This is a genomic window from Sorangium sp. So ce726, assembly GCF_051521405.1.
In the GTDB taxonomy this organism is placed as follows: Bacteria; Myxococcota_A; Polyangia; order Polyangiales; family Polyangiaceae; genus Sorangium.
In genome coordinates this window covers 10076266-10132278 of record NZ_CP150349.1, presented here as the reverse complement: position 1 = coordinate 10132278, position 56013 = coordinate 10076266, and the positions used below count along the sequence as shown (strand labels likewise).

The 56013-nt window shown below is 72.0% G+C and carries 51 protein-coding genes and 1 tRNA gene (2 of these 52 cut by a window edge); 25 read left to right on the top strand and 27 right to left on the bottom strand.

Features of this window, described 5'->3' with window-relative positions:
- From WME79_RS37745 to WME79_RS37720, 6 genes are all read right to left on the bottom strand, one after another.
- On the bottom strand, positions 1-899 hold the 5' portion of the coding sequence (locus tag WME79_RS37745) for an arginase family protein (RefSeq protein ID WP_437525142.1). Its footprint begins 220 nt before the window's first position; only the first 899 of its 1119 coding nucleotides appear in the window; its start codon is at positions 897-899; the stop codon falls past the left edge of the window.
- Positions 900-921: 22 nt separating this feature from the next.
- Positions 922-1572 (bottom strand): histidine phosphatase family protein, encoded by a 651-nt coding sequence (locus WME79_RS37740; RefSeq protein WP_437525140.1) that lies wholly within the window; start codon positions 1570-1572, stop codon positions 922-924.
- Between the two features lie 15 nt (positions 1573-1587).
- Entirely contained in the window at positions 1588-2355 is a 768-nt protein-coding gene (locus WME79_RS37735) for an adenosylcobinamide-GDP ribazoletransferase (RefSeq protein ID WP_437525138.1), read from the bottom strand.
- Entirely contained in the window at positions 2352-3440 is a 1089-nt protein-coding gene (gene cobT, locus WME79_RS37730; protein ID WP_437525137.1) for a nicotinate-nucleotide--dimethylbenzimidazole phosphoribosyltransferase, read from the bottom strand. The genes WME79_RS37735 and cobT overlap by 4 nt, the downstream gene beginning before the upstream one ends.
- 251 nt (positions 3441-3691) lie before the next feature.
- Positions 3692-3764 (bottom strand) — tRNA-Ala (locus tag WME79_RS37725).
- 231 nt (positions 3765-3995) lie between these two features.
- Complete coding sequence (locus WME79_RS37720) at positions 3996-5165, bottom strand: acyl-CoA dehydrogenase family protein (RefSeq protein ID WP_437525135.1); 1170 nt, start codon at positions 5163-5165, stop codon at positions 3996-3998.
- A gap of 360 nt (positions 5166-5525) precedes the next feature.
- On the opposite strand from WME79_RS37720, the gene WME79_RS37715 reads away from it, so the two are divergent.
- From WME79_RS37715 to WME79_RS37705, 3 genes are read left to right on the top strand one after another with little or no spacing between them, the layout of a single operon-like run.
- The gene (locus tag WME79_RS37715; RefSeq protein ID WP_437525133.1) at positions 5526-6578 is read left to right on the top strand and encodes a RimK family alpha-L-glutamate ligase; all 1053 of its coding nucleotides are present in this window, start codon (positions 5526-5528) and stop codon (positions 6576-6578) included.
- Positions 6575-7330: an enoyl-CoA hydratase/isomerase family protein gene (locus WME79_RS37710; protein WP_437525131.1), complete on the top strand. Its 756-nt coding sequence runs from the start codon at positions 6575-6577 to the stop codon at positions 7328-7330. The genes WME79_RS37715 and WME79_RS37710 overlap by 4 nt, the downstream gene beginning before the upstream one ends.
- 12 nt (positions 7331-7342) lie before the next feature.
- Complete coding sequence (locus WME79_RS37705; protein WP_437525129.1) at positions 7343-10450, top strand: ATP-binding protein; 3108 nt, start codon at positions 7343-7345, stop codon at positions 10448-10450.
- Between the two features lie 26 nt (positions 10451-10476).
- Here the strand turns inward: WME79_RS37705 and WME79_RS37700 are convergent, their stop codons facing one another.
- On the bottom strand, positions 10477-11238 hold the full coding sequence (locus tag WME79_RS37700; protein ID WP_437525127.1) for a Uma2 family endonuclease: 762 nt from the start codon (positions 11236-11238) through the stop codon (positions 10477-10479).
- Between the two features lie 105 nt (positions 11239-11343).
- Complete coding sequence (locus WME79_RS37695) at positions 11344-12474, bottom strand: AAA family ATPase (protein WP_437525125.1); 1131 nt, start codon at positions 12472-12474, stop codon at positions 11344-11346.
- Between the two features lie 124 nt (positions 12475-12598).
- Between WME79_RS37695 and WME79_RS37690 the strand changes: the two genes are divergently transcribed.
- A complete protein-coding gene (locus tag WME79_RS37690; protein WP_437525123.1) occupies positions 12599-13282 on the top strand; it encodes an RNA ligase family protein in 684 nt (227 codons plus the stop codon).
- Here WME79_RS37690 and WME79_RS37685 read toward each other — a convergent pair.
- A complete protein-coding gene (locus WME79_RS37685; RefSeq protein ID WP_437525121.1) occupies positions 13271-13879 on the bottom strand; it encodes a hypothetical protein in 609 nt (202 codons plus the stop codon). The two genes, WME79_RS37690 and WME79_RS37685, sit on opposite strands and share 12 nt — an antisense overlap.
- Before the next feature lie 297 nt (positions 13880-14176).
- Between WME79_RS37685 and WME79_RS37680 the strand changes: the two genes are divergently transcribed.
- The 6 genes from WME79_RS37680 to WME79_RS37655 all read left to right on the top strand — a co-directional run bounded on the left by WME79_RS37680 (position 14177) and on the right by WME79_RS37655 (position 23314).
- Positions 14177-16675, top strand: coding sequence for a beta-glucosidase (locus tag WME79_RS37680; protein WP_437525120.1), 2499 nt, complete (start codon positions 14177-14179; stop codon positions 16673-16675).
- Between the two features lie 353 nt (positions 16676-17028).
- Positions 17029-18771, top strand: coding sequence for a protein kinase domain-containing protein (locus WME79_RS37675; RefSeq protein WP_437525118.1), 1743 nt, complete (start codon positions 17029-17031; stop codon positions 18769-18771).
- A 7-nt stretch (positions 18772-18778) separates the two neighbouring features.
- Positions 18779-19882, top strand: a complete 1104-nt coding sequence (locus WME79_RS37670; RefSeq protein ID WP_437525116.1) for a hypothetical protein — start codon at positions 18779-18781, stop codon at positions 19880-19882.
- Entirely contained in the window at positions 19879-20832 is a 954-nt protein-coding gene (locus WME79_RS37665; RefSeq protein WP_437525115.1) for a hypothetical protein, read from the top strand. The genes WME79_RS37670 and WME79_RS37665 overlap by 4 nt, the downstream gene beginning before the upstream one ends.
- 128 nt (positions 20833-20960) lie before the next feature.
- Positions 20961-21899, top strand: coding sequence for an alpha/beta hydrolase (locus WME79_RS37660; protein ID WP_437525113.1), 939 nt, complete (start codon positions 20961-20963; stop codon positions 21897-21899).
- Positions 21896-23314, top strand: a complete 1419-nt coding sequence (locus WME79_RS37655) for a pyridoxal phosphate-dependent decarboxylase family protein (RefSeq protein WP_437525111.1) — start codon at positions 21896-21898, stop codon at positions 23312-23314. Before WME79_RS37660 ends, WME79_RS37655 begins: the two co-directional genes overlap by 4 nt.
- Positions 23315-23356: 42 nt before the next feature.
- On the opposite strand, the gene WME79_RS37650 is transcribed toward WME79_RS37655, so the two are convergent.
- The 4 genes from WME79_RS37650 to WME79_RS37635 all read right to left on the bottom strand — a co-directional run bounded on the left by WME79_RS37650 (position 23357) and on the right by WME79_RS37635 (position 28608).
- On the bottom strand, positions 23357-23947 hold the full coding sequence (locus WME79_RS37650) for a PDZ domain-containing protein (RefSeq protein ID WP_437525109.1): 591 nt from the start codon (positions 23945-23947) through the stop codon (positions 23357-23359).
- Positions 23948-24230: 283 nt separating this feature from the next.
- On the bottom strand, positions 24231-25835 hold the full coding sequence (locus tag WME79_RS37645; RefSeq protein ID WP_437525108.1) for an FAD-binding oxidoreductase: 1605 nt from the start codon (positions 25833-25835) through the stop codon (positions 24231-24233).
- Between the two features lie 437 nt (positions 25836-26272).
- Positions 26273-27832, bottom strand: coding sequence for a SulP family inorganic anion transporter (locus WME79_RS37640; RefSeq protein ID WP_437525106.1), 1560 nt, complete (start codon positions 27830-27832; stop codon positions 26273-26275).
- 107 nt (positions 27833-27939) lie between these two features.
- Positions 27940-28608 (bottom strand): carbonic anhydrase, encoded by a 669-nt coding sequence (locus WME79_RS37635; RefSeq protein WP_437525104.1) that lies wholly within the window; start codon positions 28606-28608, stop codon positions 27940-27942.
- A gap of 258 nt (positions 28609-28866) precedes the next feature.
- Between WME79_RS37635 and WME79_RS37630 the strand changes: the two genes are divergently transcribed.
- The gene (locus tag WME79_RS37630) at positions 28867-29052 is read left to right on the top strand and encodes a hypothetical protein (RefSeq protein ID WP_437525102.1); all 186 of its coding nucleotides are present in this window, start codon (positions 28867-28869) and stop codon (positions 29050-29052) included.
- A 214-nt stretch (positions 29053-29266) separates the two neighbouring features.
- Here the strand turns inward: WME79_RS37630 and WME79_RS37625 are convergent, their stop codons facing one another.
- From WME79_RS37625 to aroA, 11 genes are all read right to left on the bottom strand, one after another.
- Entirely contained in the window at positions 29267-29692 is a 426-nt protein-coding gene (locus WME79_RS37625) for an HIT family protein (RefSeq protein ID WP_437525100.1), read from the bottom strand.
- A 143-nt stretch (positions 29693-29835) separates the two neighbouring features.
- Positions 29836-30777, bottom strand: a complete 942-nt coding sequence (locus WME79_RS37620) for a hypothetical protein (RefSeq protein ID WP_437525098.1) — start codon at positions 30775-30777, stop codon at positions 29836-29838.
- Between the two features lie 140 nt (positions 30778-30917).
- On the bottom strand, positions 30918-31865 hold the full coding sequence (locus WME79_RS37615; protein ID WP_437525096.1) for a hypothetical protein: 948 nt from the start codon (positions 31863-31865) through the stop codon (positions 30918-30920).
- A gap of 123 nt (positions 31866-31988) precedes the next feature.
- Positions 31989-33446 carry an AI-2E family transporter gene (locus tag WME79_RS37610; protein WP_437525094.1) on the bottom strand — a complete coding sequence of 486 codons (1458 nt, stop codon included), beginning with the start codon at positions 33444-33446 and terminating at the stop codon, positions 31989-31991.
- Positions 33443-33994 (bottom strand): HIT family protein, encoded by a 552-nt coding sequence (locus WME79_RS37605; RefSeq protein WP_437525092.1) that lies wholly within the window; start codon positions 33992-33994, stop codon positions 33443-33445. The genes WME79_RS37610 and WME79_RS37605 overlap by 4 nt, the downstream gene beginning before the upstream one ends.
- Before the next feature lie 148 nt (positions 33995-34142).
- The gene (locus WME79_RS37600) at positions 34143-34664 is read right to left on the bottom strand and encodes a hypothetical protein (protein ID WP_437525090.1); all 522 of its coding nucleotides are present in this window, start codon (positions 34662-34664) and stop codon (positions 34143-34145) included.
- Positions 34665-34852: 188 nt separating this feature from the next.
- Positions 34853-36946, bottom strand: coding sequence for a 30S ribosomal protein S1 (locus WME79_RS37595; protein ID WP_437525088.1), 2094 nt, complete (start codon positions 36944-36946; stop codon positions 34853-34855).
- Positions 36838-37995, bottom strand: coding sequence for a hypothetical protein (locus tag WME79_RS37590; protein ID WP_437525086.1), 1158 nt, complete (start codon positions 37993-37995; stop codon positions 36838-36840). The genes WME79_RS37595 and WME79_RS37590 overlap by 109 nt, the downstream gene beginning before the upstream one ends.
- A 4-nt stretch (positions 37996-37999) precedes the next feature.
- The gene (locus tag WME79_RS37585; RefSeq protein WP_437525084.1) at positions 38000-38980 is read right to left on the bottom strand and encodes a hypothetical protein; all 981 of its coding nucleotides are present in this window, start codon (positions 38978-38980) and stop codon (positions 38000-38002) included.
- Positions 38964-39776, bottom strand: a complete 813-nt coding sequence (gene cmk / locus WME79_RS37580) for a (d)CMP kinase (RefSeq protein ID WP_437525082.1) — start codon at positions 39774-39776, stop codon at positions 38964-38966. Before cmk ends, WME79_RS37585 begins: the two co-directional genes overlap by 17 nt.
- Before the next feature lie 40 nt (positions 39777-39816).
- Entirely contained in the window at positions 39817-41193 is a 1377-nt protein-coding gene (aroA, locus tag WME79_RS37575; RefSeq protein WP_437525080.1) for a 3-phosphoshikimate 1-carboxyvinyltransferase, read from the bottom strand.
- 155 nt (positions 41194-41348) lie between these two features.
- Here aroA and WME79_RS37570 point away from each other — a divergent pair, with 155 nt between their 5' ends.
- From WME79_RS37570 to WME79_RS37525, 10 genes are all read left to right on the top strand, one after another.
- Positions 41349-42251 (top strand): nucleotidyltransferase family protein, encoded by a 903-nt coding sequence (locus tag WME79_RS37570; RefSeq protein ID WP_437525078.1) that lies wholly within the window; start codon positions 41349-41351, stop codon positions 42249-42251.
- Positions 42252-42323: 72 nt separating this feature from the next.
- Positions 42324-42605 carry a cupin domain-containing protein gene (locus WME79_RS37565; RefSeq protein WP_437525076.1) on the top strand — a complete coding sequence of 94 codons (282 nt, stop codon included), beginning with the start codon at positions 42324-42326 and terminating at the stop codon, positions 42603-42605.
- A 130-nt stretch (positions 42606-42735) separates the two neighbouring features.
- Positions 42736-43041: an ArsR/SmtB family transcription factor gene (locus WME79_RS37560; protein ID WP_437525074.1), complete on the top strand. Its 306-nt coding sequence runs from the start codon at positions 42736-42738 to the stop codon at positions 43039-43041.
- Between the two features lie 47 nt (positions 43042-43088).
- Entirely contained in the window at positions 43089-43562 is a 474-nt protein-coding gene (locus tag WME79_RS37555) for an ArsI/CadI family heavy metal resistance metalloenzyme (protein ID WP_437525072.1), read from the top strand.
- Entirely contained in the window at positions 43546-44265 is a 720-nt protein-coding gene (locus WME79_RS37550) for an MIP/aquaporin family protein (protein WP_437525071.1), read from the top strand. The genes WME79_RS37555 and WME79_RS37550 overlap by 17 nt, the downstream gene beginning before the upstream one ends.
- Positions 44262-44690, top strand: coding sequence for an arsenate reductase ArsC (locus WME79_RS37545; protein ID WP_437525069.1), 429 nt, complete (start codon positions 44262-44264; stop codon positions 44688-44690). The genes WME79_RS37550 and WME79_RS37545 overlap by 4 nt, the downstream gene beginning before the upstream one ends.
- A gap of 415 nt (positions 44691-45105) precedes the next feature.
- The gene (locus WME79_RS37540; protein ID WP_437525068.1) at positions 45106-45957 is read left to right on the top strand and encodes a hypothetical protein; all 852 of its coding nucleotides are present in this window, start codon (positions 45106-45108) and stop codon (positions 45955-45957) included.
- Positions 45958-46010: 53 nt separating this feature from the next.
- On the top strand, positions 46011-47387 hold the full coding sequence (locus tag WME79_RS37535) for a serine/threonine protein kinase (protein WP_437525067.1): 1377 nt from the start codon (positions 46011-46013) through the stop codon (positions 47385-47387).
- A 14-nt stretch (positions 47388-47401) separates the two neighbouring features.
- The gene (locus WME79_RS37530) at positions 47402-47827 is read left to right on the top strand and encodes a hypothetical protein (protein ID WP_437525066.1); all 426 of its coding nucleotides are present in this window, start codon (positions 47402-47404) and stop codon (positions 47825-47827) included.
- Entirely contained in the window at positions 47815-48324 is a 510-nt protein-coding gene (locus WME79_RS37525; protein ID WP_437525064.1) for a hypothetical protein, read from the top strand. Before WME79_RS37530 ends, WME79_RS37525 begins: the two co-directional genes overlap by 13 nt.
- An 11-nt stretch (positions 48325-48335) precedes the next feature.
- On the opposite strand, the gene WME79_RS37520 is transcribed toward WME79_RS37525, so the two are convergent.
- From WME79_RS37520 to WME79_RS37510, 3 genes are all read right to left on the bottom strand, one after another.
- A complete protein-coding gene (locus WME79_RS37520) occupies positions 48336-48590 on the bottom strand; it encodes a hypothetical protein (RefSeq protein ID WP_437525062.1) in 255 nt (84 codons plus the stop codon).
- 61 nt (positions 48591-48651) lie between these two features.
- Positions 48652-49224, bottom strand: coding sequence for a hypothetical protein (locus WME79_RS37515; protein WP_437525060.1), 573 nt, complete (start codon positions 49222-49224; stop codon positions 48652-48654).
- Positions 49199-50323 (bottom strand): hypothetical protein, encoded by a 1125-nt coding sequence (locus WME79_RS37510; protein WP_437525058.1) that lies wholly within the window; start codon positions 50321-50323, stop codon positions 49199-49201. The genes WME79_RS37515 and WME79_RS37510 overlap by 26 nt, the downstream gene beginning before the upstream one ends.
- 676 nt (positions 50324-50999) lie before the next feature.
- On the opposite strand from WME79_RS37510, the gene WME79_RS37505 reads away from it, so the two are divergent.
- The 4 genes from WME79_RS37505 to WME79_RS37490 form a co-directional block, all read left to right on the top strand.
- A complete protein-coding gene (locus WME79_RS37505) occupies positions 51000-51695 on the top strand; it encodes a hypothetical protein (RefSeq protein ID WP_437525057.1) in 696 nt (231 codons plus the stop codon).
- Positions 51696-51796: 101 nt separating this feature from the next.
- Positions 51797-52825 carry a hypothetical protein gene (locus tag WME79_RS37500; protein ID WP_437525055.1) on the top strand — a complete coding sequence of 343 codons (1029 nt, stop codon included), beginning with the start codon at positions 51797-51799 and terminating at the stop codon, positions 52823-52825.
- A gap of 286 nt (positions 52826-53111) precedes the next feature.
- Positions 53112-53711 (top strand): hypothetical protein, encoded by a 600-nt coding sequence (locus WME79_RS37495; protein WP_437525053.1) that lies wholly within the window; start codon positions 53112-53114, stop codon positions 53709-53711.
- 166 nt (positions 53712-53877) lie between these two features.
- Positions 53878-56013, top strand: partial view of an ATP-binding protein gene (locus WME79_RS37490; RefSeq protein ID WP_437525051.1) — the 5' portion only. The gene runs 612 nt beyond the window's last position; the window shows 2136 of its 2748 coding nt (coding positions 1-2136); the start codon lies at positions 53878-53880; its stop codon lies off the right edge, out of view.

Sequence of the window (56013 nt, the reverse complement as noted above, 5' to 3'; positions counted from 1 at the left end):
GCGTACGCGGCGTCCGTGCCGTCGATGTCGTTCGAGAAATACACGCCCTCGACGCCGGTGCTCTTCACGTGGGCCACGATGGCGTCGAGCGCCGCCGCCGGATCGGCGCGGCACTCGGCCGCCCAGAACTGCCGCACGCCGTAGCGGCTCTCCCAGTGCTCGCGCGGCTTCTGCGACGCGCGGACCCCCACCTGCGTCAGCCGGCCGCCCCGCCCGACCAGCTCGTTCGCGTGGTACGACCACGTGGCGAAGCAGTAGGCGATCCCGAGCCGCTCCTCGAGGAGATCGGTGTGCGCGTCCGGCTGGACGATGCCCCACGGCCGCTTCCGCGCGCGGGCGAGCGCGCGCGCGACCGGCAAGGCCGTGGAGTGGTCGCCGCCGAGCACGATGGGGGCGACGCCCGGGTTGAGCGAGAAGACGAGATCGAGCGCGCGCTCCGCGATGGAGAGCGGCGAGACCGGCAGCCGCGACGCCACAGGCTCGGGCACGCCAGGGTAGAGCGCGCGGCGCGACGCGGCCTTCTGCGCCTCCGAGAGCATGTCGTCGTGCAGGAGCTGCGGCACGACGAACACGTCGCCGATGTCGACGAGCCCGATCTCGCGCGCCCGCTCGGGGAAGTCGGGGAAGGCGTCGAGGAGCGCGGTCCGGATGGCCTGCGGGCCCATGTTGGAGCCGCGGAGGAACCCCGCGCCGACGTCGGAGGGCACGCCGAGCAAGACGGCGCGCGCGCCGGCGATGCGGTCGAACGACGCGCGGAACCGCGCGAGGACCTCCTCCTCGGTGGCGGCGCCGTAGAGCCGCCGCTGGACCTCGAGCTGCTGCGCGCGGCCGGTCGAGACGAGGTAGAGACCTCCGGCCGCCGGGCGCAGCAGGAGCGCGAGCTCTTCTTGCGGGGTCATGCCCGACGAGGGTACGCGCCCCTCAGGGGGCCGCCAGCGAAAGGGCGGACGCAGGCAGAGGGAAGCGCTCGGCCGTGAGGTGAGGGACCGGCGCGCTCATCGCCGCGGGCCAGCTGGCGCCGCACGCGACGACCCGGAGCGCGCGCAGCACCCCCGCGTGCGCGACCAGGAGGTGCGGGCGCGCGCGGGACGCGACGCCCGCGTCGGACGCGACGTCCACGCCGTCCACGCCGCGCGGCGCGCGCGGGGGGCCGATCTCGCGCCAGAACGACCGCACCCTGGACTCGACCTCGAGCGCCGACTCGCCCCCGGGCGGCCCGACGCGCTCCCAGCCGTCGAGCCACGCGGCGTACGCGGCCGGGTCGTCGCGCTCGATGTCCGAGAAGGCGCGCCCCTCCCAGGCGCCATAGGAGATCTCGAGGAGGCGATCGTCGACCGCGCGCGGCACCCCGAGGCGCGCCGCGAGCTCGGCGGCCGGGAGCGCGCAGCGGGAGAGCGGCGACGACCAGACCACGCCGGGGTGGACGCAGAGCTCGTGGAGCGCGCGCTCGATCGCGGCCGCTGCAGCCTGCGGGGGGAGCTCCGCGGCGACGTCGAGGCGGCCGTAGCAGACGCCGGAGAGCGCGACGGGGGCGTGGCGGAAGGCGACGAGGCCGTGGGCGAGGGGATCCATGCGCGCGCCCGCGGCTCAGCCGCCCCGCATGAGCGCGAGGGCCAGCAGCGCGGCGCACTCGGCGATCTGCTGCGCCGCGCCCAGGAAGTCGCCCGTGAGCCCGCCGGCGCGGGCGCGGAAGCGAAGGCCGCAGATCGCCGCGGCGGCGGCGGCCGCGACGAGCATGCCCGCCGCCTCGGCCGCCGTGAGGACCCCGGCGGCGTGCGCCGCGGCGAACAGGAGCGCTGGCCAGAGCGAGCCGAGCAGCGCCTGCGGGAGCGATGCCTGCGCCACCGGGCGGCTGCGCGAGCCGCTCTGGGTCACGTAAGGCAGCGTGACCATCAGCCAGATCGGCGGGGTGCGCGAGAGGCACTGCGTCAGCACGAGGGCGACGGGCGCCGCGGCGTCGAGCCGCGCGAGCAGGGCGACGCGCAGCACGAGGACCACGATCAGCGCCGCCGCGCCGAACGCGCCGATGCGGCTGTCCTTGAGGATCTCGAAGATCCGCGCGCGATCGAGCGCGCCGCCGAGCGCGTCGGCCGTGTCCGCGAGGCCGTCCTCGTGGAACGCCCCGGTCAGCAGCAGCCCGAGGGCCACGGTGACGCTCGCCGCGACGAGCGCGCCGCCCCGGTCGACGAGCAGCCACACCGCGGCCTGGGCGGCGCCGAGCGCGGCGCCCACGAACGGGAACCAGGCCGAGGCCCAGCGCCAGTCCGCCTCGGCGTAGGGGAAGCCGCCGACCGGAACACGCGTGAGGAACGTCGCTGCTGCCCGGGCGCCGCGCAGCACCGGCGGCATCGTCATGGAGCCCCGGGCCGCGCGCGATCGGGCACGCTCGCGCTCGCGAACGTCGCCATGCCGGCGTGGAGGGCGCAGGCCGCGTCGAGGAGGGGCAGCGCGGCCAGCGCCGCGCTCGCCTCGCCGAGCCGCATCCCGAGGTCCAGCAAGGGGCGCGCGTCGAGCGCCGCGAGGACGTGGGCGTGGCCGCGCTCGGCCGAGCGGTGGGCGAAGAGCATGCCTGAGCGCGCCCCGGCGCACATCCGGACGAGCGCGAGCGCTGCGGTCGAGACGATGAAGCCGTCGACGAGCACCGCCATCCGCCGCTCGATCGCCCGCGCCATGGCGCCCACCAGCGCGGCGATCTCCTTGCCGCCGACCGCCTGCACGACGCGGTGCGGATCGGTGCGCTGGACGCCCGAGGCCCCCTGCGCGCGTTGCGTCGCGTCGCGCACGACCTCGATCTTGCGCGACAGCGCGTCGCCGGAGACGCCGGTCCCCGCCCCCACGACGTCCTCCGGCGTGAGCCGGAGGAGCAGCGCCGTCATGGCCGCCGCCGCCGTCGTGTTGCCGATGCCCATGTCGCCGAGCAGGACGACGCGCGTGTCGTCCGCGAGCGCGTCGATCTCCGCGGCGCCCGCGCGGAGCGCGCGCTCGTAGACAGCCTCCGAGAGCGCGTCCTCGATCCGCAGGTCGCCGATGGGATCGTCGGCGACCGGATCGCGCCGCAGCCGCGCGCCATCGCCGCCGTCGACGCGCTCGTACGGGTGGGCGACCCCGACGTCCACGACCCGCAGCTCGACACCGAGGTTCCGGCAGAGGACGCTGGCGGCGGCGCCGCCGCGCACGAAGTTCGCCACCATCGCCGCCGTGACCTCTGGCGGGTACGCCGACACGCCGTGCCGGGCGACGGGGTGATCGGCGGCGAAGAGCACCGCCGCCGCAGGCCGGCTCGCGGGTGGCCCGCCCTGGATGCCGGCGAGCGCCACGGCGAGATCCTCGAGCACGCCGAGGCTGCCGCGCGGCTTGGTCAGCGTGTCTTGCCGCGCGCGCGCCGCGCCCACCGCGCTCGCGTCGAGCTCTGGGAAGACCCAGTGAGGCGAGAGAGCCATGTCCGGGTTCTCTACTCTCCCGCGAGAGGGTCGGGAAGCGCGCTGACCGTCCTGTTCAAGCCGCCGGTCGGCCACCCTCGACGTCCCTCTGCACGCCGAGGGGGAGGACGCGCATCGAGGTCAGCCTCCGTAGACTCGAGCCGTTCGCGACGGCTGCTACAACAGGCTTTGGGTGGGTGCGCCGGCAGGCGGGCGCGGCGTGCGGGACTCCTTACGGGAATCTTACAGGAGGAGTCCTTCGGTCCTATCGGTGGAGCTGAGGGGGATCGAACCCCTGACCTCATGACTGCCAGTCATGCGCTCTCCCAGCTGAGCTACAGCCCCGGTCGTTGGGAGCGGCATATCTACAGCCTCTCGCGCCGCTTGTCTCTATTTTTTTTCGACCGGCGCGTTTTTGTGTCCGAGGGCGTCGGTTCGCGGCTGTTTGCGCGCGTTTGCTCCCGTTTGCGCGTGTTTGCGGGCGTTTACTTCCGTTTGCGCCCGTTGCCTGGTGGGTGTTCCCGGCGGCGAGCTCCGCGCGGCCTGGCGGCGATGTGGCCGCCGGGCCGCGGGCCCTCAGAAGTTCATCAGCTTTGCCAGGTAGTACTTCATCGTCTCGGTCGTCCCGCCGCCGATGCGGAGGAGCCGCTGATCGCGCCAGGCGCGCGCGATCGGGAAGTCCTCGATGTAGCCCCAGCCGCCGTGGAACTGCAGGCAGGTGTCCACGACGTCGTTCGCCACGTCGCCGGCCAGGATCTTCGCCATCGAGATGAGCTTCACCGTGTCGAAGCTGATCGGCACCTTCCGCACGTACCGCTCGTCGTTGTAGTGGTCGACGCACTTGTAGGCGAACGCGCGCGCCGCCTCGCAGCGCGTGTACAGGTCCACGAGCTTGTGCTGCCACGACTCGCGCTTGATGATCGGCTTGCCGAACGCCACCCGCTCGCGACCGTACTCGACCGTGCCGTCGAGCGTCATGAACGAGCTCGCGATCGCGCTCACCGCAGCGACCAGCCGCTCGGTCTGGAAGTTCTGCATCAGGTACGCGAAGCCCTGATCGGGCTCGCCGAGCAGGTAGCGCCCCGGCACCCGCACGTCCTCCAGGAAGAGCTCCGCGGTGTCCGAGGACTTGTTGCCGATCTTCTTCAGCTTCTTCGCCACGTTGAAGCCGCGGAGCGCCGTCGGCACGAGGAAGAACGAGCAGCCGTGGGCGCCCTTGTCCGGCGACGTCTTGGCGAGCAGCGTCACGAAATCGGCGCGCGTCCCGTTCGTGATGAAGGTCTTCTGCCCGTTCAGCACGTAATCATCGCCATCCTTGCGCGCGATCGTCCGGATCCCGGCCACGTCGCTGCCGGCCGCCGGCTCGGAGACGCCGAGCGCGGCGATCTTGTCGCCCGCGAGCGCCGGCTTGAGGAACTCCTCGATCTGCTCCTTCGTGCCGATGTCGCTGATCACCGGGGTCGCCATGTCGCTCTGCACGAGCAGCCCCATCGAGACGCCCGCCATCGTGCAGCGCACGAGCTCCTCGGCCTTGGCCGCCGAGAACCAGTAGTCGAGCCCGGCGCCGCCGTGCTCCTCCGGGAAGTGCGCGCCCAGGATCCCGAGCTCGCCGGCGCGCTTGAACACCCAGTTTGGAAAGCACTCCGACGCCTCCCACTCCTCCACATGAGGAGCGAGCTCCTTCTCTGCGAAGGCCCGCACCGTCTTCCTGAACTGCTGATGTTCTTCCGTGAACGGCTGCCACATCGCGAACCCCTCCTCGCCGGCACGACCGAGATGATTCGTACACGAAACATTTTCCAGCGCAAGCGCTGCACCTTCGCGCTTCTGCCGCGCCTGGTCCGCCGCACGGGCCGCGCTCCCACGGGGCGGGGGACGCGCGGAGACGCGCGGCGCCGAACGGGCCGCGTGGAGCCCCATGGAAAACGAGGGCCGATGGCGCGGCGCGCGACCGTGCGGGCCGCGCGGCGCGAGCGGTGCGAGCGGTGCGAGCGGTGCGAGCGGTGCGAGCGGTGCGAGCGGTAAAAGAACCGCCGAAGAGCGAAAAATGAATCGGCACGCGCATCCATCCACGCAGTCTGCCGGCTCTGCTAGCCTCCGGGCCACATGCGACTCCTCGTCCTGTCCCGCAACGCGTCCCTGTATTCGACGAGCCGGATCGTGCTCGCGGGGCGCGCGCGTGGTCACGACGTCAGCGTCATCGATCCGCTCGATTTCCAGATCGTCGTGTCGCGCGGTCGCCCGTCGTTGCTCGTCGGTGGTTCGGCGGTGCCCCGCTTCGACATCGTGATCCCGCGCATCGGCGCCAGCATCACGAACTACGGCCTCGCCGTCGTCCGTCAGTTCGATCTCATGGGCGTCCCCGTCCTGAACGGCGCCGTCTCGATCGCGAGGAGCCGCGACAAGCTGCGCGCGCTCCAGCTGCTCACGCGCCGCAAGCTCAACGTGCCGATCACCGTGTGCGCCCGGAGCCCGGCCGGCGTCGAGGCGGCGCTCTCGCTCGTCGGCGGCTGCCCCGCGATCGTGAAGCTCCAGCAGGGGACCCAGGGCATCGGCACGATGCTCGCCGAGACGCCCCACGCCGTGCACGCGCTGCTCGAGACGTTCTGGGCCATGGGCCAGGACATCGTGCTCCAGGAGTACGTGCGCGAGTCGAAGGGGCGCGACATCCGGGTCATCGTCGTCGGCGGCCGCGTGGTCGCCTCGATGCGCCGTGTCGCCAAGCCGGGCGAGTTCCGTTCGAACCTCCACCGCGGCGGCAAGGGCGATCGGGTGAAGCTGCCGCGCACCTACCGCAGCGTCGCGATCCGCGCCGCGAAGGCGATGGGCCTCGAGGTCGCCGGCGTCGACATGCTCGAGGCGCGCTCCGGGCCCAAGATCCTCGAGATCAACAGCTCGCCCGGCCTGGAGGGGATCGAGCGCGCGAGCGGCGTCGACGTCGCGGGCGCGATCATCAGCTACGCCGAGCGGTACGCGGCGGAGCAGCGCGGCCTCAGCCGCCGCACGCTCGAGGCGCGGATCGCCGAGGTGATCCACGACGAGCGCATGCCGGCGCCGCGGCGGCTCAACCGCGCGGCGGCGGAGAACGGGGCGGGCGCGAGCCGCAGGAAGACCGCGGCGCTCACCGGCGGGAGGGGCGCGCGGAGGGTCCTCTCGTGACCCTGCGGGTCGAGGCGGCCGGCGATGCGGTCGTCTTGACCATCGATCGTCCCGAGCGCAGGAACGCCATCGACAGCGACTTCGCGAGCCGGCTCGGCGAGGCGATCCGCCGCGCCGGCGCCGACCCGCGCGTGCGCGGCGTCGTGCTCACCGCGACGAGCAGCGACGTCTTCGTGGCGGGCGGCGACATCCGCGAGCTCCACGCGCTCGCCGCCGGCGGCGCGGACGGGAGCGAGGTCCTCCGGCTGTTCGAGGGCCTGGCGGCCTTCGAGGAGAGCGAGGTGCCGATCGTCGCCGCGGTGCAGGGCGACGCGCTGGGCGGCGGCTGCGAGCTCTTGCTGCTCTGCGATTTCGTCATCGTCGAGGCGCACGCCGCGCTCTCGTTCCGCCACGTCAGGATGGGCCTGTCCCCGGCCTGGGGCGGGCTGACGCGGCTCTGCGAGCGTGTGGGGCCGCTCGCGGCGGCGCGGCTGCTCCTGACGGCGGAGAAGATCGACGCCGCCGAGGCGCTCCGCATCGGCCTCGTGAGCGAGGTCGTCCCCACCGGCGCCGCGCGGAGCCGGGCGATTGCGCAGGTCGGCCGCATCGCCGAGGGCCCGCGCGCGTCGGTCGCGGCCATGAAGCGGTCCCTGCGCCAGGTGCGCGAGGCGCTGCGCGCATCCGCCGCCGAGGTCGAGCGGCGGGCGTTCGCCGAGCAGTGGAACGGCCCGGAGCACCGGCGTGCGATGGACACGTTCCTGAGCAAGAAGTGACGGTGGCGCGGCGTGGAGGGCGCGGAGCGGCAGGACCCTGAGGGCGCCGAGCCCTCGCTGGCCGGCGCTGAGGCCGCGCCGGCGAGCGCCGAGGCCGCGCCGGCGAGCGCCGAGGCCGCGCCTGCAAGCGCTGAGGCCGCGCCTGCAAGCGCTGAGGCCGCGCCTGCGAGCGCCGAGGCCGCGCCGGCGAGCGCGCTGCTTCCACCCGTGCCGCCGACGATCGAGCACTTCATCGGCCGCCGCCCGCACCTGCGCGCGCTCCAGCGCGCCGCCGAGGCCCTCGAGCTGGAGCGGCCCGTCGCCGTGTTCGTCCACGGCCCCGCGGGCATGGGCAAGAGCGCGCTCATCCACCACTTCTTGATGGGGCTCCGCCGCGACAGGGGGCCGGTCGTCCTGCGGGGGCGCTGCACCCTCGCGGGGGCCGAGTCCTACAAGGCGTTCGGGGGCATGATGGAGGCGCTGAGCCGCTTCCTCCGGCGGATCTCGGACGACGAGGTGGAGCGCCTCCTGCCGCGCGACGTCCGCGCGCTCGCCCGGGTGTTCCCGGTGCTCTCGCGCGTGCCGGCCGTCGCGTCGGCGCCGCGCGCGAACGAGTCGCCCGACGCGCAGGAGCTGCGGCAGCGCAGCTTCGCCGCGCTCCGTCAGCTGCTCTGGCGGATCGCCGAGCGCAGCCCGCTCGTCGTGGCGATCGAGGACCTGCAGTGGAGCGACATCGACAGCGTGGCGCTGCTGCTCGAGCTCACGCGGCCGCCCGACGCGCCCGCGATGATGTTCCTCGGCAGCTTCCGGGACGAGGACGTCGCCACGAGCGCGCCGCTCCGCGCGCTGCTCGATGGGATGGGGATCGAGCGCCGGGCCGCCGCCGAGGCCGAGACCGCCGGCGCGCGGGGGCGGATCGAGTCGGTGCGCCGGGACGGCGAGCTGCGCGAGATCGCGGTCGGCCCGCTCTCGCCGCTCGAGGCCGAGGAGCTCTCGCTCGCGCTCCTCTTCGCGCGCGACGACGTCACCCGCGCGCGGGCGGACGCCATCGCCCGCGCCTCGCGGGGCAACCCGCGGCTGCTCGGCGAGCTCGCCCGCGACGCGCAGGAGCTCTTGGGCGAGGACTGCGCCCGGGGCGACGCCGCATGGGGCAGGGCGCTCGACGCGCGGCTCCGGCGCCTGCCGGAGCAGGCGCTCCGGCTGCTGGAGGTGATCGCGGTCGCCGGGGAGCCGATCGACGCCGCGGTCGTGGCGCGCGCGGCGAAGCTCCGCGACGACGAGCTCGCCCCGGCGATGACGCTGCTGCTCATGGAGGACCTGATCTCCGCGCGGCGCGCCGGCGAGGGCGAGGTCGTCGAGGCGTCGCACGACAGGGTGCGCGCGGCCGTGGTCGGCCGGCTCGGCCCGGAGCAGCTCGCGGCGCGGCACCGGAGGCTAGGGCGGGCGCTCGAGGCGCTGGGGACGGCGGACGCGGAGGCGCTCTCGCGGCACTGGCTCGGCGCGGGGGACGCGGCGCGGGCGGGGCGGCTCGCCGAGCGCGCGGCCGAGGAGGCGGCCGAGGCGCTCGCGTTCGAGCGCGCGGCGCGGCTCTACGAGCTCGCGCTCGGCCTGCGCTCGCGCGAGGCGGATGTCCCCGAGGCGGAGCGGCGCGCGCTCGGCGTGCGGTGCGCCGACGCCATGGTCAACGCGGGCAAGAGCGCCGAGGCGGCGAGGATCTACGCGGGGGCGGCGGAGGGGGCGGACGGCGCGCTCTCGCTCGAGCTCCGCCGGCGGGCCGCGGAGCAGTACCTTCGGAGCGGGCACATCGACGAGGGGATCGAGCTCGTCCGCGCCGTCCTCCGGGCGGTCGGCCTGTCGTTCCCGGAGACGCCGCGGCGCGCGCTGGTGGCGCTGCTCCTGCACCGGGCGGAGCTGCGCTTGCGGGGCCTCCGGTTCCGCGAGCGGTCCGAGGCGGAGGTGCGACCGGAGGACCTCGCGCGCATCGACGCCTGCTGGACGGTGACGGTGGGGCTGTCCGGCGTCGACATGGTCCGCTCCGCCGAGTTCTCGGCGCGCGCCCTGCTGCTCGCGCTGCGGGCCGGCGAGCCGTACCGCATCGGCCGCGCGCTCGCGTTCGAGGCCTCGTCCGCGTGCATGATGGGGGCGCCGGGCCGGGCGCGCGCGGAGGAGCTCGTCGCCGCGGTGCGGGCGCTCTCGGAGCGGCTCGACAGCCCGCACCTCCTCGGCCTGTCGATGATGGTGTCAGGCATGCTCGAGGCGTTCACGGCCGGGCGCTGGAGGGCGGCGTCCGCGTGGTACGAGGTGGCCGACGAGCTCCTGCGCGACCGCTGCGCCGGCGTGTCCTGGGAGCTCGCGACGACGCAGCTGATGGCGTCGTGGGCGCGGTACTACCGCGGGCAGATCGACGCGCTCGCGCGGACGACGCCGGCGGTGCTCCGCGCCGCCGAGCAGCGGGGGGATCTCTACGCCGTGGCGATCTTCAGCGTGCAGGCGACGTGGGTGGCGCTCGCGTCGGACGACGTGGCGGGCGCGCGCGGCGCGATCGCGGGGGCGCTGTCGAGGTGGACGACGTCGGGGTTCCACCTCGAGCATTTCGTCGGGTTGCTCGGCGAGACCTACGTCGACCGGTACGCCGGCCGCGCCGGCGCCGCGATGAAGCGCCTCACGGACGCCTGGCCGAGGATCGAGGGCTCGATGCTGCTGATGATGCAGAACAGCCGGGTGATGGCCCACGTCGAGCGCGCGTGCACGGCGCTCGCCGTGGCCGAGGCGGCGCCCGAGCCGGAGCCGCTGATCCAGGCGGCGCTCCGGGACGCCGCGGCGCTCGCCCGGGAGAAGACGGCGTGGTCGGACCCGTTCGTGCCGCTGATCCGCGCGGGCGCGGCCGAGCTACGCGGCGACAGGGAGGTGGCGATCGTGCAGCTGGAGGCGGCGGCGGCCGGGTTCGACGCGGCGGACATGCCGCTCTATGCGGCGGCGGCGCGGCGCCAGGCGGGCGAGCTGCTCGGCGGGGAGAAGGGGCTGCAGCGGCTCCTCGTGGCGGACGCGGTGATGGCGCGGGAGCGGATCAAGAGCCCGGCGCGGTGGGCGGCGATGCTGGCGCCGGGCTTCGGGCGGGGCGAGCGGGTCGGCTGGGGCTGACCCGTCCGGCGGCGGTCGGGGAGCCGCTAACCCGAGCCGCCGCCGGGCAGCGGGCCGAACTGCTTCTCGTAGGCCGCGAGCCGGGCGGCGAGCTGCTTCGCCTCGTCGCTGGCGGCGCGAGCCTGCTCTTCGGCGGCGCGCGCCTGCGCTTCGGCGGCGCGAGCCTGCTCTTCGCCGGTCTGCAGCACGCGCCCATGGGCATCGATCCAGCGCAGCCAGTCGATCGCGAGGCCGCGGTACGTGCCGTGGCGCACCCCGAGGCGCAGGCCGAGGCACGCGCTCACGACCTCGCCGCTCGCCTCGGGCGGCATCGGTAGGTAGGACCGCGTGGCTCGATCGAGCACATAAGCCTCGAGCACACCCGAGAACGGATCGAACAGGTAGTACTCCGGCACGTGCAGGAGCTTCGCGTAGATCCGCATCTTGTCGCCGCGATCGACGGCCTGGGTGCTCTCGGAGAGCAGCTCGATCACCACGTCGGGCGTCCTCCCATCCTCCTGCCAGACGACCCAGGACTTGCGCTCGCGCCTGTTGGTGTCGAGCACCACGAACACGTCGGGGCCTCGGAAGTCGTTCTTCTTCGCCTGCAGCTCGCTGAAATAGATGGCCATGTTGCCGGCGACGTAGACGTCGTCGCGGTCGCGCCAGGACAGCTTCAGCACCTCGATGAGCAGGTCCATCTGCGCGCGGTGGCGCTCGGATTCCATCGGCTCTCCATCGTCGTACGGGAGCTCGTCCTCGCCGGGCGGGGGAATCGGGATGAAAGAGTTCTCGCTCTGGAAGGGCATATGGCGCTCCAGGCGCAGCGTACCCCATGCCGCGCGCGGGCGCAGCCGGCCGACCCGTGCCGCGCCACCCGGCGGCTCCGGCACGAGGGCAGGGGACGTCAGGCGTCAGCGCACCGCCAGCACCACCTCGTGGGCCTCGGTCTTCGTCGGGATCTCCCAGCGCTCGGTCATCCGGCGGATGACCGCCTCCGGCACCGCCGCCTCCCGCGCCCGGTTCTGCGCGAACAGCGTCGATGCAGGCACCTCCACGTAAACGACGCGGATCCTCGCCCCGTAATCGGCCGCCATCTGCAGCAGCGGGCCGCGCCGCTGCCGCGAGAGGTTCGTCGCGTTCCACACGAACCGCTCGCCGCGCCGCAGGTATTCCTTCGCCCGCTCGCGCGCGGCCTGGACCACCTGTCCCTGCGCGTCCGCCGGATCGATCTCCAGCTCGCTCCGCAGCGCGTCCAGGGAGACGACCGGCCAGTCGGTGAGGTGGTGGCGAACATAGCTGTCCTTCCCGGCGCCCGGGAGCCCGCTCATCACCACGACGTCGGAGCGCGTGTCGTCGTAGACCTCGACGTCCGGGTGGCGCCCGCCGGCGGGATCGGAGCGGAAGTACACGAAGCGCGTGTGATCCGAGGCGAAGGACCGCGGCGCGGTGTAACACCCCTCCTCGCGACAGAACTCGCGGAAGAGCTCGATGTTGTCGACAACGCGCCCCATGTCCGCGCAGACGCGCCCTCGGATGTCGGCCTCGGCCACGAGCGCGAGCAGGTCGCAGCGCGCCTGGAGGCTGATCTCGGCGGCGACGCGCTGCGCGTCGTTGCGCTCGATGAGATAGAACGGGATCTGGTGATAGCGCACGAGCGCGCACACCTGCTCGCGCAGCGCGAACGGCGCGCCGAGCTCCCAGAGCAGGCGGCGCGCGAGGAGCTCCCCCGCGCGTGAGTGGCCCTTCGCCGTGATCCGCCCGTCCTCCTCGCGGGTGGTCGCCGGCTTCGCCACGTCGTGGAGGAGGCAGGCGAGGTACACGACGCGCTGCTCCTCGGCCGGCAGCGCCTGCCACTCAGGCAGCCCAAGGAGCGTCTCCAGCACCATGCGGGTGTGGATCCAGACGTTGCCCTCGGCGTGGTGGATCGGGTCCTGCGGGCAAGCCTCGAGCGCGCGGACCCAATCGAAGACCTGGAGCTCATTCCAGGGGACACGCCCCGGATCGGGCGTGAGCAGGTCGAGGTGCGAAGACGCGGAGGACATGACGGAGGACCCCTGGCGAGCGCGCGGTCGGCTCGTATTCGGCGCCGCGCGCCGCGCGCCGCGCAGCGCGCGTGAGGGCCGTAGCATGTCCGCTCCGGGACGCCGGTGCTACCCTGGCGCCGCCATGTCCGCCAAATACCCTCGCTCGTTCCACCTGCCGTGGTCCCCCGGCGGGACGTCCGACGACAAGAGGATGGCGGACGTGTCGGGGCTGCTCGGCGTCGAGATCGTCATCACCGAGAAGTGCGACGGGAGCAACCTCACGTACACGCGGGCGAGCGTCTTCTCCCGCTCGCACTCGGGCCCTCCGTCCCACCCGAGCTTCGACCTCGCGAAGGCCACGCACGCGAGCATCGCGCACCTGCTCTCGGAGGGCATGTCGCTCTTCTGCGAGTATTGTTATGCGATCCACTCCATCGAGTACGAGGCGCTCCCGGGGTATTCGCTGGTCTTCGGCGTGCGCGACGACGCGCGCGGGCTCTTCTGGGAGTGGGACATGGTCGTGGCCCAGGCGAACGATCTGGGGCTCCCCACGGTGCCAGTCCTGTTCCGGGGCACCGTCGATGGCGAGCGCGAGCTCGAGGCGCTGACGACCGCGCTCGCGCGCGAGCCCTCCGCGTTCGGCGGCCCGCGCGAGGGCGTGGTCGTGCGGGCCGCCGGCGAGTTCCCGGACGCGGCGTTCCAGCGGCGGCTCGCCAAGTGGGTGCGGCGCGGGCACGTGCAGACGGACGAGCACTGGATGCACCAGGAGATCCGGTCTCAGCGCCTCGCCCCGGGGCCGGCGCCGGTGGACGGGTCACCGCCGTGAGGCCAGCGCCGCGAGCCGCTCGCAGAGGCCTTCGCGGATCGGGCCGTAGGCCTTGCGGTACTCCTCCCAGTCGAGGCGCTCGTCTGCGAGGATCTCGCGCCAGGTTGGGTTCGCGGCGCCGTAGTCGTGGAGGACGCCGGTCTCGGCGATCTGCACGGCGAAGAGCGGCACCCGGAGGGCGTGGAAGAGCTTCTTCTTCGAGGCCTCCGGCTCGTCGTCGAAGCGGGCGCCGGCCTTCTTGAAGTCGGACGCGGAGCGGCTCGCGGCCGACGCGGCGAGCTTCTTCCTGTCGAGCTTGAAGGGGAAGGGCGGCCTTCCTTCCTTGAGCCGGTGCTCGGGCGGCAGGAACAGGCACTCGAGCGCGAAGACGCTGTGCTCGGCGATGGCGTCGCGGAAGGTGTCGAGGCCGTGGACGACGACGTTGATGCCCGGCGCAAAGGCGAGGTCCTGCCGCGCGTCGCGCCGCGCGAGGACGGCGACGAAATCCTCGTCGGACGTCGCGGACGCGGTGCCGTACACGCGCGATCCGGCGCGGAACACGCTGTGAACCTCGCCGTCTTTGCGGCCGAGGACGCGGAGCACGGTGGAGAGGCTCATGGCAGCGGCCTCGCTCGAGGGACGGCGAGCATCGCGCCGTTCCCACCCCCGCGCAACGGGCGGCGCGCCCTCGACCACCTCGCCATCCGCGCGCTCGCGAGCGCGCGCCGTCCGGAGCACCGCTGAGGCCGCTGCCGAGGCGCGCGCGGTGCCTCTCTCCGCAGCTTCCATGGCTCCTGATGATCGCGAGCTTTCGGCGACCGTGACTCTCCTGTGAACCTGTTGTTTCCTCGACCGTGTAAGTCCCGTGCTCGGCGCCGCCTCGCCGGCGGCGCCCCCGCGCTCTCAGGAGGGTTCATGGCCGTCGCCGACTCGCGCTCCGCTCGTCCCCAGAAGACCGATCACCTGTCCGAGGCCGTCGAACGGCGGGTGGCGGACGCCCTCGCCGCGCTGTCGCTCGAGCAGAAGGTCCGCCTGCTCACGGGCGCCGACTTCTGGAGCACGCACCCCGAGCCCGCGATCGGCCTGCGCCGCATGGTCGTCTCGGATGGCCCGGTCGGCGTGCGCGGCGAGCGCTGGGACGAGCGCGACCCCTCGGTGTGCCTCCCTTCCTCCACCGCCCTCGCGGCCACATGGGACGAGGCCTTGCTGGAGCGCGTCGGCGCCGCGCTGGCGTCGGAGGCGCGGCGCAAGGGCGTCGACGTCGTCCTGGGGCCGACCGTCAACCTGCACCGCAGCCCGCTCGGCGGCAGGCACTTCGAGTGCTTCTCGGAAGATCCCCTGCTGACCGGCCGGATCGGCGCCGCCTACGTCCGAGGGCTGCAAACCCACGGCGTCGGCGCCACGCCCAAGCACTACGTCGCCAACGACTCGGAGACCGAACGGTTCACGGTCGACGTCCGGGTCGATGAGCGCACGCTGCGCGAGCTCTACCTCGCGCCCTTCGAGCGGATGATCACCGGCGCGGGCGCGTGGCTCGTGATGGCCTCGTACAACGCCGTCAACGGGGTGACCCTGACCGAGAGCGCGCTGCTCGCGTCGCCGCTCGAGGACGAGTGGGGCTTCGACGGCGTCGTGGTCTCCGACTGGACCGCGACCCGCTCCACCGAGGCCTCGGCGCGCGCGGCGCTGGACCTCGCCATGCCGGGCCCGGGAGGGCCGTGGGGCGCTGCGCTCGTCGCCGCCGTCCGCCGCGGCGCGGTGCCCGAGAAGGCCATCGACGACAAGGTCCGCCGCCTGCTGCGCCTCGCAGCCCGGGTCGGCGCCCTCGAGGGCGTTGCGCCGGCCGCCCCCGCCCCGGCCCCGCTCGCCGGCGCCGAGGCCGGGACGCTCGCCCGCGAGGCCGCCGCGGCCGGCATGGTGCTCGTGCGCAACAAGGGCGACGCGCTCCCCCTCGACGCGGCCCGCCTGCGGCGCATCGCCGTGATCGGCCCCAACGCCGCGGCCGGGCGGATCCAGGGCGGCGGCAGCGCCAGCGTCCACCCGCACTACGCGGTCTCGCCGCTCGACGGGCTGCGCGCCGCGCTCGGCGGGCGCGCCGACGTGCTCCACGCCGTCGGCACCCGCATCCAGGAAGGGCTCGTGCCGGTGGCCGGGGACCAGGTCGTCGACCCCGTGACCGGCCGGCACGGCGTCCACGTGCGGCTCCTCGACGCGAAGGGTGGCGTCCTGCACGAGGAGCACCGCGACGTCGGGCGCCTCACGTTCATCGGGGATCAGCGCGCGAACGAGGCCGCGACGATCGAGGTGACGGCGCGGTTCCGCGCCGCCGAGGCGGGGCTCCACCGGATCGGCGTGGCCGGCGTGGGCGTCTACCGGCTCACGGCCGGCGGGCAGGTCCTCTTCGACGAGGCGGTCTTGCCGGACAAGGACGACATCGCCGCGGCCCTGCTCGCCCCGCCGCAGCGGGCAGTCGAGCTCTCCCTGGCCGCCGGCCAGGAGGTCGATCTCGCCCTGACGCACACCGTCCCCATGGGCACGCTTGCGGTGGCGTTCTCCCTGGGCGCCGAGGTCCCCGCGCTGTCCGACGAGGAGGAGCAGGCGCGCGCCGTGGAGCTCGCGCGCTCCGCCGACGTCGCGATCGTCGTCGTCGGCACCACCGAGGCGATCGAGAGCGAGGGCTTTGACCGGAGCACGCTCGGGCTCCCCGGCCGCCAGGACGAGCTGATCAGCGCCGTCGCGGCCGCGAGCCCCCGGACGATCGTGCTGGTGAACTCCGGCGGGCCGGTGACCATGCCCTGGCGCGACGAGGTGGCCGCGGTGCTCCTCACGTGGTTCCCGGGCCAGGAGTTCGGCGCCGCCGTCGCCGACGTGCTGCTCGGCGCCGTGGAGCCCGGCGGTCGCCTGCCCACGACCTGGCCCGCGCGCGCGGAGGACGTGCCCGTGCTCTCGACGAAGCCCGAGAACGGCAAGCTGGTCTATGCCGAGGGCCTGCACATCGGGTACCGGGCCTGGGCGCGCGCCGGCGTCACCCCGGCCTACCCGTTCGGGCACGGTCTGGGCTACACGCGCTGGGAGATCCTCGACGTGGAAGCGCCGAGCGTCTCCGCCGGCGCGGCGCTCGAGGCGCGGGTGCGCATGCGCAACGTCGGGACGCGCCGCGGGCGCCACGTGGTCCAGCTCTACCTGTCGCGGCCGGACTCCGAGGTCGAGCGCCCCGCGCTCTGGCTGGCCGGCTTCGCGTCCGTCGAGGCCGAGCCCGATCAGACGGTCGATGTCGCCGTCACCGTCGAGCCGCGGGCCTTCGCGCACTGGGCGGCGGGCCGATGGCAGGTGGAGCCCGGCGTGTACACGCTGCATGCGGGACACTCGGCCGCCGTCCTGACGAGACAGACCGCGGTGCACCTGCGCGATTGAGAGCGCAGCTGCGCAGCCCTGGGCGCTGCGCGGTCGCTGGGATCGATCCGACGATCCCCGTGTCGAATCGATGAGCCCGGGAGCGAGGCTTTGCCGAGGATCATGGCGGGCGCCTCGCTCCTCCTCGCCTTGCCTTGGTGCAAATTGCCTCAGCGTGACCGATGCGCGCGGCCGATTCCCCGAGGGAAAAGGGAATCCGTGCTCGTCTTGTCGTGAGCGCGCGCGGGCGAGCGTCGAGCTCGCCGGACGCTGCGCGCGCGACAGGACGTGGGCTGCGTGTTTTGCCGCGCAGGCGCCGGCGGAGATGACGAGATGGCTCCTGGTTCGCCGCTTGCTTTCCAGGAGGGCGACCCATGATGGACGAGCACCATGTCCCCGGCCAGAGCGGATGGCTCGCGCTCGCCGGGAGAGGCGATGAGAGCACGGGCGGCGTTTCGTCGAGCGTCCGTGGATCGCCGAGGGAGCGCGCCGTGGGCGAGGTCCTCGCGGGCAAGTACCAGATCGTGGGCCGGCTGGGCGCAGGGGGCATGGGCACGGTGTGGCGGGCGCGCAGCCTTTGGCTCGACGTCGATGTGGCGATCAAGGTGCTCCACGAGGATCAGCTCGACGCCCACGCCGCTGAGCGGTTGCTCCGGGAGGCGCGCGCGACGGCGAAGCTCGGCCATCCGGCGATCGTGCGCGTGTTCGATTTCGGCGAGACCGACGCGGGCGAGCCGTTCCTGGTGATGGAGCTGCTCGAGGGCACGCCGCTCTCGAGCTGGCTGGAGGCGAGAGGCAAGGTGCCGGCGGAGCAGGCGGTCCAGATGCTCTTGCCGGTCGCGTGTGCGCTCGCGACGGCCCACGCGCAGCGCATCGTCCATCGCGACATCAAGCCTGCCAACATCCTCATCGTGCCCGATAGCGCGGGCGGCCACGTCCCGAAGGTCGTCGACTTCGGCATCGCCAAGCTCGCCAACGCGGCGAGCCCTGCGATCACGCAGCGAGGGATGATCGTCGGCAGCCCGGAGTACATGTCGCCGGAGCAGGCCGACGGCCAGCTGGACGTCGGGGAGCAGACGGACGTCTGGGCGTTCAGCGTGGTGATGTACGAGCTGATCACCGGGCGGCGGCCGTTCAGCGGGGAGACGCTCAGCGCGGTGATCGTGGCGATCTTCAGCAAGGAGCCGGTGCCGACGACAGAGCTCGGCGCCGGCGACGAGGCGCTGTGGGCGATCCTCCGGCGCGGGCTGGCCAAGTCGCCGGCCGATCGATGGCCCAGCATGCGCGCGCTCGGCTGCGCCCTGGCCGCCTGGGCGGTCGAGCGCGGGGTGACGGCGGACGTGGCGGGCACGTCGCTCGCTCACCAGTGGCTCGCGCGAGGGGCCGAGCCGCCGCTCGCGATGGAGCAGGCGGCCACGATCGCAGCGTTCGCGGGTGCGGCCTCCGGGGCGGAGGTGGCGGCGCAGCGTCCGGCCGGCGCGCGGGAGGCGCCGGGCGCGCTGCCGACGCCGGCGGCCACGCCCGTCGTGCGCCGGGGCGGCACCATCAAGATGCCCGAGGCATGGCGTGGGGCTTCGCTCGGGCTCACGGCCCCGCCGTGGCTCCAGAAGGCGCTCGTGGCCGGGGTCCTCGCCTTTGCCGCGCCTCTGGTGGTCGTCCTGGGGCTGGACGCGCGGGCTGGGAGCGCGAGCGCGGGCCTCGCTCGGCCGGAGGTGGTGGCGGCTGCTCCTGCCGTCGGCCTGGGCGCGCCGGAAGCGCTGCGGGGGACGGCGTCGGCTGCGCCCTCCAGCGGCGTCGCGCCCCCCGATGCCGGCGCGCGGCGCGCGTCTGCTTCCGAGACGGCCGTGAGGGCTGCGCCGGCGGACAGCGCGCCTGCCGAGCGGGACGAGCCGAGCGATCCATGGGAGGAGCCGAGCGATCCATGGGATGAGCTCTTGCCGGCGCCGGCGGAGCCGCGCGCTCAGGTGGACGAGCCGGCCGACCAACGGATCGCGCCGCGCGCTCAGGTGGCCGAGCCGCGTTCTCAGCGGACCGAGCCGCGCGCTCAGCGAGCCGCGTCGCCGCGTCCACGGCCTGTCTCCACGTCCATGCCGCTGCCGGCGGCGCCCGACTTCTGAGGTGGTCATGCGCACTCCCGGGGTGAAGCACCGCTCCCTTCGTGGCTCTGGCGATCTGCTGCTCCTTCTGGTCACGCTCGCTGCGGCGGCGCTCGGGCCGGGAGGCTGCTCCGCTCTGATCAGCGAGGAGCTGTCCGACAAGGCCGACGAAATAGAGGGCGCCGGAGGCCCCGAGGACCAGGCCGGCGACGGGCGTGGCGGGGGCGACCTCATCGGGAGCAGCGGCGCGAGCACGAGCAGGACCACCGTGGGCAGCGGTGGCGACGAGAGCGCGACAAGCAGCGGAGGCAGCGAGAGCGCGAGCAGCGGGAGCGACGCCGGTGCGAGCAGCGGGAGCGGCGCCGGCGCGAGCAGCGGGAGCGACGCCGGTGCGAGCAGCGGGAGCGACGCCGGTGCGAGCAGCGGGAGCGGCGCCGGCGCGAGCAGCGGGAGCGACGCCGGTGCGAGCAGCGGGAGCGGCGCCGGCGCGAGCAGCGGGAGCGACGCCGGTGCGAGCAGCGGGAGCGGCGCTGGAGCGAGCAGCGGGAGCGGCGCTGGGGCGAGCAGCGGGAGCGGCGCTGGAGCGAGCAGCGGGAGCGGCGCTGGAGCGAGCAGCGGGAGCGGCGCTGGCGCGAGCAGCAGTGCAGGCGAGGGTAGCGGAAGCGGCGCTGGCGCGAGCAGCAGTGCTGGCGAGGGCAGCGGAAGCGGCGCTGGCGCGAGCGATTGGAGCGGCGCTGGTGCGAGCGGCGGTGGCGGTGCTGGCGCGAGCAGCGGTGCAGGCGAGGGCAGCGGTGGCGGTGCTGGCGCGAGCAGCGGTGGCGATGCCGGCGCGAGCAGCGGCGCAGGCGAAGGCAGCGGAGGCGGCGCTGGCGCGAGCAGCGGTGGCGATGCTGGCGCGAGCAGCGGTGCAGGCGAAGGCAGCGGAGGCGGCGCCGGCGCAAGCGGCGCGGGAGACGCTGGAGCGAGCAGTGGCGCGGGCAGCGAGGCGACCTGCAATGGCCATTTCGCCGATTGCGACGGGGATGCGGCGCATCATTGCGAGACCAACCTGTGGAACAACGACGATCATTGCGGCACCTGTGGCACCCGGTGCCCTGCCGGTACGAAGTGCCGGCGAGGAGACTGCTCATGAGCGCGCGATCCGCACGGCTCGCCGTCGCGCTCGCCGCGGCCTTGCTCATGGCCGCGATCCCGCGCCCCGCGTCGGCGCAGGGAGCGGGCGATGTGGAGTCCGCGCGCGTGCTGTTCGTCCAGGGGGCCAAGCTGGCGAAGCAGGGGCGCTGGGAGGAGGCGCGCGCGCTGTACGCCCGATCTCTCCAGATCAAGGCGGCTCCCCTCACGCGCTACAGCCTCGGCGTCGCGCAGAAGGAGACCGGGCACCTCGTCGAGGCGCTCGCCAGCTTTCGCACGTTCCTGGCCGAGCCGCCGACGCCGACGACCACTCCCTACGTCGGGCCGGCGCGCGAGGCGGTCGCAGCGCTCGAAGGGCGCATCGGCCGAGCGACGATCGCCCTCAGGCCCGCCGAGATCGACGGGCTGACGCTGGCCGTGGACGGGAGGCCGCTGAGCGCGCCGCCTGGTCAGGTCATCGAGCTGGACCCGGGTACTCACGAGATCGCGGCCAGCGCTCCGGGGTTCCGCGCTGCGGTCGCCCGGTTCAGCGTCGGCGCGGGCAGCTCGGTCGAGGTCCCGATCGCCCTGGCGCGAGCCACGACCGAGGCGGGGAAAGCCTCGGCTGCCGGGGGCGCTCTGCCTCCTGTGGCCGGCGCTGCCGATGCATCATCGAGCCGGACGCTCCCGCTCGTCGTCCTGGGCGCTGGCGGTGCGCTCTTCGCCGGCGGAGCCATCCTCGGGCTCTCGGGCGTGAAGCAGGCAGGTGATGCGCGTTCGAGCACAGGCGCGGACGCGGGCGCCGCGCGGGCCAAAGGGATCGCCGGTGACGTCCTCGGCGTCGCCGGCGTCACGACCGTGGGCGTCGGGCTCTACCTGCTCCTGAAGGAGCCCGCGCCGAGCACGACCAAGGCGGGCTCGTTGACGCCGTGGCTGAGCGCGTCCGGCGCGGGCATCGAGGTGCGGCTCTGACGCCGCACGGCTTCCGCTGAACCCCCCTCCGGCGGCGAGCGCTCGACGCCAGGGCGTGGGGCAAAGACGCAAAAGAGAGACGGCGAGGGGTATTCCCGGCGGAAGCGCGGACATGGTACTGCGCGCCCATGCGCTCGCTCGTGACGGTGCTGTCCCTGGCCGCGCTCCTGGCCGCGGACGCATCCGCCTCGGCCAACGGCGACGGGACCAGCCCGCCCCCTGCGGCAGCGCCCGCGGCGAGCGCTCCTCCCGCAGCAGCGCCCCCTGCGGCCGCGCCCGCGGCGAGCGCGCCCGCGTCCCCGCAGGGCGCGGCGGCGGCCCGCTGGTGTGCGCCGGAGCTCGCGTCGCTGCCCGGTGAGGTGTGCGCCTTCCTGCCGGCCAGGGAGGCGCCTGGCCCGCGGGTGCTCGTGATCTTCCTGCACGGCGTCGTTCAGCCCGATTCCGGGTGGCAGTGGGCGCAGCAGCGGGGCGCGGCGCGGGCCGGCGCCCGGCATGGGGTCGCCGTGATGATGCCGCGCGGCCGGCGCGGGATCGGCCCGAAGACGATGCCCAAATCGATGCCAACATCGATGGAAGACTGGTGGTGCTGGCCCACCGCCTCCGCCGCGCAGACGGCCCACGAGGACGCCCTGATCGCCGAGTGGGACGTGGCGCGCGCGGAGCTCGAGCGGCGCGCGGGCGGGCGCTTCGAGCGGGTGCTCGTGTTCGGCTTCTCGAACGGGGCGTATTACGCGACGTCGCTGGCGATGCGCGGGCGGCTGCCGGTCGACGGCTACGCGGCGTTCGCAGGCGGATCGGGCGCGCGCTACCTGGAGCGAGCGGGCGCGCAGACGAAGCTGCGCGCGCCGGTCTTCGTCGGCTGGGGCGGGAAGGACCCGGCGCACCAGGACCAGGTGGCGCTCGCAAAGATGCTCCGCAGGCTGAAGTGGCCTTCGAGGTCGCTTGGCAAGCCGCGCGCGGGGCACGCGATGACCGACGAGCAGGTCGACCAGGCGTTCGCGTTCCTGAGCGGCAGGCGAGGCGGCGACAAGGCGCCCGGCAGAGGGCGCGGAGCTGGATCGCGATGAAGGACGCGCTGACGACCGCGCTCTCCCCCGATTTCCTCGAGCGCGAGGCGGCCCGCCTGGGCGCGCTGCTCGCGGATCACGTGCGGAGGGCGCAGCGCCGGGAAGGGCCGGTGCTGGTGCAGCGATCGATCGAGGAGGTCCTCGCCGCGCTCGACTTCGATCGCACGGTCGCGCACGGCGGCGTGGATCTCGCCGCCCTCGTCACCATCGTCCTCGACAACAGCAACCGGCTGCACCACCCCCGCTACTTCGGTCACCAGGTGGCCGTGCCGATGCTGTCGTCGTCGCTCGCCGACCTCGTGCACGGCGTCCTGAACAACGGCATGGCCGTCTATGAAATGGGGCCGGCCGGGACCGCGATCGAGCGCGGGCTCCTCCGCTGGATGCGGTGCAAACTCGGCTGGGGCGCCGAGGGCGACGGCGTCATCACCCACGGCGGGAGCCTGGGCAACCTGAGCGCGCTGCTCGCGTGCAGGGAGCGCGTCGCCCCGGGGAGCTTCAAGGCGGGCGTCCCGCCCGACCTCGTCCTGCTCGCCTCCGAGGCGGCGCATTATTCCGTCGCGCGCGCCGCCGCCATCATGGGCCTCGGCGTCGATGCCGTCGTGAAGGTCGCCGTGGACGACGCGCTGCGGATCGTCCCGGGGGCGCTCTCGCGGGCGTACGAGGAGGTGAAGCGGGCGGGCAAGCGGGTGCTCGCCGTGGTGGCCAACGCGGGCGCGACGCCGAACGGGGCCTTCGACCCGCTGCGGGAGATCGGCGCGTTCTGCCGGCGGGAGGGGCTCTGGCTCCATGTCGACGGCGCCCACGGCGCGGCGGCGCGCTTCACCGAGCGCTACCGGGACCTCCTCGACGGCGTCGAGCTCGCCGACTCGCTTGTCTGCGACATGCACAAGATGCTCGGCACATCGACGCTGGCCTGCGCGGTCCTCGTCAAGGATCCCGCCGCGCTCGCCGGCACCTACGAGCAGTACGCGCCGTACCTGCATGGCGACGACGAGCGGCAGGGCGTCGATCTGTCCAAGCTCACGTTCGAGTGCACGAAGGCGCAGCTGTCGCTCAAGCTGTTCTTCAACCTCGCCCTCGTCGGCGAGGCCGGCCTGTCCGCGCACGTCGAGCGCCTCTTCGACGCCGCCCGGCGCTTCCACGGCCTCCTCGCGCGCCGGCCTGCGTTCGAGTGCTTCGGCGCCCCGCAGGCCAACATCCTCTGCTTCCGGGTCGGCCGCGACTCGGCGACGCAGGATCGCGTCCGGCAGCAGATCGTGGAGGAGGGGAGCTTCTACATCACGCGAACCACGCTGCGCGGCGAGTCGTGGCTGCGCCTCGTCATCATGAACCCGCAGACGACGGACGGGGACATCGAGGCGCTCGCGGCGCGCATCGAGGCGCTCGTCATCGAGCGCGCGCCGCCGCCCTGACGAGCACGCGCCGGGCCGCGCCCGCGGGCGGACGCGAGGCGGTCAGCCGCCGCCTCTCGACCTGGTCGCCGCGGCCGACGGGGGCGCCGTAGCGTCGCCGGCCGGCACCTGGAGCATCGCATAGTTGATCGTGGTCTCGTTGCGGAGCACGGTGAGCACCACCATGTCGCCGGGCACGCGGGCGCGCAGGTAGCTCTCCAGGCCTGCCAGCGAGTGGACTGGCTGCCCGTCGACCGCGAGGATGATGTCGCCCGGCTCCAGCAGCGGGGATGTGAAGCTGCGAATATCCATGCTCGCGATCCTCGCGCCCTCCCCGGTGGTCGGCTGGATGGTGAGCAGCCAGGGCGCCGGGACAGAGGTGGCTGTCGGCGCGCGGCTTGACCGTTTGTCGCGTTTCTCTGGCCTCGTGGTCGCCGCCGGGCTCGCCGGCGCGCCGGCGCGCTGCTGCGTCTCCTCGGCGCGTTGCTGCGAGGCCTCGACGCGCTGCTGCGAGGCCTCGACGCGCGGGCAGTCGCCGCGGCACGCGCTGACCGCCAGCGGGACGAGCGGCGTGAGCACCCCTGAGAGGCGTCGAGCCCACCCGTACGCGCTGCGCGCACGGAGGGGCTGATCCCGCTGTTGACTGCTTTGCATGGCCCGGTGTCCTCTGCGCGTTCGCCACGCGTCCTCACGCGCGCTCACGTCAGCTCATGTCGCCCACGTCGAGAGCTGCAAGATCCCAACCATCGATTCCCCGCCGCTGTCCGGGCCGTTGTTTGGCGCGCGGCGAAGACCGGCGCGAAGCGGGCGCGGAGAGAGTTCTTCTCTCTATCTCGCTGCGCCCTCGTAGTTCCGTCTCTCGCGAGTCCGAGCGGCGTCCTCGCGCCTTGAACTCACCGGAAAGAAGGGAGGGTGTCCGTCCCCCGGCGCGCCATGCTCACGGGCTGGCGGGCCGTGGCGTCGCGCCGAAGTGCGCGGGGAACACCCGCTCGAGGAACTCGTTGCGCAGGAGCCCGCCGGGATCGACGAGCTGCTTCAGGCGGACGAACTCCGGGAGCGCGTGCGCGTACATCGCCTGGAGGTGCTCCGCTGTCGCGTGGACGTTCTTCACCAGGTAGACGCGGCCGCCGAGCTCGAGCGCGCGCGCGCTGAGCTCGCTGAGGCGGAGGCCGATCCGGTGGACGCTCTCTTCCTCCGAGGCCTCGAACGCGAGCGTCACCGCGAACCCGTCGGTCCCGTGGTTCGCCGAGAGGAGGAACCGGTCGCCCTGGATGTGGAGCACGTCGAGGAGGAGCGGTGGTATTCCGTCTCGGGTAGCGATCTCGTCCACCTTGCCCAGGAAATCGACGAGCCGGCGCAGGCTGTCCTCTTGGGCGCCCGGGTCGTAGGGGATCATGAACGCTTGCTGCACCGTGAGCATGGGCATCCCGAAGGTCTGCGCGATGCGCTTCGCGCGGACGTTGCCGTCCATGAAGAACAGGTAGCCCATGAGCTCATCGACGTAGGGGCGTGAGACATCGAAGAGGAAGCGGTCGATGAGCGTCCAGAGGCCCCGGCTCACCACGGACGCGCGCATCAACCACTCGATCGGGACGCGGAGTACGTGCCGGGGGCGATGGATCAGCAGCGGGCGGAGCTCGTGCGACGTCCCCGGGACGTACCGCGACCGGAGGACCATGCTCCTGCTCCCCTCCAGGGTGTGGAAGGCGATGGAGAAGAGCGCCTCCGGGATCCACCCCTCCTCGTCCGCGGTGCCTCCCTCGGACTGCAGGAGCTGCTCCGCGCGTGGGAGGAGCGCCGTCGCGAGCTCCTCGAACGAGGCGCAGCGCGTCGCCTGGGTGACGACCCGGATCGGCGTCCCTGCCGGGGCGACGCGCGCGATGCGGTACGTGACGTCGATCACCGCGCCGAGGTACCCGAGCCCGCCGATCACCGCGTGGAACAGCGCGCTCGTCGCCTCCTCGCGGCTGAGGGAGAGCAGCTGTCCGTCGAGGGAGAGGAGGGAGAGCCGCTCGACGTAGTGTCCCTCTTTGCTGGCGATGCCCGAGAAGCGTGAGAGGCAGTCCCCCGAGACCGTGCCTCCCGCGGTGGCGTGGCTCGTCGAGACGACCGTGTAGGGCACGAAGCCGAGGGCGGCGAGCTCACGGGTGATGGCTCCCCAGGTGGCGCCGGCGCCCACGGTCATCCGCGCTCCTTGCGTGTCGATCTCGATGGATCGGAAGTGGTGCATCGAGATCACGATGTCGTCGTTCAGCGCCTGGCCGTCGAACGACTGGCCTCCAGCGCGGAACGTGATCCTGCGCCCTGTCCGCCTCGCCATGCGGAACAGCACCCTCAGCTCCTCGACGGACGCCGGGAAGTACACATCTCCACACGATCGGTTCAACCCGCCGTAGCCCTGGAGCGAGCAGAGCGGCCTCCGTCGGATCTCGTCGAGCCGTGGCGCGAGCGGCGCCTCCCCGACGTACGCGAGCCCGGAGCCCCCGCCTTCTTCTTCACGAGGGGATCCCGAGGGCGCCCCGCCGATGAATCGAGCGACCACGTTCAACCCGACGAGGGGCAAATGTGTGTTTCCCCGGTCGTTCTGGCCCAATCGAGAGCAGCGCGCATCCCACCAGCTTCGCTCGAGGCGATTCGGTGGGCCAAATTAGCCACTGTTTTTGCGTGCCCCCTGGGCCTAGGCGTCAAGCAAGCTCGTTCGGTCACGCTCAGGGCACGAAGCCCCCCTTCACCCCACCATCGATCACCAATGTGAACGTTTACGTGGACGTGGACGTGGACGTGGACGTGGACGTGGTCGTTCACGGCCTATCGTTGACGACCACGACCACGACCACGACCACGTAAACGTCCACGTCCACGACCACGTAAACGTTCGGATGTAGGAGAACGCGGCGCGAGGCCTGGTTAACGCCTAGGACGCCCCCGGGGAGGGGGCTCGTCGCGCGGGGCGGGGGCGGGCAGGTGTTTGAGCGTTGCTTAAAAGCCGCGGAGCTCGACGTGGATGTTGCGTCGGTGCGCCGACTGCTGGAAGCGCCGGATCAGCTCGGCGACGTCGTGGTCGATGTAGGACACCCCCTGAGCATCCACGACCACATGGGTGTCGCTCGGCAGCCGCTCGAGCAGCGTGACGAGGTTGCCCTGGGTGAAGAAGTAGGCCGCCTTGTTGAACCGGATGGTCACGCGAGCCCCCTCGTGGATCACGTCGAAGACGCGGGACATATGGGTCCTCAGCACGAAGAGGACGCCGACCGCGAGGCCGATGGCGATGCCCTTCAGGAGATCGGTCAGCACGATGGCCACGATCGTCACCACGAACGGGATGAAGTGGTTCCAGCCGAGCTGGCGCATCTCGGCGAAGATCTTGGGCTTGGCCAGCTTGTAGCCGGTCGCGAGCAGGATCGTCGCGAGGCACGCGAGCGGGATGCGCGAGAGCAGCCCCGCGGCGAAGACCACCGCGAGCAGCAGGAGCGCGCCGTGCGCGAAGGCGGAGACCCGCGTCCGCGCGCCGGCGTTCGTGTTGGCGCTGCTGCGGACGATGACCGACGTGACCGGGAGACCGCCGGCGAACCCGGAGAGCATGTTGGCGAGGCCCTGCGCGACGAGCTCCCGGTTCGGCGGCGACTTGCGGTGCCACGGATCGATCCGATCCACGGCCTCCAGGTTGAGCAGCGTCTCGAGGCTGGCCACGATCGCGAGCGTCACGCCCAGCACCCACACCTCGGGCCGCAGGATCGCGGACCAGTCCGGGAGCTGGAGCGCGCTGACCAGGTCGCCCGTGGGCAGCGTCACGAGGTGCTTCTGCTCGAGGGCGAGCGACGGGATCGCCGCCTTGAACAGCTCGTTGCCGAGCGTCGCGACGAGCACGGCGACGAGGGGCGCGGGGAGCCAGGAGATCTTCGCGAGGCGCGACTTCTCCCACCCGACCAGGATGGCGAGGCAGATGGCGCTGAGGAGGAACGCGCCCCACTCGATGGCCTGCGCCGCCTGGCCGATCATCGTGAAGGTGTTGCCGCCGTCGGCCTTGAACGACTCGGAGGCGAAGTTGTCCTTGTCGAAGCCGACCGCGTGGGGGAGCTGCTTCAGGATGAGCAGGACGCCGATGGCCGCGAGCATCCCCTTGATGACCGAGGAGGGGAAGAAATGGCTGATCGCGCCGGCCCTCAGCAGGCCGAGCCCGAGCTGAAGGACGCCGCCGATCACCACGGCCATCGCGAAGGCCTGGAAGCTCTGCAGGCTGGTGATGCCCGCGAGCACGATGGCGGCGAGCCCCGCCGCCGGGCCGCTCACGCTGAGCTGAGCGCGGCTCACGAGCGGGATGACCAGCCCGCCCACGATGCCGGCCACGATGCCGGAGAGGAGCGGGGCCCCCGACGCGAGCGCGATGCCCAGGCAGAGCGGCAGGGCGACGAGGAAGACGACGAGGCCGGCGGGGATGTCGTACTTGAGGTTCGCGGTGAGGCGCGGGTCGAGCGGCGGCGCGCCCTCCGCGGGCGGCGATTCCCGGCTCGCCCCCGGGCTCTCGGAACTAAGCGCCACGGCGCCGGCGGGATTCACCCCCGCGCCTGCATGGATGGGATTCGGAAGCTGCATCGAACGGGCCCTCTCGATTCGGGTTAAGACGTGGATCGGTGACGAACAGGCGCTCAGATGGCCCGCCGGTAGACCGCTGTCTCCGGCAGCGCCGACGGGGGCGCCGTGTCACCGATCGGCCCGAACTGGCCGGTCGAAGCCTCGAATTGAAAGACCTGTCCGGTCTCGATCTTGAAGACCCAGGCGTAGAGAGAGAGCTCGCCGCGCGCGAGCCGCGCGCGGATCGTCGGGTGCGTCCGGAGGTTCTCGATCTGGGCGAGCACGTTCTCCTCCACCGTGATCGTCAGCCGATCCGCCCCCTCGATGTGCGGGTAGTTCTCCTGCACCAGGCGGCGCGTCAGCTCCGCGTGCTGGAGCCACGATTTGACCGCCGGCAGCTCGTCGAGGCCCGAGGGATCGAGCAGCCCGCGCATCGCGCCGCAGAGCGTGTGACCGCAGACGATGATGTGCTTGACCCCGAGGTGCGCGGCCGCGAACTCGATCGCGGCGGCCTCGCTGCCGTTGCTGGCGCCGTACGGCGGCACGATGTTGCCGACGTTGCGCACGATGAAGATGTCGCCCGGCTGGGTCTGCGTGATGAGGTTCGGGTTGATGCGGCTGTCCGAGCACGTGATGAACAGCGCCTCGGGCCGCTGACCCCTCGCCAGGTTGCGGAAGAGGTCTTGATGTGTACCGCACACCTCGGCATGGAACTTGTGCAACCCGTCAGCGAGCTTCTGCATGGAATAAACCCTCTCGTTGACCGCGCCGATCCGGCGCGGCGATCGTCGTGAACACCTCCGATTCCAGCGACTCCGAGCCGGACCGCGAGCGGCCTCGGCCACGGAGCTAGCCTATCAGTTCAGGAAGCGTGGTGGAGGACGACGGAGGGGAGGGTGGGGGACGGGGGACGGGACGCGGACGGGCCGGAGATCGGCGACGAGAACGCCGCGCGGCCGCGCGGCGCCGGCGCGCGGCGCCGGTCGCGAGGCGGCCGAACGATGGGCTCCGTCGCGGGCCGGCGGCTGCAAGGCATCGAGGCCGCCCGCGTCGTTCTCGCTGGCCCCGGTACGAAACGATCCCGAAACATCGGAGTTGCCGGCTTCGATGATGCTGATATTCGCCCGTCCCAGCGCAGCGGGGGCGAGGATCAGCATGAAGAGCAGCGCGATCCGAGGGAAAAATGACCGGAGAGCCAGCATCGTTCGAGGAGTGAGAGGCTGTCGGCCGCGGGAACCAGGGAAGCGCCCTGTCTATTCCCTAACCTGGCAGCGGTCTCGGTTCGTCGCAAGACACAACGAGGTGCAGACCGTGTGTGGCAGAATGTCCCGATTTGGGACGGGCGTCTCACGCCTGAGCCAGCACGGCGCCACGTCCAAATACCCGTACCCGCGACAGAATTCAACCCACCGCCAATGCCGACACGATGGCGTCGCGAAGGCCGCACATCTCGTGCTCACCCGCATATTTATAACGAGGCCAGAAGAAGCCCTTGAGACCGTCCCTCTGACGGCGCGGGACCACGTGGATGTGCACGTGGGGGACGCTCTGACTGACGCGGTTGTTGATGGCGACGAAGAAGCCATCTGCCGAGCATGCGGACTCAACAGCGCGCGCGAGGCGCTGCGCGGTCGCGAAGAGCGGACCGACGAGCGACGCCGGAACGTCGGTGAGCACCTCGTGATGGGCGCGCGGGATGAGCAGGCAGTGGCCGGGGAAGAGCGGGCGGTGATCCAGGAACGCCATGACCTCCGGCTCGTCGAGCACGACGTGGGCCGGCGTTTCGCCCCGGGCGATGCTGCAGAACACGCAGGGGCGGGACGGCATGGCGGGCCTCGCGCTCTTCGATGCCGCGCCACCTGCCTGGCGTCAATGCCGGGGGCGCGAGGTGCGGCGCGCGGCCGCAGCCACGCTGGGAGCGCGCGGCCGTGGCCACACAGGGCGCGCTCGGCTGCGCAGGGGGCGCGCGATCAGTGGCTCGCGAGGATGCTGTCGATCGAGCCGTAGGTGGCAGGCTCGCGCGTCCAGTAGTCGAGGAGAAGGCCGCCGGCCGTCATCCAGGCTCGGTCGAAGCGGCCGTCCTGCGACGTGACGCGCACGACGTGGTCGCCGCCGTGGAAGGCCCAGTGGCGGCCCGTGTGGTCGAAGTGGTCGATGAGCGCGCCGTGCCGCGTCTTGACGTGGAGCGCGTCGGAGGGATCGTCCCACGAGGTGTCGATGATGAGCTCGTAGACCTGCCAGATGTTGCCGGACGGGAGCACTCCCCAGTCCACCTGGACCCCGGAGTCGTTCGGGAGCCCGAAGACGAAGCAGCGGGGCATGCGCCGCGCCGCGTGCCAGAGATCGCCGTTGCGGCTCGGCTCGTGGTGGAGCGTGACGAGCGTGTCGCGCGCGAGGCCGAACGCGTCGTTGTCGCCGGGGCTGTCCCACACCCGGCGGAAGAGGTGCTGGCAGAGCTGGTCGGCCCCGGCGGAGAACCCGACGGTGAGCAGGCCCCGCTGCCGGCGCTCGTGCAGGAGGCGCCCGAACTTGCCGGGCTCTCCGTCGAACATCGCGCCGAGCTGCTTGTAGCGCCAGAGCCCCGTCGTGCTGTAGCCGCCGCCGAGGATCACCACCTCGGACGACGCGAGGTAGTGCCAGAGGACGTCGACGTCCTCCCTGCGCAGGTGGCTGCTCCAGTAGAACGGCACGTGCTCGAGGCCGAACCGCTCGTAGAACCGGAAGAACCAGCTGAAGTTGCCGTACGCGAACTCCTGCCGCTCGCGCTCGTTGCCGTCGCGGGGCGCCTCGGACATCGGCAGGAACAGGACGCGCTTGTTGTCCCGCCCCGACAGCGCCCGCTGCGCGATGTAGTGGTCGTGGATGAAGTTGCAGCGGTTATGCGAGCTGTAGAGCAGCGCGGTTCCTCTCATGAGGGCGCGCATCTGAGCCGCTCGCCGCGCCTCGCGTCAAGGGGCCGCTCTCGGCGGGCGGGCTCGGCGCATCGACCGCGAGGCGCGGCGCTGGTCCGCCTCGGCCGCTCGTCGATCGACGGCGCACCTCGCGCCGCGCGTCAGCCGCGTCGCACTTGCTGCATCTTGCGAGGGATGGCGCCCGAGCGCATCAGCATCTCGAACGCCTCCTTCTCGAGCATCGGGTGGACGCCGCGCGGCGGGACGCCCATGGGGCTCTTCTTCTTCGTGACGAAGCCGCTCAGGTACTGCGGGTTGAGCGAGCTCAGGCTCCGCAGCGTGGTCTTCATCTGCTTCGTGTTGTTCGCCCACGCATAGGCGAACGCGCGCGAGCGGAGCAGCTGCGGCTTGAGCTCGGCGAACGCCTCGTCGTTCGGATCGAAGGTCTCGAGCAGCTCGACCGCCTTCGCGGCCTGGCCGGTCCGGGCCCACGCCTCGCCGACGATGGCGGCCATCATGGCGCGGATCCTCGGCTCCTTGTGGCGGGTCATGTCGATCTTGTCGACGAGCGCCCGCGCCTCGTCCGTCTCGCTCAGGATGAGGTGGATCATGCCGCGCTGGGCGCGCGCCTCGTCGGCCATCGGGGCCATCACCTTGTCGAGGTTGATGGTCTCCAGCGTCCGGAGCGCGGCCCGCGGGTCCTCCTGCATCTGGAGCTGCGCCTTCGCGAAGGTCGCGGCCGTGTCGTCCTTCTTGAACTCCGTGTCGAGCTTGGCGATCGCGTCCTTGCGGGCCTCGGCGGAGTCGGCGGTCTGCACGATCTGCGCGACGGCGCGCGTCCGGGTCGCGAAGCGCAGCGCCCACACGATGACGCCGACGACGATGACCGTCAGGACGCCGGCGACCGCCTTCGGCCAGATCCCCGGGATGGCCAGCGCGATGGCCCAGACGATGAGCGCCGGGATGCCGACGCGGATGGCGAGCGAGCGCGGGTTCAGCTGGGAGAGCGGGTCGGCGGGGGGCTTTCCGCTGCGGAGGGCGGCGATGGCCTGCTCGCGCTGCTGCTTGGGGCTCTGCTTCTTCGGGGTGGGTTTGCCGGGGGTCTTCATCGAGGTCGTGGAGCTGATTTCCTGCGCGGGGCGCGGGGTCTCATAGCCGGCTTGCGGGGGAGCGGCCAGCGGAGGCGGACGGACGAGCTGATCGGCCCCGGGGGGGGCTCGCGTGATGGGGAGCTAGCTCGCGGCCGTGTCGGGGTCGCTGCTGCGGGCGCTGGGCTCGCCTTCGGGCTCGGGGGCGGGGACAGGCGTGGAGGCCGGGCGGGCGGTCTCGAAGCCGCGCAGGGGCGGGAGCGGCTCGATCGCGGGGGCGATGATCGGGACGCCGCGCTGCGGCGGGATCGTGGCCGTCGGATCGGCGAGGCCCAGCGTCGACTCGCGGAAGTGGAGGAAGATCGTCTGCGCGATCGAGAGGCAGGGGACCGCGAAGAGCGCGCCGGTGATCTGGAAGAAGTGCTCGCCGACCAGCAGCGAGAGCACCACGAGGACCGGGTGGATCTTCGCCGCATCGCCGATGATCTTCGGGTTCAGGAAGTTCGCCTCGAGCTGGTGGATGCCGACGATCCACGCGAGCACGCCGACCGCCGTGCCGAACGACTGCGTGAGGCCGATGAGGACCGCCGGGACCGAGCTCAGGATCGAGCCGAAGATCGGGATCAGCGACATCACCGCCGCGAGGACGGAGAGGATCGGCCAGTACTTGAGGTCGAAGAGCCAGAAGCCGATCGCGGAGAGGACGCCGTTGACGAGGCAGATCAGGAGCTGGCCGCGGACGACGCCGGAGAGCCCCCGGTCGAGCCGGCGCAGGAACCGATCGAACGAGTCGCGCGAGGTCGGGTGCCAGAGCTCGCGGAAGAAGCGCAGGATCTTCTCGTGCGTCAGGATGATGTAGCCGGCGAGCATCAACGTCATGAAGAGGTTGAAGATGCCGCGCGAGATGGCCGTCGCGATCGCCTGCCCGATCCGGAGGACCGCGAGCGAGTTCTCCTTCAGGTAGGCGGCCCCCTTCTCGTAGCCCTCCTGGAGCATGTTCGCGCTGGAGAGCCCGCGGTGCCTCGGCCGCGCCTGCGTGATCTGCCAGACGCCGTCGCGCGTCTCGCGGACCTCGACGTCGTCGGCGATCTGCACGTCGAACGAGCCGTCCGACCCGGGCAAGATGCGGATCGGCGGGCGCTCGACGCCCTCCTCTCCTCCAGGGGCCGCGATGGAGTCAGGCGCCCGCGCGGCCTGATCGGGCTCCTGGGCGGGCGCGATCGCCGGCGGCGCCGCCGCGGGCTCGCGGCCCGACCAGCGGTTGAGCCGCGCGTCGAGCGCGGGCAGGTACTCCTCGCGCAGGCGCGCGGCGAGGCGCGGGGCCTCGGCGGTGAGCGCCTTCCCCTCGGCGATGAGGCGCGGGACGCTGAGGGCGAAGAAGCCCGCGATCCCGGAGAGAACGAGCGCGTAGACGACGAGGATCGCCGCCCACCGCGGGACGCGCGCGCGCTCGAGCCGGAGGACCGCCGGCGTGAGCACGTAGGCGACCACGAGCGCGAGCACGAACGGGAGCAGCACCGCGTGGGAGACGATGAGCAGCGCCGCCGTGAGGACGGCGCTGACCGTCAGGAACACGGTGCGCTGCGAGGGGCCTTCGCTCACAGCGCCTCGCCGCGCGCGGCCCGGCCGTGGGCGCCCTCGTCGACGAGCGACGCGGGGAGGTCGGCGAAGAAGCCGAGCAGGTGGTCACGCGTCGCCTCGAGCGCCTGCGGGACGACGCGGACGTCGGCGAGCACCGGCATGAAGTTGGTGTCGCCAGGCCAGCGCGGGACGATGTGGACGTGCAGGTGCTCGGCGATCCCGGCGCCCGCCGCGGTGCCAAGGTTGATCCCGACGTTCATGCCCTCGCACTTGAGCGCGGCGCGCAGGCGGGTCGTCGACTCGCGCACGAGGCGGAAGAGGGCCTCGTGATCGGCTGGATCGAGCGCGTCGAGCGAGGCGACGTGCGCGTGCGGGACGATGAGGAGGTGGCCCGACGCGAACGGGTAGCGGTTGAGCATGACGAACGCGCGGCGGGTCGTCGCCACGACCAGCCGGTCGCGCTGTTCTTGCTCGGATGCGCGGGGGACTCCGCAGAAGATGCAGTCGGCCTGGCCCTTCGGCGCAAGGATGTACTCGATGCGCCAGGGCGCCCACAGGGGGTTGCCCATGTCGCGGAGACGCTAGCACGGCGGCAACGCGCGCGGGACCACCGCTCGCTCGTCGCCGCGTCGCGCTCGCAGTTGCCGCGAAGGCGCGCCGCGCAGGCGCGCCGCGCAGGCGCGCCTCGCGTTCCGCCGCTCCGCCGTCGATGTCGACTCAGAACTGGATCGGCGTGGCCGCGAGATCGAACCAGAGCGAGAGGCCAAGCCCGGCGGAGGTGCCGAGCGCATCCCAGACGAAGTCGCGGACCGAGGGGGTGCCGTGCCCTGTGGCATCGTAGACCTCCTTCGCCAGCCCAGCACCGAGCGCGACCGCGGCGCCCAGCGCGAGCCGCTGGCGGAGATCGCTGGTCGTGAGCGAGCCGAGCGCATAGCCGCCGCCGGCAAGGGCGATTGACGCGCAGAAATGGCGCATCTTGTCATCGCCGAACCACGGGTCGGCGGCGCGGAGCGGGGCGTAGGCGCGCCCCGGCGGCTTCGCCGGGAACCCCACCCAGGGATCGGCCGAGGCGCGGGGGCCGCGGCGGGCAACGGGAGCGGCCGTGATGCGGGGGCCGCCGGCGCGGGCAGCGGCAGCGGCCGAGGCGCGGGGGCCGTCGGCGCGGGCAGGAAGAGCGCTGAGCGCCAGGGCGGCGAGGACGGGCGCCCCGAGGGCGGAGCGCGCGAGGAGGCCTCTCATCGCGGCATCGTCCGCGGCCTCGCAGAAAAAGCAAGAGGCGAGGCCCTGGGGAGGGCCTCGCCTCTCATCGACATCGGGTCCACACGGCGAGCCGGGGCACCGGGGCGCCCTCGGCCCGCCGCACCTGGCGTGCGGCGGGTGAGCGCCTGGCGCGCGGCCGCGTCAGCGACGCCGCGCGCCGAGCACCGTCACTTCAGGTCGAGCTTGGCGCCGAACTTCTCCTTGATGAGATCACCGATCGTCCCGGCCACCGGCTTGTCGTCGTCGTCCTTGCGCTTCTGCTGCTGGCGCTGGACGGGCGCGGGGCGCTCCATGCCGATGTTCTTCATCGTCAGGAAGAGCCGGCGATCGACCGTGTCGAGCGACGAGATCTCGGCCTTCACCTTGTCGCCGACCTTGAGCTTGCCTTCCTCGGGCTCCTGCACGTCGCCCTGGGAGATCAGGCCCTCGACGCCCTCGCGCAGCCGCACGAACACGCCGTAGTCGACGATGCTCACCACCTGGGCGTCGTCGAGGACGCGGCCGGGCGGGTACTCCGTCAGCATGCTCGGCCACGGGTCGTCCCAGAGCTGCTTGATGCCGAGGGAGACCTTCTTCTCGTCGTGGTTGATCGAGAGGATGATCGCCTCGACGTCATCGCCCTTGTGGTAGAGGTCGCTCGGGTTGTTGACGCGCACCGACCACGAGAGATCGCTCTTGTGGACCATGCCGTCGACGCCCTCCTCGATCCCGACGAAGACGCCGTAGTCGGTGAGCGACCGGACCTTGCCCGCGATCTTGTCGCCGGGGTGGTACTTGTCCGTGAACAGCATCCACGGATCGGGCTCCAGCTGCTTGAGACCGAGGCTGATGCGCTTCGCGCGCGCGTCCACCTCGAGCACCTGGCACTCGAGCTCCTGGCCCACCTCGAGCAGCTTCGACGGGTGCTTGACCTTCTTGGTCCAGCTCATCTCGCTGACGTGGATGAGGCCCTCGACGCCCGGCTCCAGCTCGACGAACGCGCCGTAGTCGGTGATCGACATGACCTTGCCGCGGACCTTCTTGCCCGCCGGGTACGCCTCCTCGGCGTGGTTCCAGGGGTCCTCCTGGGTCTGCTTGAGGCCCAGGGAGACGCGCTCGGTGTCGGCGTTGTACTTGAGGACCTTCACGAGGACCTCGTCGCCGACCTGGAACACCTCGCTCGGGTGGTTCACGCGGCCCCACGACATGTCCGTGATGTGCAGGAGGCCATCGATCCCGCCGAGGTCGACGAACGCGCCGTACTCGGTGATGTTCTTGATGGTCCCCTTGACGGTCATCCCTTCCGTCAACGTCTCAAGCGTCTTGGCCTTCATCTCGTCGCGCTCGCGCTCCAGGAGCACGCGCCGCGAGAGCACGATGTTGCCGCGCTTCTTGTTGAACTTGATGACCTTGAACTTGTAGGTCTGGCCGATCAGCTTGTCCAAGTTGCGGATCGGGCGGAGATCGACCTGAGAGCCCGGGAGGAAGGCCTTCACGCCGCCGCGGATGGTGACCGAGAGGCCGCCCTTCACGCGCTGGCTGATCGTGCCCTCGATGAGCTCGTCCGCCTCGCAGGCGTTCGAGATCTCATCCCAGACCTTCATCTTGTCGGCCTTCTCCTTCGACAAGGTCACGAGGCCGTCGTCGTTCTCACGGCTCTCGATGTAGACGTCGACCTTGTCGCCCGCCTTGACGGCGCTCTGGCCCGCCGCATCCGCGAACTCGCGGAGCGCGATCACGCCCTCGCTCTTGCCGCCGATGTCGACCACGACGGAGTCGCGGTTCACTGCGACCACGGTGCCGGAGATGATCTCTCCTTCACGCGCGAAATCGCCCCCCTCCACGCTCTGTTCGAAGAGCGCGGCAAAGCTCTCCATGCTCGCCCCGGACGAGCCAGCCTCCATATGGATGTTACTAGTCATGTTGTTCGTTCTTGTTTCCTTTCCTTCCCTGGGATTCGCCGCGCGGGCGTAGGCGTGGACCCTAGGTGCCACGCACGAGCGGCGGAGGGGCAGGCACACGCGTACCGATGCACCCGGGCCCCTCGGGAGAGGCGAGCCTGTAGTCTGAGGAGGGGCCTCTGTCAATGCAACGACCGAGCCACTGGAGGTTTTTGTAGGTCCAGTTCGTTTTGGTGGGAAGGATGTGCCCGCCCGCTCAAAGCAGCGCGATCTCAGGGCGCGGCGCCCGGCGCGCTTCCTTCGGCGTTGCGCGCGTCGCGCGCGGCGCGGGCGCGGTGTGCGAGCTCTGCGCAGGCGCGATCGAGGCCCTCGTAAGGCCATTTCGTCCGGATCTCGACGCGCTCTCCCTGCGCGAGGGCCTGGGCTCCCTCGAGCGCGGCGCCTGCGCCGACGACGTCGACGGCGTCGGGGAGCATGGCGAGGGCGAGCTTGAGGCTGCCGAGGAGCGCCTGGGTGTCCGGGGCGAGCGCAGCGGCGGCCTCGCCCGACGCGGGCGCGAGGAGCATCGAGAGCGCGGGCTCTGCGCCGAGCGTGAGGGCGCCCGAGGCGTGGTCGATGCGGCGGAACAGCGCTCCGGCCCGCGGCAGCACGCCGGAGACCGCGGCGGCGGCGCCGGAGCACGCGGCGCTGGTGAGCGCGAAGGTGACGGCGCCCTGCTCGGGCAGATCGAGGCGCCGCCACTCGTCGGACGTGGGCAGCGCGGCCTTCACGATCTCGACGTCCGTCCCGAGGACGAGCGTGCCGTCGTCGGCCTGGCCGAGCACGGCGCGCGGCCCGACAAGGAGGAGCTCGCCCTCGCGACGAACGCCGGCCCAGCCCTCGTCGCGGGCGACCTTCTCCATGCCGGACACGAAGCGGCCCTTCGGGATGCGCCCGCCCGCGAGCGCGACCCAGCTCGTTGCGTCGGTCGACGCGACGACGATCTCGCGCAGATCCGACGGGAAATCGAGGCCGGTGGCCGCCTCGATGCGGGCTTTGCGCGACGTGGTCTGGGGCGCGTCGTCGAGCAGCGGGAGGAAGTGCTGGCGCACGGGGCCGAAGAGCGCGAGGTCGGCGGTCTCGAGGCGGACCACGATGTTCGCGTCGCCCGGGATGTGCTGCCGGGCGGTCGGCACATAGCGCCAGAAGAGGAGGTAGACGCCGAGCGCCGCGCCGGCGAGCAACGCGGCGAGCGCGATCGCGAGCACGAGGCACGCGGCCCCGCGGGGGCGGCCCGGGCGCTGCGGGGCGGCGGGGGCGCCTTCGCCGGGCGGCGAGGGGCGCGCGTCTGCGGGGGCGGCCCCCGGCGCCGGCGCGGGGTCGCCCTCGGACGCCGCGAGGTCGTCGGTCACGGTGGGTCGGATCGGTTCTTCGATCAGGGTGTCAGGCATCGGTTCATGCGGGGGAGCGCCCGGACAGCAGGGCGAGCACGAGCGGCGCAGGAAAGAGCCAGCGGACCCGCACGGTGCTCTCCACCTGCTCGATCGAGAGCTCCTTCATCAGATCGGCGTAACGTACATCCTCGACGTTGTCGCGGAACACCTCGAGGAACCGGCGGGCACGCGCCGCGCCGGCTGCGTCGACGCCGACGAGCTCCACGTCGAGGCGCACCCCTTCGTCGTGGAGGGACGCCACAGCGCGGACGCGCGCGACGCCGGCGACGAGCGCGCCGATCGACGGGAAGCGCCGCGCGAGGTAGGGGGGCAGCCGGCGCGCGCGCAGGTCGAGGCTCACGAGCCCCTCGGCAGCCGGGTCGCCGCGGTGCGCGTCGGGGCCGTCGCGGAGGACGCGCGCGACGCTGCTGACCTCGACCGCCGACACGAGCGCGACGGCGCGATCGCCGAGCGCGATGATCCGCGCCGTGTCGGCGCGCGATCCCGCGACGCCGCCGCGGTGGTCGAAGACGGCGACGCGGTCAACCGTGCCGCCGTCCTGCGCTGCCGGCGCCGGCTTCCAGAGGCCGAGATCGGGCGTGAACCCGGCCATCCGGCCCTCGAGGACGACCACGCGATCGCCCTCCTCGAGATCGGCGAGCCGCAGGCCGAGCCAGACGACGTCGGCGCGCTGGAGGGCGCTCTCCAGCACCTCGTCGGGCGCCTCGTCGAGCGCGCGCCGGGCGAGCTCGTCCGAGGCCGCCTGGCCCAGGCCGTCGCGCATGCGGGCGACGTCGACGCGCACGACGAGATCGAGATCGGCCGGGAGCAGATCGGCCGGCTCGATGCGCCGCACGACGCGCGGGCCGGCGGGGTTCGCCGCATCGCGCGCGGGGTGACCGCCGCCCGCGCGCGATGCGGCGTCCCCGCAGCCCGGGAGCCCGAGCGCCATCAGGGCGGCGGCGGCGACGGCGGCGGCGCGGACCTCAGCCGCCGCGCGCACGGATCTCCACGAGGGTCGCCATCTCGTCGATGATCTCCTGCGGGCTCCTGTGCCCGGAGTCGACGAGGATCGCGTCGTCGGCCTTGCGGAGCGGCGCGACGGCGCGCTCGCTGTCGGCCTTGTCGCGGCGGAGCACGTCGGAGAGCGTCGCCTCGAAGCTGACGGGCATGCCGCGCGCGACGAGCTCGTCGTACCGCCGCTTCGCGCGGATCTCGGCCGGCGCCGTCAGGAAGAACTTCACCTCGGCGTCCGGGAACACCACGGTGCCGATGTCGCGGCCCTCGAGCACCACGCCGCCGCCCGCGCCGGCCTGCCGCTGCATCGCGAGCAGCGCCTTGCGCACGGCGGGGATGGCCGAGACCCGGCTCGCCCCGAGGCTGATCTCGGGCGCGCGGATCGCGCTGGAGACGTCCTCGCCGTCGAGCAGCACGCGCATGCCGCTGCCCCCAAGGCTCGACTGGGCCGGGGCGTTCTCGGGCGGGGGGGCGGAGGAGTCGGGCGCCACGCCGTGCGGGCTCCGCTCCAGTGCGATGCGCCCGCCGCGCGCGAGATCCTCGGCGAGCGCGCCGATCTCGCCCTCCTCTTCCCACAGGAGGCTCGCGCGGCGGGCCGCGAGCGCGACGGCGCGGTAGATCGCGCCGGTGTCGACGAGCAGGTAGCCGAGCCGCTCGGCGAGCCCCCGCGCGACGGTGCCCTTGCCGGCGCCGGCCGGTCCGTCGATCGCGACGCGCAGCCGCCGGGGCTCGTCCCGGGCCGGGAGGTGGTGCGCGTCGTCCTGTCGTTGTCGTTCCGTCACCTGCGCTCCTCCTCCTCTCTCTCGCTCACCGATCGCGCGCTCACGCGGCGCGGGCGCCCTCGACCTCGATGCGCGCGCCCAGGGCGCGCAGCGTCCCGACGAAGAGGGGAAAGCTGGTCGCGATGCAGCCCGCGTCGCGCACGCGCGTGGGCCCGCCGGCGGCGAGCCCGAGCACGGCGGCCGTCATCGCGATGCGGTGATCGCCGCGGCTGTCGACGTCGGCCGCGTCGAGCGGCCGGTCGGGCCTGCCCTCGACGACGAGCCCGTCGGTGCGCTCCTCGCAGCGCAGGCCGAAGGCGCCGAGCACGGACGCCATCGCCGCGATGCGATCGGTCTCCTGCGCGCGCAGCTCCCGCGCGTCGAACACCTCGGTAAGGCCGCGCGCCCGCGCGCCGAGGCCGAGCAGGATCGGCAGCTCGTCGATGGCGCGCGACGCGAGCTCGCCGCCCGCGCGCCCGGCGCGAAGGCCGGCGCTGGAGGAGGCGGACGCGACGTGGACATCGCCGGTGGGCTCGCCGAGGGCCTCTCCCTTGATCTCGACGGCGACGCCGCCATCCATGTCGCGCAGCACCTCGAGCAGCCCGGTGCGCGTCGGGTTGAGGCCCACGCGCCGCGCGGTCACGCGGCTCCCCGGGACGATCTGCGCGGCGGCGACGAGGAACGCGGCCGCGGAGAGGTCGCCGGGCACGTCGAGCTCGAACGCCGGGAGCGCGCCGGAGAAGCGGGTCGCGTCGAGGCAGACCATCGCGCCGACCGAGTCGATCGGCACGCCGAGCGCGGTGAGCATGCGCTCGGTGTGATCGCGCGAGACGATCGGCTCGCGCACGAACGTCGGGCCGTCGGCGTAGAGGCCGGAGAGGAGGAGGGCGCTCTTCACCTGGTCGCACGGGATGGGGATCTCGTGCTCGATCGACGAGAGCACGTGCGGCTCGGGGAGCGGTCCGACGTCGAGCGGCGCCGTGATCTCGCCGATCTTGCGCGGATCGAGCTGCCCCTCGATGCGCCCGCCGCGGAGCCGGAGCGGCTTCGCGACGCGCTCCATGGGGCGGCGCGAGAGCGACGGGTCGCCGACGAGCCGCGCGGCGAAGCGCTGGGCGACGAGGATGCCCGCGAGGAGGCGCATCGTGGTGCCGGAGTTGCCGCAGTCGATGGGGCCGTCGGGGGCGCGGAGGCCGGAGAGCCCGGCGCCGTGGACGACGAGGTCGCCCGGCGACGGCTCCTCGACGCGGACGCCCATGGCGCGCAGCGCGCCCACGGTCGAGAGGACGTCGCCGCCGAGCGTCCCGCCCCGGATGCGGCTCTGCCCGGTGGCGAGCGCAGCGAGGAGGAGCGCTCGGTGGGCGATGCTCTTGTCCGCAGGGACCGGCACGCTCCCGATGAGCGGCCGCTCCGCCGGGTGGACGATGAGGTCGGGCACGGGTTGCCGTGTAGCAGAACGGCGGGCGCAGGCACAGCGGGCGGGGCGCCGAGGGCGCAGCGGATGCGGCGGGACGGCGCGGCCGCGGCGGGACGGCGCGGGCGCCGCGATGCTAGGGTCGCCGCGTCGCAGCGGGCGGATCGACAGGAGGCGGCATGGACGAGGCACTGGACATGGCGGCGCGCGTGGCGGCTCGCCTCGGCGCGATCCCGGGCGTGGTGGCGGTCGTGCTGGGCGGATCGCGCGCTCGCGGCGCGGGCCACCCGGACTCGGACGTCGATCTGGGCATCTATTACGAGCCCGAGAGCCCGCCCGACCTCGCGGCGCTGCGCGCGCTCGCGCGGGAGCTCTGCGCGGGCGGCGCTGAGGGCGACGTGGCGCCGCTCGCGCGGGAGCTCCACGCGAGCGCCGCCGAGGACGTCGTCACGCCGCCCGGCGCCTGGGGGCCCTGGATCAACGGCGGCGCGTGGCTGGAGATCGAGGGGCACCGGGTCGACTGGCTCTACCGGGATCTCGCGCGCGTGCGGCGCGTGATCGAGGAGTGCCGGGCGGGGCAGGTGACGTGCGACTACCAGCCCGGGCACCCGCACGGCTTCCTCAGCGCCAACTACCTGGCCGATGTCCACGACTGCCGGCCGCTCTTCGATCCGGAGGGCGCGTTCGCTCCGCTGAAGGCGCTCGTGACGCCCTATCCGCCGGCCCTGCGGAGGGCGCTCCTCGACAGGTTCCTGTGGGAGTCCGGCTTCGCCATCGACACCGCGAAGAAGGCCGGGAGGCGCGGCGATGTGTTCTACGTGAGCGGCTGCCTGTTCCGCGCTGCGGCCTGCCTGGTGCAGGCGCTGTTCGCGCTGAACGAGCGCTACCTCTCGAACGAGAAGGGAGCCCTGCCGAGGACGCGGTCGCTCTCGCGGTGCCCCGAGGGCTTCGCCGACAGGGTGGAGGCGACGCTCGCCGCGCCCGGCGAAGGCGCGGAGGCGCTGCTCGCGAGCCTCGGGCGCATGGAGCTGATCGCGCGCGAGGTGCGCGACCTGTGCCGCCGCGACGAGCCGAGCTGGTAGCATCCGCCGCGACGATCGCGGAGGGCGCCCCGGCAGCGGGCCCGGCGGCGCGTCGAGCGAGGACGAGGAGCCATGGAGTCGATCAAGCTGGAGCACGGTCCGTCGGAGGAGCAGCTGGCGAAGCTCGGGGCGCGCGGCTGGCCCATCTGGACGAAGGAGGTGTCGACCTTCTCGTGGCACTACGACGAGCGGGAGATCTGCTACCTGCTCGAGGGCGACGTGGTCGTGACGCCCGCGGAGGGCGGCGGCGCGCCGGTGCGGATCCAGGCAGGGGATCTGGTGACGTTCCCCGCGGGGCTGAGCTGCACCTGGGAGGTGCGCTCGCCGGTGCGGAAGCACTACCGGTTCGGCTGAGCGGCGGTTTCACGGCGCCGAGGTTCCCCGCGCGCGCTCTCTCAGGGCACCAGACGTGGCACCAGCTCGTATTTCAAATTTTCTGGAAGAAGGGCTTGCGTCGATGCTTCGACATTCTTAGAAGTAAGGCGTGCCGTCGACGCTTGAGCGCCACGCCGAACAGCTCGCCGCGCTGGGTCACCCCGTGCGGCTGGCTGTCCTGCGCTTCGTGGTACAGGCCGGCACGGAGGGCGCCTCCGCCGGCGACATCCAGGCGCACGTCGGACTGGCCGCTTCGACGCTGAGCCATCACCTGAAGCGGCTCGTAGATGCCGGCGTCCTGAGAACGCGAGGGGAAGGGACGTTTCACTACTACAGCGCCGACTACGGCGCGCTCCGAGCTCTCACAGCGTACCTGTGGGAGGACTGCTGCAAGCGCGGCAAGGGGTGCTGCTGATTTTTTTTTGCCCCTCTATTTCGATATTTTTGGAAGGAGAGCGCGCGATGAATGTCCTCAAGCCTCATATTTCGCTCAACGTCTCCAACATCGACGCCTCGGTTGCGTTCTACGAGAAGGCCTTCGGCGCACGCGCCTCGAAGCGTCGTCCCGGCTACGCGAAGTTCGATCTCGCGTCGCCTTCCTTGAACCTCACCATGCAGGAGGCAGCGCGTACTGGCGTCAACGCGAGCCACTTCGGCGTGCAGGTGGCGAGCACCGAGGATGTGCTCGAGGCCAAGAGCCGCTTCGAGGCCGCGGAACTCAAGACCTTCACGGAGGAGGACACGGCCTGCTGCTACGCGGTGCAGGACAAGGTCTGGATCGAGGACCCCGACGGCAACTCGTGGGAGGTGTTCGTGGTGAAGGGCGACGCGGCCGTGATGGGGAGCCAGCTCGCGATTCCCTCGAAGAGCGATGCCGCGTGCTGCGCGCCTGGGTGCTGCGTCCCGTCCAAGCTCAACGATGCCGCCGCGCGCTGATCTCGCCCGCAGAGCTGTCGCTGAGGCGCTCGGGACGGCCCTGCTGCTCGCGACCGTGGTCGGGTCCGGGATCATGGCCGAGCGTCTTGCTGGCGGGAACGTGGCGATTGCCCTGCTCGCGAACACGATCGCGACGGGGGCCGCCTTGGTGGCGCTCATCCTGACCTTCGGGTCGATCTCCGGTGCGCACTTCAACCCAGCCGTCACGCTCGCCGACGCAAGCCAGGGCGGGCTCTCCTGGCGCGAGGTGCCTGCCTACCTCCTGGCCCAGGTTGCCGGCGCCTTCACGGGCGTCGCCGTGGCTCACGTCATGTTCGGCGAGGCCCTCTTCTCGGCATCGCACCATGAGCGCTCAGGGGCCGCCCAGATGGTGAGCGAGTTCGTGGCGACGTTCGGGTTGCTCGCCGTCATCTGGGGCGGTGTCCGGAGACGGGCCGAGGCGGTTCCTTTCGCCGTCGGTGCCTACATCACGGCCGCTTACTGGTTCACCTCGTCGACGTCGTTCGCCAACCCGGCCGTGACGCTCGCCAGGGCCGCAAGCGATTCGTTCGCCGGCATCCGTCCGGCCGACGCGCCGGGGTTCATCGTTGCACAGCTCGCAGGGGCAGCGGCGGCAACGATGACATTTCGCTGGCTCGTTCCTGCCCTGCCCAAGGTCGCCGATCGCGTGATCGAACGCGCGTCTCCGGAGGATGTTCCATGAAGACCGTGCTCTTTGCCTGCGTTCACAACGCGGGCCGCTCTCAGATGGCCGCAGCGTGGTTCAACGCCCTGTCCGACCCGTCCAAGGCGCGCGCCATCTCGGCCGGTACGGAGCCCGGCCCGCGCGTCCATCCCGAAGTGCTCGCCGCGATGGCGGAGGAGGGGATCGATCTCTCGGCCGTGAAGCCCCAGCGGCTGACCGATGCGCTGGCGAGCCAGGCGGCGCTGCTCGTCACCATGGGATGCGGGGAGGTGTGCCCCGTGGTTCCAGGGCTTCGCCGTGACGACTGGCCCCTCGAAGACCCCAAGGGCAAGCCGGTGGAGCGCGTGCGAGAGATCCGCGATGAAGTCCGCGCGCGCGTGTCCGAGCTCGTATCTCGCGAGGGGTGGGCCGCTGCGCCTACGGTCGAGGAAGGCCGGGGATGAGCCGCGAGCCGGCGGGCGCAGCGGAGCACCGGCGATCGCCGCCGGGCGGCACCTTGGCGCAAGCGGACTGCCGGCAATCCACGAGGGCGATTTGGTGAGAATTTGGGGCCGCGATTCGCAATGCGTTCGCGAGAGCAAATTCGGCCTATAGGGGATTCAAAGCGCAGGCAGACCTATGTTAGTGCACGTCTGCCCGAGGGATGGACGCCGCTCCAGCCGATGCCGAGGCTGAGCTGAAAAGGCGGTACCGCGCCGGATTGGGCCGGCGCGGCATCCGGTCCCCTTCGTAGGGCCGAGGTGCGCTTTGCTGCGTTCTGCGCTGGTCATCTGTTGGTCGCACGTGGCGGCCGTCGCGATGTTCCTCCTCGCGCTCGATCCAGCGTTCGCCGCGCCGCCGCCGTCACGGTCGCCGCGCGTGACAGCTTTGATCAAGGAGGCAGAGGCCGCCTTGGAGCGCCTCGACATCGCGCGCGCTCGCGACCTGTGGGCGCAGATCTACGATATCGAGCGATCTACGGTGGGGATCTGCCAGCTCGGGCAGCTCGACCGCCGACTCGGGCGCTGGGTGGACGCCGTGGTGGAGCTCACGCGGTGTGTGCAGGAGATGCGCCCGCCGGCCACGCCCAGGGAGCGGCGACTTTACGAGACGCGGCACGCGGATCTGGCCGCGGTGCGGCTTGAGGTGGCGCAGCTCCACGTGTTCGCGCCCGCGGGGGCGGCGCCCGTGCTCGTGGACGGGCGCCTCGTGGACGAGAGCGGTCAGATCTATGTCGCGCCTGGGCAGCATGAGATCACGGCGATGTTGCCGGATGGCCGCAAGGTACGCTCCATGGTGCACGTCACAGCGAGAGAATCGCGCGTCGTCCTCCTGAGCGCCGAACCGGCGAGCGTGCGCTCGGTCGCTCCGCTGAAGGCGACGTTGGCGGGCGCTCCGACACGGCAAGCTGGCCCCCCGGCGCCGTGGCTGCTTTATACGGGGTCCGCGGCGTCGGGCGCGTTCCTGGTCTCAGGAATCGTGCTGCACATCGTGGCATCGATCGAGGACACGGCCTTGAGGGATGAGATGTGCAAGCCCCACTCGGACATCCAGACTTCGGGCGTGTTTCGAAGAGAGCAGCAGGCCGTCGAGGTAAAACAGCACCTCAGCACGGCAGCGCTTGTTGCCGGGACCGCGCTCGGTGCCGCGACACTCGCGGTTGCGGTGCTGCCGAATGGCACTCAGATCCGCGCGCGCAGGGCTGGCGCGGAGGTGCGGTTCTCGTGGTAGAGCCTGGTACCGTCTGGGAAGGTCACCGGATCCTCGGCGAGGTTCACGATGGCATGGTCCGCACGTTCCTCGCCCGGCAAGTAGGCGATGAGGGAGCGACGGTCTGGTTGCACGTTCGTGAGGGCCAGGCCTTGGATAGGAACGCCTTCACGTCCGAGCTGAAGCGGCTGCAGGATATCTCGCGAGCGGTGCTGCAGATCGAGCCCGTTCTCTATGGCGACGCAAGCGGCCTATCTGCCTGGGTCGCGTGCCGGCGAAGCGACGGCATCGGCATCAAGGACGCAATCGGCGGGGCCGATCTCGGGGTGACCGCGCTGCGGATGGTGATCGAGATCGCCAGCACGATCGAGCGTTGCCACGCGCTGGGCTGGTGCCATGGGGCGCTGAGTCCGGAGCGCGTGTTCATCACGTCGCAGCGTGACTACTGCATCCGCCAGTTCGGCCTGGTCAGGTTGTTCCGGATCGAGCCGCACGAAGCCGCACGAGAGCCGCTGGTGGCGCCGGAGCTGCTGAGCGGCGACCGTGTTGGCCCACGGGCGGATGTCTACGGCCTCGGGGCCCTGCTGTACGAGCTCGTGTGCCGTCGCTCGCTGGACGTCGGCCAGACTGGTGAGCTGGGGGCGCGGCGTATCACCCCGGTCATCCCGAACGACACCCCACGCGCTGTCGCCGCCGCGATCGAGATGGCCCTGGCCGAGGATCCGCGTCGCAGATACAGGAACGTCAACCACTTCATCACCGTGCTCGAAGACCTCGTGGACGCATGGCCTACGTTGGATCAGGCGCCGAGCCGCCGTGATGACCGGGCTTCGAGCGCTGGCGCAGCGCCGTCAACGCTGCGCAGCTCACACCTGGAAGGGCCACGGTCGCCAGCATCAGTGATGGACGGCCCGGATACTCGACCGGCCGAGGTCGCGCCCGGGGCTGCGCCATCGGGGGTTGCACCGTCGAACGAGGGCGAGCCTCCGCTGCCGCAGGTTCCCCCGCTCGATGTGCCCTCGTGGCCGGCCTCCACTCCGAAGGAGCCGGTCCTACCTCCGCCACCGTCGTTGATCCGGCAACCGGACCGAGAGCTCATGGCCGCCCGGCGCAGGCCTTCCGGAACGCCGCGTCGGTCACTCCCCCTACGAATCGCTGCTTCGTTTGCTGCGTTGGCTGCGATAGGCGCCGCGGTGTTCTGCCTCACCCACCCGGCTCGGGTCATGCTCCGCGCGGAGAAGCACGCAGCGCTCCTGGTGGATACGATCTCGCCGCCACGAAAGGTGCAGCGCTGGACGCGAACGCTCGGCTCGGCGCCGACCGCGTTGAGGGAAGCGGACGACCGGCCGCGCACCGCGCTCCCGCGGCAAATGAGCGTGGCGACAAGAGCCGAGCCGCGCCTGCCGTACTGCGAGGCCGGCGATGTGAGCTGTGGTCCTGCGATGTACTAGGAGGGCTTCTGTCGATGCGATGTGTTCTTCTGTTCATCGGCGCTGCGGCCGCGGTAGGTTGTGTCCCCGACCGCGACTGCCCTGGCACAGGGCCCCACGAGGGCGATCGTGCCGTGTGGCTCTGGAAGGGCACGCAGAACGAGGTGCAAGACTGTGCGGAAGAGACGGAGGTCCTCTGGGATGGCTGGCGGGAAGATACCTCCACCTCACCTGAGTCGCCGTCGTTCGCACGTGCTTGTGCGGGCGTCGTTCGCGATGACCTCCCGGACGGGTACACCCTTTGCGTGATCCCGACCGAGGACGAGGAGATCTGCTACGAGGGATACGAGGATCGCGCGGTGTATGTCGAGGAGAATGGAGAAGAGCACGTGATGTGCTGCACGCCCGCGGGGCACCCGCCGACGGTGATCCCTCTAAGCTTCGGCGAATGCACGACATGAGCGAGCCGATGGCAAATTCTCTCGCACGTGCGCTCTCGCCGCTGTTCTGGGTTGTCGTGTGGAGTTCGGGTGGAGGGTGCCTCGCTCAAGCCGAGCCCGAGGTCTCGGGCAAGGCGGTTGTGACGCGCGCTGGCGAAGAGCTGGTGATTGACACCGGTGGCAACGGAACGAAACTTGTAGGCCTGGACGACGATCCGACAGGCCTGTGCGTCGTGCGGAACTCCGGTGGCCTCAGCGTGGTGGTCGAAAAGGGGGATGACGCCCGGCTTTCGTTCATCAACGTCATGGACGGGGGCGGCCTGCCTCATGTATCTGCGACGATCGACGGAGATCTCTACCAGGGTCCGTGTGAGATTATCGTCCAGGAGCAGCCAACCGACCCGTACGAGGCCGACGTGTCGGCGGGGCCGTGTGACATCATCCGGCTCTTCGACGGGGCAACGGCGCGCGTGGAGACGGCGGTCTTTCACGTCTCGGACTGCAGCGGGGCCGACTAGCCGGGCGGGATCTACTGGGGCTGTCGCGCTCTCTCGGGCGGACCGTCATCGACCCACTTCCTGAAGCTCTCGCGGTGCGCCGCCGCCCATGCGCGGTCCCTCTCCGGCAGATCGTCGTGCCATACTTCGGCGCACAGCTTGCCCAGTTCCTCGAAGAGCGACTTCCATTCTTCGGGATGCTTGGTCGAGAACAGCGCGTGTCCGATGGCCACCTCGCGCACGACGCGAGGCACGGGGGACTTCGTCTCCCCCATCGAAAGATTCATCAGTAACCTCCAGGGTGACCGCCGGTGGGGCCGGTGGGTTCTCCGCCCATTGGGGGCATACCTACCAGAAGATTCGACCTGCCGCTGCAGGCTCCACGCTGACACCCGACCACGCGAGCGTCGTGATGAAGCGGACACCGCACGTTGCCACGATCGCCACATGCTGCGTCGATAGATAGGCCGCGCCGGCCTCCAGGGCCGGGAAGAATCCAAGATACCGCAGGCACAACCCCCATGCGTTGCACACAGGGATGCGCCCGAAGTCGAGCCGCGCCGCGAGCTCGAACGACAGGGGCGCACGGAACGGCGTGCCCCGGACGGCCGCCGTGGGGCCGGTCAGCACGCCGAGCCAGCGCGCGTCGCCGCTCAGACCGAAGAGGCCCACGTCGGCGCCGATGCCGATGTCCACCGCGTTGCGGACGGGCCATCGGCGCAAGCCGGTGACCGACGGCATGATGCCGCCCGTCGCGCGCGTGGCACGCGGCCCTAGCACGACGTAGGTCGCCTTGACGTCGATCTCCCAGCGCGGCGGCGCGCCCTCTTCCGCCCGCGCGACCGCGGGCAGGAGCGACAGCGCGACGAGCCCGGCGCGCGACCCCGTCCGAGCGCTACCTGCCCATCGCCGGCGGACCATCGTCGGCCTGCGCCTTCCTTCGAGCGGCGCGGACCGCTGGGAGCCAGTGCATCCGATCCGGGTCGCTGTCCCATGGCGGGGCCTCCTGGTAGAGCGTGTCCCAGTATTCCCACACGGCCGCCTCGGTCGTCGCGAACTCGCTCTCGCCTTCGGGCGCCTCCTCGACGCGGTCCACGAAAGAACGCCATGGTTCCGAGGCGACGTGGCTCAGGCTCGGCCACGGCCGAGCAGGCTCCCCACCGAAGCGTCCATCGCTGCTCTGGAGATAGCCTTCGTAGGCGTTTTGCGCGAGGGCGTTTCGCCGGGGACTGTTGACCGACATCGTGCACGCGTCGCGGTACGCTGCTGCCCAGATGCGGTCCTCCTCCGGCACATCGTCTCGCCATGCGGTCGCATACAGCGTGCGCAGTTCCTCCTCGCGCGCCGTAAGCTCCTCTCGATTCGCTGGAAACGGCAGCGCCTTGATTGCGCGCTCGCGCGCGGCGCTCGGTCCGGGGAACTCAGGAAATCCGGGTCCCCCCCAGTAACGGGGTGACGTCAGCATCGGCGGGATGGGCCGCGTCAACGTCCTCGGTTTTCCTCGGCGACCGATCCGAAATCCCCTACGAAAGGCGCGGAGCGCCTCGGCCCGGATCTCCGCGGCCGTATCGTCGGACGTCAGCGTTCGCCAGAAATAGGTCCTGTGGAGGCGAGACGTGGGGTCAATCGGAGCGAGCTCGCTTGTGCCCCCGTGCTCTTTCTTGAAGGCCTCGAGCATGAAAAAGAATGCGCTCTGGACGGCTTCCAGCAGCATCGGCCAAGGTGGGGCCTGGTGTCCGTCGAGGCGTCCGTGGCGGCTCGGGAGAGCGCCTGCGTTTCTTTGGCCGACGCCCAAGGGGCGCGAATCGTCAATCCACCGCCTGAACTTCTTGCGGTGCCGCTCTGCCCATGTGCGGTCCTCCTCCAGCAAGTCGTCTCGCCACGCTTCGGCGCAATGCCTGCCCAGATTCTCGAGGTCCCAGTTCCATGACTTGGGGTCTTTGGTTGTAAAGAGGCCGTGTCCGAAGACTGCTTCGCGCAGTTGAACCCCTCCCGGTGGGAAGTTCGACCACCACTTCACGGCCGATCTCTCGGTTGGCCGCCGGTCGGATCGAATGGCATTGCCGCAATTCGGTGTCTCGGCTCATCGCGATCGCTGGGATCCACGATGGAGCAGCCGCAGGCAAACACGACGAGCAGAACGTCGCGCCGATGGTTCATCGGTTTCCCCCCTGATTCACCGATCCACGTACCCGCAGACGGTGGCCGACCTTACCAGCGGTCGCCGCCGCCGGTCAAGTCGCGACGGACCACCTGGAGGACGGTGACCGGCGCCCAAGCGCCGCCACTGGCCGGGGCCTCGCCTTTGAAGAAGTGGCAGTGACGGTACCGAACAATTTGCCGAATATCGCCGGGTCGGGGAAGCCCGCCCGAACCACCCTTCACCAGCAGCGCAGAGTTGCGCCGTTCTTTCGAGCGCGGCTCCGCGAACGCTCGCGCCGCTCGACCCGGGTTGAGAGGGCACGAACTCGGGGCCGTCCACCGCGGAACTCCGGCTCCATCGCCCCGGGTCTCGACTAAAATATGACCCCATGGGCATCTTTCATCGCTCCGGCCTCTGGCGATATCGTCCCAGGCGTAAGCGTCGGGTTTGGGGCGGTGGCACCGCCCGCAGGTACACATCGGGAGGGCGCGGCGCGGGGACTGGGTGCGCGGATGGCTTGATGCTCACCGTCTGTCCATGGAACGCTGCGCCCATGAAGCTGCTCCTGAAGGCTGTGGCGGCCGCTGCGGTCGCCGTGATCGCCCTTGACTGCTCGATCGTGGACCCCGACGATCGCGACGAACTCAGACGACGGATCGCATCGCTGCCGGCCGATACGCTATCGGACTTGCAAAAAAGGAAATTGAACACCAATGCGCTGAAGTGGCTGCTGACCTACAAGAAAGACCACAGCGAGCAGGTGGGCAAGCTCCAGTGCCGGTTGAAGGCCGGCGGCACCTGGAGCGGCTGGAACGACCAGGAGCCGACGTACACCGTCGAGGACTTGATCCAGTGTCTCCTTGGAGGAGGAAATATCCCCGTGACCTACACGATGTGTGCCGACGAATTTCAAGGGCGGGGCAATGCAGCCATGAATCTCAAGATCCTGCACGAGGAGCAGGTGCCGGGCGTGACGCACGTCGAGTGCAGGTTCGTGTGGGATTTTCGTTACGAGCCGGAGAAGGTGCCGTCCGATCTGACGAACCCCAGATCGATCACAGTCGATGAGCTGATCGACTGGCTGATCTCGCTCCCGGCGCCGCCTCCGGGATTTGCTGCCCCTCAGCTCGTCCCGCTCCTCTGCCCGCTCGGCGCGGGGCCAGGCTGGGGGTGCCCACCTCGGCCGACGGACCTTCCGGGCGAGCAACCCACCGACCCGACGGGCGGTGAGCCAGGGGATCATCCATGAAGCTCAGAACGTCGCGCGTGTGGTACCTCATGCCGCGCATCGACATCGAGGCGGGCACGGCGAGTTGCCTATTTTCGTCCCAAAATATTTGGGGTCGGAACATGGACCTCGAGACCCTGGGCAGGCTGTGCGCTGAAGCAGGGCACGACGACCTGCCCGAGGCGGACCGCGCATGGGCCGAGGCGCATCGCGAGAAATTCGGGAGGTGGGTCGACGATTCGCGGCCCGAGGCCATCCGCCCGAGGGTGGACGCGGGCTCTCCCGAGAGCCTCACGGGCAGGTTCGACAAGGAGCCCGCTCCGCCGTGGCCGATGCTGCTCGAAGCCGTCAAGAGCGCGTTTTTTATCTTCGTCGTGGATTTCGGGCAGACGGTCGCGGGCGAGGGCGAGGGCGCGACGGGCGATCCGACAGCGCGCCTCCACCGGACGTCCGTCTGGCGGGCGCTGGCGGTCGACGACGCCCCCGAGGTGGACCGGCCGTCGGCGCTCCGCGCCTTTCGGAGGGGGTTTCGGCGCGGGCGCCGCGGGCTCCCGAGGTCCATGACGAGGCCCATCCGCCCGATGGTGGATGTTGCGCGGTCCTGGACGTTTAGGGTGCTTCCCCTCCCCGGACCGAGCGCGGCGCGCAACCGAGCCCTCGCGGACGCGTTGCGTCACACGACGGTTCTCAAGGAGTCTGCGGTGCTCCTGCAGGAGCTGCGCGATCTCTATGCGAGCGCCTGGCGAGACGACGTGCCGGAGGAGGACCGCGAATGGGCCGAGTCCTACCGCCACTCCTGCGTGAACGAGGTCAACCGTCGCCGGCGAGACGCCGTGGCCCAGAGCGCGTACGAGGGCTTTCTCCAGAGCAGCGATGGGCTCTTCGACGGACAGCCCGCAAGGCCGTGGTCGAACCTGAGAGGCTACGACTCGGACCCATGGCGTGCTCTCGTGGATGCCGTCGAGGACGCGCCCGAAGGCGAGAGCGAGCTCGCGACGGCCGAGGCGGCAGCACGCGAATACTGGGACTCGCTCTACCGGGAGGCCCCGCCGTGGGACAGCGACCCGGCCAAGGTGCACTGGCTCGCGGCGGTCCTCGCCGCGCGACGAAAGGGGCTGTCCGGCGATGTTCCGCCGGACAGGGGGGCGTAGCTCGCTGAAGAGGCCCTGCGTGGTGTTCATCAGGACGCTGCTCGCGCCAAAAGCGCCGCCCGAACGGGCTTCGTGGCTGCAATCCCGAGCCGCCCCTCGCCAGCAGCGCAGAGTTGAGCCGTTCTTTCGAGCGCGGCTCCGCGAACGCTCGCGTCACCCAGCCTTGGCTGAAAAGGCACGAACTCGGCGCCGTCCACCGCGGAACTCCGGCTCCCTCCGCTCCGGGTCTCGATTAAAATAAGCCCCTATGGGCCTTTTTCATCGCTCCGGAGGGATCGTTGTCTACATGAAGAGCGCTCGCGCGCTCGCGCGCGCCGCCGGGGTGCTCGGCGCCGTGCTCTGCGCGGGGTGCGCTGCAGACCCCGAGGCCTCGCCGCCCGAGATCTCGGTCGGCACGGTCGATAACACGGACGCCGTGCTCGCCCTCGTGCGCGGCGAGGGCACGGTCACGCTCTACGTCTGCGGCGGCGTGAGCAGCTACGCGACCATGACCCGGTGGTTCGAGGGACCCGAGGACCCGAGCGGCGCGTTCTCGCTCGCGAGCGACGGGTGGACGGCGACCGCCGATCCGGGCGGGGAATCCGGCCGGCTGCGCACGCCCGAGGGCGCGGAGCTCGCCTTTCGCGCGCGCCCCGCGGCGCTCGACCGCATCGAGGGCCTCTACGCGGCCGTTGACGGCGGCTGCCGCACCGGCGCTGTCGTCTTCACGCCCGACGACGCCGAAGCGCCCGCGCTCCAGGGCACCTGGTGCGGCGCCGGCGATCTCTATGCCCAGGTGACGCCGATCCGCCCGCTGTCGGTGCTCGATCGGCGCGGGATCGAGGTGCAGGTCGAGCTCAGTGGCGCACGGAAGAAGCTGCTCGTGACCCCGCTCGTGCGCCCCTGAGCCCCGCCGCGCCTCCGCCGTCGTGTCGTGTCGTCTCCGCCATTCCGTCGCGCCTCCCACCACCACGTCGCGTCTCCGCCGTCTCGCCGCGCTCTTCCCACCGCGCTCCCCGCCGTCTGCCCGCTCTGGCGTTGAATCCAGCCCCCGTCCGATCGAATGTCTGCGCATGGCGGACGCAGCACGGCCGCGGAGGCGGCACCTTGCCCTGCCCGCGTCGCGCTTCATCGGCCGGGAGGGCGAGCTCGTCGCGATCGCCGAGCTGTTCCGGCGCGGCGAGCGGCTCGTCACCCTCTGGGGCCCGGCCGGCATGGGCAAGACGCGGCTCGCCCTGGAGCTCGCGAGCCGCTGGGCCGAGGCGCAGGCCGGCGAGGCCGTGTGGCTCTGCGAGCTCACCGCCTGCCGTGACCTGCGCGCCGTCTGCGGCGCGGTCGCGCGCGCGATCGGGGCGCAGGTCGCGGCAGGGCGCCGGGAAGCGACGCTCGTCGAGCGGATCGGCCGCGCCCTCGCGACCGAGGGGCCGGCGCTGCTCGTGCTCGACAACCTGGAGCACGTGCTCGAGCAGACCGCGCCGGCCCTCGACGCGTGGGTGCGCGCGGCGCCCGAGCTCCGCTTCCTCGCGACGTCGCGCGAGCGCACCCGCCTGGCAGGGGAGATCAGCTACGAGCTCGGCCCCCTCGGCCTCCCCACGGAGGGCTCGACCGAGCGCAGCGCGGCCGTGGCGCTCTTCCTCGATCGCGCCGCGGCCCACCGCGCTTCCACACCGCCGCCGCCGCCCGGCGACGAGCACCTCGCCGACGTCGCCGCGCTGGTACGGCGGCTCGAGGGCATCCCGCTCGCGATCGAGCTCGCGGCGGCGCGCGAGGGCGTGCTCGGCGTGCGCGGCCTGCTCGCGCGGCTCGGGAGCCGGCTCGACCTGCTCGCGGGCGCGGCGCGCGGCAGGGAGGCGCGGCAGGCGACGCTGCGGAGCGCGATCGAGTGGTCGTGGGACCTCCTCGACGACCGCGAGCGACGGGCGCTCGCCTGCTGCTCGGTCTTCCGCGGGCCGTTCACGCTCGCGGCGGCCGCCGCCGTCCTCGCGGAGCCCGACGCCGCCGCGATCGATCGGATCGAGGCGCTGCGCGACAAGTCGCTGCTCCGCGCGGCGCCCCCGGGGAGCGACGGGGCGACGCGCTTCGCGCTCTACGAGGTGGTGCGGGAGCTCGCCGCCGAGAAGCTCGCCGAGCGCGGGGAGCGCGAGGCCGCGCTCGAGCGGCACGCGGCGTTCTACCTGGCCGCCGGCGAGGCCGCGGCCGCGGACTTCGAGCGGCGCGGCGGGCTCGACGCGCTCAACCGCATCGCCGGCGACCTGGAGGAGTTGCTCGCCGTCGCCGAGCGCGCGCTCGCCCTGGCGGCAGCGCCTCGCGCCGGCTCCGAGGCGGTGGCCGAGCGGGCGCTGCGGGCGCTTTGCGCCATCGAGCCCGTGCTCAGCACCCGCGGCCCGTTCGGGGCGCAGCTCGAGCTGCTCGATCGCGCGCTCGCGGCCGCCGAGGCGCTCGCGGCAGATCCGCGCGTCATGGCCCGCGCGCTCGCGGCGAGGGGGCGCGCGCGGCGGCTCCGAGGGCAGGCGGATGCCGCGCTCGAGGACCTCGAGCGCGCCCGCGCGCAGGCGGCGGCGCTCGGCGCAGCGGCGCTCCTCTCGGGGATCCTCGCGGACCTAGGCGTGCTCCACCACGGCCGGCGCGACATGGAGCGCGCGCGCGACCACTACGCGCAGGCGCTCGCGCTCCACCGCGCCCTCGGCGACCGCCGCGCCGAGGGGCGGGTGCTCGGCAACCTCGGCGCGCTCCACCACGACGAGCGCCGCGAGGGCGAGGCCGCCGCCTACTACGAGCAGGCGATCGCGATGGCGGCGGAGATCGGCGACGGCCGGATGGAGGGCATCTTCTCGACGAACGCCGGCCTGCTCGAGCAGGAGCGCGGGGCGCCCGCGCCGGCGCGCCGGCGCTACGAGCGCGCCGCCGCGATCCTCGGCGAGGTGGGCGATCTCCGGCTGCTCGCGATCACGCTCGGCAACCTCGGCGCGCTCCACCACGAGGAGGGGCGCCTCCCCGACGCGCGCGCCTGCCACGGCCGCGCGGTGGGGCTGCTCCGCGAGGTCGGGGATCGCCGCTCCGAGGGGATCGCCCTCTGCCGCCTTGGGGCGGCGCTTGCGTCGGTCGGCGAGGTGGAGGAGGCGCGGCGCGCGATCGAGCCCGCGGAGCGGCTGCTCGCGCAGCTCGGGGACGAGCCCGACGTGGAGCTCGCGCGGATGGCGTCCGGCTTC

Bases quoted from the DNA above. Each gene is read 5' to 3' on its own strand.
- WME79_RS37740 (WP_437525140.1), bottom strand. From the start codon at position 1,572: ATGGATCCCCTCGCCCACGGCCTCGTCGCCTTCCGCCACGCCCCCGTC.
- WME79_RS37735 (WP_437525138.1), bottom strand. From the start codon at position 2,355: ATGACGATGCCGCCGGTGCTGCGCGGCGCCCGGGCAGCAGCGACGTTC.
- cobT (WP_437525137.1), bottom strand. From the start codon at position 3,440: ATGGCTCTCTCGCCTCACTGGGTCTTCCCAGAGCTCGACGCGAGCGCG.
- WME79_RS37720 (WP_437525135.1), bottom strand. From the start codon at position 5,165: ATGTGGCAGCCGTTCACGGAAGAACATCAGCAGTTCAGGAAGACGGTG.
- WME79_RS37715 (WP_437525133.1), top strand. From the start codon at position 5,526: ATGCGACTCCTCGTCCTGTCCCGCAACGCGTCCCTGTATTCGACGAGC.
- WME79_RS37700 (WP_437525127.1), bottom strand. From the start codon at position 11,238: ATGCCCTTCCAGAGCGAGAACTCTTTCATCCCGATTCCCCCGCCCGGC.
- WME79_RS37695 (WP_437525125.1), bottom strand. From the start codon at position 12,474: ATGTCCTCCGCGTCTTCGCACCTCGACCTGCTCACGCCCGATCCGGGG.
- WME79_RS37690 (WP_437525123.1), top strand. From the start codon at position 12,599: ATGTCCGCCAAATACCCTCGCTCGTTCCACCTGCCGTGGTCCCCCGGC.
- WME79_RS37685 (WP_437525121.1), bottom strand. From the start codon at position 13,879: ATGAGCCTCTCCACCGTGCTCCGCGTCCTCGGCCGCAAAGACGGCGAG.
- WME79_RS37680 (WP_437525120.1), top strand. From the start codon at position 14,177: ATGGCCGTCGCCGACTCGCGCTCCGCTCGTCCCCAGAAGACCGATCAC.
- WME79_RS37675 (WP_437525118.1), top strand. From the start codon at position 17,029: ATGATGGACGAGCACCATGTCCCCGGCCAGAGCGGATGGCTCGCGCTC.
- WME79_RS37670 (WP_437525116.1), top strand. From the start codon at position 18,779: ATGCGCACTCCCGGGGTGAAGCACCGCTCCCTTCGTGGCTCTGGCGAT.
- WME79_RS37665 (WP_437525115.1), top strand. From the start codon at position 19,879: ATGAGCGCGCGATCCGCACGGCTCGCCGTCGCGCTCGCCGCGGCCTTG.
- WME79_RS37660 (WP_437525113.1), top strand. From the start codon at position 20,961: ATGCGCTCGCTCGTGACGGTGCTGTCCCTGGCCGCGCTCCTGGCCGCG.
- WME79_RS37655 (WP_437525111.1), top strand. From the start codon at position 21,896: ATGAAGGACGCGCTGACGACCGCGCTCTCCCCCGATTTCCTCGAGCGC.
- WME79_RS37650 (WP_437525109.1), bottom strand. From the start codon at position 23,947: ATGCAAAGCAGTCAACAGCGGGATCAGCCCCTCCGTGCGCGCAGCGCG.
- WME79_RS37635 (WP_437525104.1), bottom strand. From the start codon at position 28,608: ATGCAGAAGCTCGCTGACGGGTTGCACAAGTTCCATGCCGAGGTGTGC.
- WME79_RS37630 (WP_437525102.1), top strand. From the start codon at position 28,867: ATGGGCTCCGTCGCGGGCCGGCGGCTGCAAGGCATCGAGGCCGCCCGC.
- WME79_RS37625 (WP_437525100.1), bottom strand. From the start codon at position 29,692: ATGCCGTCCCGCCCCTGCGTGTTCTGCAGCATCGCCCGGGGCGAAACG.
- WME79_RS37620 (WP_437525098.1), bottom strand. From the start codon at position 30,777: ATGAGAGGAACCGCGCTGCTCTACAGCTCGCATAACCGCTGCAACTTC.
- WME79_RS37615 (WP_437525096.1), bottom strand. From the start codon at position 31,865: ATGAAGACCCCCGGCAAACCCACCCCGAAGAAGCAGAGCCCCAAGCAG.
- WME79_RS37605 (WP_437525092.1), bottom strand. From the start codon at position 33,994: ATGGGCAACCCCCTGTGGGCGCCCTGGCGCATCGAGTACATCCTTGCG.
- WME79_RS37600 (WP_437525090.1), bottom strand. From the start codon at position 34,664: ATGAGAGGCCTCCTCGCGCGCTCCGCCCTCGGGGCGCCCGTCCTCGCC.
- WME79_RS37595 (WP_437525088.1), bottom strand. From the start codon at position 36,946: ATGGCCTTACGAGGGCCTCGATCGCGCCTGCGCAGAGCTCGCACACCG.
- WME79_RS37590 (WP_437525086.1), bottom strand. From the start codon at position 37,995: ATGCCTGACACCCTGATCGAAGAACCGATCCGACCCACCGTGACCGAC.
- WME79_RS37570 (WP_437525078.1), top strand. From the start codon at position 41,349: ATGGACGAGGCACTGGACATGGCGGCGCGCGTGGCGGCTCGCCTCGGC.
- WME79_RS37565 (WP_437525076.1), top strand. From the start codon at position 42,324: ATGGAGTCGATCAAGCTGGAGCACGGTCCGTCGGAGGAGCAGCTGGCG.
- WME79_RS37555 (WP_437525072.1), top strand. From the start codon at position 43,089: ATGAATGTCCTCAAGCCTCATATTTCGCTCAACGTCTCCAACATCGAC.
- WME79_RS37550 (WP_437525071.1), top strand. From the start codon at position 43,546: ATGCCGCCGCGCGCTGATCTCGCCCGCAGAGCTGTCGCTGAGGCGCTC.
- WME79_RS37545 (WP_437525069.1), top strand. From the start codon at position 44,262: ATGAAGACCGTGCTCTTTGCCTGCGTTCACAACGCGGGCCGCTCTCAG.
- WME79_RS37535 (WP_437525067.1), top strand. From the start codon at position 46,011: ATGGTCCGCACGTTCCTCGCCCGGCAAGTAGGCGATGAGGGAGCGACG.
- WME79_RS37530 (WP_437525066.1), top strand. From the start codon at position 47,402: ATGCGATGTGTTCTTCTGTTCATCGGCGCTGCGGCCGCGGTAGGTTGT.
- WME79_RS37525 (WP_437525064.1), top strand. From the start codon at position 47,815: ATGCACGACATGAGCGAGCCGATGGCAAATTCTCTCGCACGTGCGCTC.
- WME79_RS37520 (WP_437525062.1), bottom strand. From the start codon at position 48,590: ATGAATCTTTCGATGGGGGAGACGAAGTCCCCCGTGCCTCGCGTCGTG.
- WME79_RS37515 (WP_437525060.1), bottom strand. From the start codon at position 49,224: ATGGTCCGCCGGCGATGGGCAGGTAGCGCTCGGACGGGGTCGCGCGCC.
- WME79_RS37505 (WP_437525057.1), top strand. From the start codon at position 51,000: ATGAAGCTGCTCCTGAAGGCTGTGGCGGCCGCTGCGGTCGCCGTGATC.
- WME79_RS37500 (WP_437525055.1), top strand. From the start codon at position 51,797: ATGGACCTCGAGACCCTGGGCAGGCTGTGCGCTGAAGCAGGGCACGAC.
- WME79_RS37495 (WP_437525053.1), top strand. From the start codon at position 53,112: ATGAAGAGCGCTCGCGCGCTCGCGCGCGCCGCCGGGGTGCTCGGCGCC.